This window comes from Ruegeria sp. H7 (genome assembly GCF_056532945.1).
The window spans coordinates 1-54,040 of the sequence record NZ_JBQFNZ010000012.1; the positions used below are offsets into that span (position 1 = coordinate 1).

At 60.2% G+C, this 54,040-nt stretch carries 59 protein-coding genes (1 of these 59 cut by a window edge); 34 read left to right on the top strand and 25 right to left on the bottom strand.

The window, feature by feature from the left end; translation table 11 throughout:
• Positions 1–97: 97 nt before the first annotated feature.
• Complete coding sequence (locus ACR0AC_RS19530; protein ID WP_480875632.1) at positions 98–1,366, bottom strand: cytochrome-c peroxidase; 1,269 nt, start codon at positions 1,364–1,366, stop codon at positions 98–100.
• 15 nt (positions 1,367–1,381) lie between these two features.
• Here ACR0AC_RS19530 and ACR0AC_RS19535 point away from each other — a divergent pair, with 15 nt between their 5' ends.
• Positions 1,382–1,852, top strand: a complete 471-nt coding sequence (locus tag ACR0AC_RS19535; protein WP_480875522.1) for a tetratricopeptide repeat protein — start codon at positions 1,382–1,384, stop codon at positions 1,850–1,852.
• A 4-nt stretch (positions 1,853–1,856) separates the two neighbouring features.
• Here the strand turns inward: ACR0AC_RS19535 and ACR0AC_RS19540 are convergent, their stop codons facing one another.
• The 7 genes from ACR0AC_RS19540 to ACR0AC_RS19570 form a co-directional block, all read right to left on the bottom strand.
• Positions 1,857–2,561, bottom strand: a complete 705-nt coding sequence (locus ACR0AC_RS19540; protein WP_480875523.1) for a phytanoyl-CoA dioxygenase family protein — start codon at positions 2,559–2,561, stop codon at positions 1,857–1,859.
• 72 nt (positions 2,562–2,633) lie between these two features.
• Positions 2,634–3,701 (bottom strand): TRAP transporter substrate-binding protein DctP, encoded by a 1,068-nt coding sequence (gene dctP / locus ACR0AC_RS19545; protein ID WP_480708680.1) that lies wholly within the window; start codon positions 3,699–3,701, stop codon positions 2,634–2,636.
• Between the two features lie 20 nt (positions 3,702–3,721).
• Positions 3,722–5,011, bottom strand: coding sequence for a TRAP transporter large permease (locus ACR0AC_RS19550; protein WP_170378746.1), 1,290 nt, complete (start codon positions 5,009–5,011; stop codon positions 3,722–3,724).
• Positions 5,012–5,599, bottom strand: coding sequence for a TRAP transporter small permease subunit (locus tag ACR0AC_RS19555; RefSeq protein WP_170523682.1), 588 nt, complete (start codon positions 5,597–5,599; stop codon positions 5,012–5,014).
• A 53-nt stretch (positions 5,600–5,652) separates the two neighbouring features.
• Positions 5,653–6,168, bottom strand: a complete 516-nt coding sequence (locus ACR0AC_RS19560) for a flavin reductase family protein (protein ID WP_480627087.1) — start codon at positions 6,166–6,168, stop codon at positions 5,653–5,655.
• The gene (locus ACR0AC_RS19565) at positions 6,168–7,058 is read right to left on the bottom strand and encodes an aldo/keto reductase (RefSeq protein WP_480875527.1); all 891 of its coding nucleotides are present in this window, start codon (positions 7,056–7,058) and stop codon (positions 6,168–6,170) included. Before ACR0AC_RS19565 ends, ACR0AC_RS19560 begins: the two co-directional genes overlap by 1 nt.
• Positions 7,058–8,212: an LLM class flavin-dependent oxidoreductase gene (locus ACR0AC_RS19570; RefSeq protein ID WP_480875530.1), complete on the bottom strand. Its 1,155-nt coding sequence runs from the start codon at positions 8,210–8,212 to the stop codon at positions 7,058–7,060. The genes ACR0AC_RS19565 and ACR0AC_RS19570 overlap by 1 nt, the downstream gene beginning before the upstream one ends.
• Positions 8,213–8,318: 106 nt before the next feature.
• Here ACR0AC_RS19570 and ACR0AC_RS19575 point away from each other — a divergent pair, with 106 nt between their 5' ends.
• From ACR0AC_RS19575 to ACR0AC_RS19595, 5 genes are all read left to right on the top strand, one after another.
• Positions 8,319–9,029 carry a GntR family transcriptional regulator gene (locus tag ACR0AC_RS19575; RefSeq protein WP_170455375.1) on the top strand — a complete coding sequence of 237 codons (711 nt, stop codon included), beginning with the start codon at positions 8,319–8,321 and terminating at the stop codon, positions 9,027–9,029.
• A gap of 12 nt (positions 9,030–9,041) precedes the next feature.
• Positions 9,042–10,139 (top strand): Gfo/Idh/MocA family protein, encoded by a 1,098-nt coding sequence (locus ACR0AC_RS19580; protein WP_480875533.1) that lies wholly within the window; start codon positions 9,042–9,044, stop codon positions 10,137–10,139.
• 159 nt (positions 10,140–10,298) lie between these two features.
• Complete coding sequence (locus ACR0AC_RS19585; protein WP_480875536.1) at positions 10,299–11,453, top strand: phosphoserine transaminase; 1,155 nt, start codon at positions 10,299–10,301, stop codon at positions 11,451–11,453.
• A 96-nt stretch (positions 11,454–11,549) separates the two neighbouring features.
• Positions 11,550–13,145 (top strand): phosphoglycerate dehydrogenase, encoded by a 1,596-nt coding sequence (gene serA / locus ACR0AC_RS19590; protein WP_170455369.1) that lies wholly within the window; start codon positions 11,550–11,552, stop codon positions 13,143–13,145.
• 221 nt (positions 13,146–13,366) lie between these two features.
• Positions 13,367–14,101, top strand: coding sequence for a metallophosphoesterase family protein (locus ACR0AC_RS19595; RefSeq protein WP_170455367.1), 735 nt, complete (start codon positions 13,367–13,369; stop codon positions 14,099–14,101).
• Here ACR0AC_RS19595 and ACR0AC_RS19600 read toward each other — a convergent pair.
• Positions 14,091–15,608 (bottom strand): malonate--CoA ligase, encoded by a 1,518-nt coding sequence (locus tag ACR0AC_RS19600; RefSeq protein ID WP_170455365.1) that lies wholly within the window; start codon positions 15,606–15,608, stop codon positions 14,091–14,093. The two genes, ACR0AC_RS19595 and ACR0AC_RS19600, sit on opposite strands and share 11 nt — an antisense overlap.
• 157 nt (positions 15,609–15,765) lie before the next feature.
• On the opposite strand from ACR0AC_RS19600, the gene serB reads away from it, so the two are divergent.
• Positions 15,766–16,641, top strand: coding sequence for a phosphoserine phosphatase SerB (gene serB, locus ACR0AC_RS19605; RefSeq protein ID WP_480875539.1), 876 nt, complete (start codon positions 15,766–15,768; stop codon positions 16,639–16,641).
• A gap of 6 nt (positions 16,642–16,647) precedes the next feature.
• Here serB and ACR0AC_RS19610 read toward each other — a convergent pair whose 3' ends face one another.
• Entirely contained in the window at positions 16,648–18,969 is a 2,322-nt protein-coding gene (locus tag ACR0AC_RS19610) for a caspase family protein (protein WP_480875542.1), read from the bottom strand.
• A 2-nt stretch (positions 18,970–18,971) separates the two neighbouring features.
• The gene (locus tag ACR0AC_RS19615; protein WP_480875545.1) at positions 18,972–19,136 is read right to left on the bottom strand and encodes a hypothetical protein; all 165 of its coding nucleotides are present in this window, start codon (positions 19,134–19,136) and stop codon (positions 18,972–18,974) included.
• Positions 19,137–19,562: 426 nt separating this feature from the next.
• Here ACR0AC_RS19615 and ACR0AC_RS19620 point away from each other — a divergent pair, with 426 nt between their 5' ends.
• The 3 genes from ACR0AC_RS19620 to ACR0AC_RS19630 are packed head-to-tail and all read left to right on the top strand — an operon-like array spanning position 19,563 to position 20,651.
• Complete coding sequence (locus ACR0AC_RS19620) at positions 19,563–19,892, top strand: metalloregulator ArsR/SmtB family transcription factor (RefSeq protein ID WP_170624675.1); 330 nt, start codon at positions 19,563–19,565, stop codon at positions 19,890–19,892.
• Positions 19,880–20,308, top strand: a complete 429-nt coding sequence (locus ACR0AC_RS19625; protein ID WP_170523723.1) for an SRPBCC family protein — start codon at positions 19,880–19,882, stop codon at positions 20,306–20,308. Before ACR0AC_RS19620 ends, ACR0AC_RS19625 begins: the two co-directional genes overlap by 13 nt.
• A gap of 22 nt (positions 20,309–20,330) precedes the next feature.
• Positions 20,331–20,651, top strand: coding sequence for a YciI family protein (locus ACR0AC_RS19630; protein ID WP_170455355.1), 321 nt, complete (start codon positions 20,331–20,333; stop codon positions 20,649–20,651).
• A 5-nt stretch (positions 20,652–20,656) separates the two neighbouring features.
• Here the strand turns inward: ACR0AC_RS19630 and ACR0AC_RS19635 are convergent, their stop codons facing one another.
• Positions 20,657–21,655 (bottom strand): asparaginase, encoded by a 999-nt coding sequence (locus ACR0AC_RS19635; protein WP_480875548.1) that lies wholly within the window; start codon positions 21,653–21,655, stop codon positions 20,657–20,659.
• Positions 21,656–21,836: 181 nt separating this feature from the next.
• Here ACR0AC_RS19635 and ACR0AC_RS19640 point away from each other — a divergent pair, with 181 nt between their 5' ends.
• From ACR0AC_RS19640 to ACR0AC_RS19655, 4 genes are all read left to right on the top strand, one after another.
• Positions 21,837–22,370: an invasion associated locus B family protein gene (locus tag ACR0AC_RS19640; protein WP_170455351.1), complete on the top strand. Its 534-nt coding sequence runs from the start codon at positions 21,837–21,839 to the stop codon at positions 22,368–22,370.
• A gap of 166 nt (positions 22,371–22,536) precedes the next feature.
• A complete protein-coding gene (locus ACR0AC_RS19645) occupies positions 22,537–22,704 on the top strand; it encodes a hypothetical protein (RefSeq protein ID WP_170455349.1) in 168 nt (55 codons plus the stop codon).
• Between the two features lie 175 nt (positions 22,705–22,879).
• Positions 22,880–24,067: a dual-specificity RNA methyltransferase RlmN gene (gene rlmN / locus ACR0AC_RS19650; protein WP_170624667.1), complete on the top strand. Its 1,188-nt coding sequence runs from the start codon at positions 22,880–22,882 to the stop codon at positions 24,065–24,067.
• A gap of 229 nt (positions 24,068–24,296) precedes the next feature.
• A complete protein-coding gene (locus ACR0AC_RS19655) occupies positions 24,297–24,917 on the top strand; it encodes a cytochrome P460 family protein (RefSeq protein WP_170455345.1) in 621 nt (206 codons plus the stop codon).
• Positions 24,918–24,959: 42 nt separating this feature from the next.
• Here ACR0AC_RS19655 and ACR0AC_RS19660 read toward each other — a convergent pair whose 3' ends face one another.
• Together ACR0AC_RS19660 and ACR0AC_RS19665 are read right to left on the bottom strand one after the other, a co-directional pair.
• Positions 24,960–25,298 carry a hypothetical protein gene (locus ACR0AC_RS19660; RefSeq protein ID WP_170455343.1) on the bottom strand — a complete coding sequence of 113 codons (339 nt, stop codon included), beginning with the start codon at positions 25,296–25,298 and terminating at the stop codon, positions 24,960–24,962.
• Complete coding sequence (locus ACR0AC_RS19665) at positions 25,295–26,215, bottom strand: DnaJ C-terminal domain-containing protein (protein WP_170455341.1); 921 nt, start codon at positions 26,213–26,215, stop codon at positions 25,295–25,297. The genes ACR0AC_RS19660 and ACR0AC_RS19665 overlap by 4 nt, the downstream gene beginning before the upstream one ends.
• 156 nt (positions 26,216–26,371) lie before the next feature.
• On the opposite strand from ACR0AC_RS19665, the gene ACR0AC_RS19670 reads away from it, so the two are divergent.
• Positions 26,372–26,755 (top strand): phage holin family protein, encoded by a 384-nt coding sequence (locus tag ACR0AC_RS19670; RefSeq protein ID WP_170624665.1) that lies wholly within the window; start codon positions 26,372–26,374, stop codon positions 26,753–26,755.
• On the opposite strand, the gene ACR0AC_RS19675 is transcribed toward ACR0AC_RS19670, so the two are convergent.
• Complete coding sequence (locus ACR0AC_RS19675; RefSeq protein ID WP_480875554.1) at positions 26,756–27,853, bottom strand: cystathionine gamma-lyase; 1,098 nt, start codon at positions 27,851–27,853, stop codon at positions 26,756–26,758.
• 3 nt (positions 27,854–27,856) lie between these two features.
• Positions 27,857–28,699: an LOG family protein gene (locus ACR0AC_RS19680; RefSeq protein WP_480875556.1), complete on the bottom strand. Its 843-nt coding sequence runs from the start codon at positions 28,697–28,699 to the stop codon at positions 27,857–27,859.
• A gap of 79 nt (positions 28,700–28,778) precedes the next feature.
• On the opposite strand from ACR0AC_RS19680, the gene ACR0AC_RS19685 reads away from it, so the two are divergent.
• From ACR0AC_RS19685 to dapD, 3 genes are all read left to right on the top strand, one after another.
• On the top strand, positions 28,779–29,690 hold the full coding sequence (locus ACR0AC_RS19685) for a threonine/serine dehydratase (protein ID WP_480875559.1): 912 nt from the start codon (positions 28,779–28,781) through the stop codon (positions 29,688–29,690).
• Between the two features lie 44 nt (positions 29,691–29,734).
• Positions 29,735–30,334: a GntR family transcriptional regulator gene (locus tag ACR0AC_RS19690; protein ID WP_480875561.1), complete on the top strand. Its 600-nt coding sequence runs from the start codon at positions 29,735–29,737 to the stop codon at positions 30,332–30,334.
• 109 nt (positions 30,335–30,443) lie between these two features.
• Positions 30,444–31,271, top strand: a complete 828-nt coding sequence (dapD, locus tag ACR0AC_RS19695) for a 2,3,4,5-tetrahydropyridine-2,6-dicarboxylate N-succinyltransferase (RefSeq protein ID WP_170455329.1) — start codon at positions 30,444–30,446, stop codon at positions 31,269–31,271.
• A gap of 60 nt (positions 31,272–31,331) precedes the next feature.
• On the opposite strand, the gene ACR0AC_RS19700 is transcribed toward dapD, so the two are convergent.
• On the bottom strand, positions 31,332–31,667 hold the full coding sequence (locus ACR0AC_RS19700) for a cupin domain-containing protein (protein ID WP_170455327.1): 336 nt from the start codon (positions 31,665–31,667) through the stop codon (positions 31,332–31,334).
• 115 nt (positions 31,668–31,782) lie between these two features.
• On the opposite strand from ACR0AC_RS19700, the gene ACR0AC_RS19705 reads away from it, so the two are divergent.
• Positions 31,783–32,127 (top strand): hypothetical protein, encoded by a 345-nt coding sequence (locus ACR0AC_RS19705; RefSeq protein WP_170455325.1) that lies wholly within the window; start codon positions 31,783–31,785, stop codon positions 32,125–32,127.
• 12 nt (positions 32,128–32,139) lie between these two features.
• On the opposite strand, the gene ACR0AC_RS19710 is transcribed toward ACR0AC_RS19705, so the two are convergent.
• The gene (locus ACR0AC_RS19710; RefSeq protein ID WP_170455322.1) at positions 32,140–33,198 is read right to left on the bottom strand and encodes a transporter substrate-binding domain-containing protein; all 1,059 of its coding nucleotides are present in this window, start codon (positions 33,196–33,198) and stop codon (positions 32,140–32,142) included.
• Between the two features lie 209 nt (positions 33,199–33,407).
• On the opposite strand from ACR0AC_RS19710, the gene dapE reads away from it, so the two are divergent.
• The 3 genes from dapE to rnr are packed head-to-tail and all read left to right on the top strand — an operon-like array spanning position 33,408 to position 37,431.
• Positions 33,408–34,547, top strand: a complete 1,140-nt coding sequence (gene dapE, locus ACR0AC_RS19715; RefSeq protein ID WP_480875566.1) for a succinyl-diaminopimelate desuccinylase — start codon at positions 33,408–33,410, stop codon at positions 34,545–34,547.
• A gap of 3 nt (positions 34,548–34,550) precedes the next feature.
• Positions 34,551–35,126: a TIGR04282 family arsenosugar biosynthesis glycosyltransferase gene (locus ACR0AC_RS19720; protein WP_170455319.1), complete on the top strand. Its 576-nt coding sequence runs from the start codon at positions 34,551–34,553 to the stop codon at positions 35,124–35,126.
• Between the two features lie 46 nt (positions 35,127–35,172).
• Positions 35,173–37,431 carry a ribonuclease R gene (rnr, locus tag ACR0AC_RS19725; RefSeq protein WP_480875569.1) on the top strand — a complete coding sequence of 753 codons (2,259 nt, stop codon included), beginning with the start codon at positions 35,173–35,175 and terminating at the stop codon, positions 37,429–37,431.
• A 32-nt stretch (positions 37,432–37,463) separates the two neighbouring features.
• Here the strand turns inward: rnr and ACR0AC_RS19730 are convergent, their stop codons facing one another.
• Both ACR0AC_RS19730 and ACR0AC_RS19735 read right to left on the bottom strand, forming a co-directional pair.
• Complete coding sequence (locus ACR0AC_RS19730) at positions 37,464–37,865, bottom strand: DUF1801 domain-containing protein (RefSeq protein ID WP_480586204.1); 402 nt, start codon at positions 37,863–37,865, stop codon at positions 37,464–37,466.
• The gene (locus tag ACR0AC_RS19735; protein ID WP_480875572.1) at positions 37,862–38,560 is read right to left on the bottom strand and encodes a glutathione S-transferase family protein; all 699 of its coding nucleotides are present in this window, start codon (positions 38,558–38,560) and stop codon (positions 37,862–37,864) included. The genes ACR0AC_RS19730 and ACR0AC_RS19735 overlap by 4 nt, the downstream gene beginning before the upstream one ends.
• Before the next feature lie 83 nt (positions 38,561–38,643).
• On the opposite strand from ACR0AC_RS19735, the gene ACR0AC_RS19740 reads away from it, so the two are divergent.
• The 3 genes from ACR0AC_RS19740 to ACR0AC_RS19750 all read left to right on the top strand — a co-directional run bounded on the left by ACR0AC_RS19740 (position 38,644) and on the right by ACR0AC_RS19750 (position 41,428).
• The gene (locus ACR0AC_RS19740; RefSeq protein ID WP_170624650.1) at positions 38,644–39,357 is read left to right on the top strand and encodes a helix-turn-helix transcriptional regulator; all 714 of its coding nucleotides are present in this window, start codon (positions 38,644–38,646) and stop codon (positions 39,355–39,357) included.
• Between the two features lie 64 nt (positions 39,358–39,421).
• On the top strand, positions 39,422–40,738 hold the full coding sequence (locus ACR0AC_RS19745; protein WP_480875575.1) for a lytic murein transglycosylase: 1,317 nt from the start codon (positions 39,422–39,424) through the stop codon (positions 40,736–40,738).
• 60 nt (positions 40,739–40,798) lie between these two features.
• Entirely contained in the window at positions 40,799–41,428 is a 630-nt protein-coding gene (locus ACR0AC_RS19750) for a LysE family translocator (RefSeq protein WP_170455310.1), read from the top strand.
• 56 nt (positions 41,429–41,484) lie between these two features.
• Here ACR0AC_RS19750 and ACR0AC_RS19755 read toward each other — a convergent pair whose 3' ends face one another.
• On the bottom strand, positions 41,485–42,882 hold the full coding sequence (locus ACR0AC_RS19755; RefSeq protein WP_170624643.1) for an aspartate aminotransferase family protein: 1,398 nt from the start codon (positions 42,880–42,882) through the stop codon (positions 41,485–41,487).
• A 72-nt stretch (positions 42,883–42,954) separates the two neighbouring features.
• A complete protein-coding gene (locus ACR0AC_RS19760) occupies positions 42,955–43,638 on the bottom strand; it encodes a GntR family transcriptional regulator (RefSeq protein ID WP_480627103.1) in 684 nt (227 codons plus the stop codon).
• Positions 43,639–43,778: 140 nt separating this feature from the next.
• Here ACR0AC_RS19760 and ACR0AC_RS19765 point away from each other — a divergent pair, with 140 nt between their 5' ends.
• The 5 genes from ACR0AC_RS19765 (at position 43,779) to ACR0AC_RS19785 (ending at position 49,062) form a co-directional block, all read left to right on the top strand.
• Positions 43,779–44,864, top strand: coding sequence for a polyamine ABC transporter substrate-binding protein (locus tag ACR0AC_RS19765; RefSeq protein ID WP_170455303.1), 1,086 nt, complete (start codon positions 43,779–43,781; stop codon positions 44,862–44,864).
• A gap of 67 nt (positions 44,865–44,931) precedes the next feature.
• Positions 44,932–46,059, top strand: coding sequence for an ABC transporter ATP-binding protein (locus tag ACR0AC_RS19770; protein WP_480627104.1), 1,128 nt, complete (start codon positions 44,932–44,934; stop codon positions 46,057–46,059).
• A complete protein-coding gene (locus ACR0AC_RS19775) occupies positions 46,059–46,949 on the top strand; it encodes an ABC transporter permease subunit (RefSeq protein ID WP_480627143.1) in 891 nt (296 codons plus the stop codon). Before ACR0AC_RS19770 ends, ACR0AC_RS19775 begins: the two co-directional genes overlap by 1 nt.
• Entirely contained in the window at positions 46,946–47,764 is an 819-nt protein-coding gene (locus ACR0AC_RS19780) for an ABC transporter permease (RefSeq protein WP_480586225.1), read from the top strand. The genes ACR0AC_RS19775 and ACR0AC_RS19780 overlap by 4 nt, the downstream gene beginning before the upstream one ends.
• A complete protein-coding gene (locus tag ACR0AC_RS19785; RefSeq protein WP_480875582.1) occupies positions 47,761–49,062 on the top strand; it encodes an NAD(P)/FAD-dependent oxidoreductase in 1,302 nt (433 codons plus the stop codon). Before ACR0AC_RS19780 ends, ACR0AC_RS19785 begins: the two co-directional genes overlap by 4 nt.
• Positions 49,063–49,069: 7 nt before the next feature.
• Here the strand turns inward: ACR0AC_RS19785 and ACR0AC_RS19790 are convergent, their stop codons facing one another.
• Positions 49,070–49,930: a phosphotransferase family protein gene (locus ACR0AC_RS19790; RefSeq protein WP_480875635.1), complete on the bottom strand. Its 861-nt coding sequence runs from the start codon at positions 49,928–49,930 to the stop codon at positions 49,070–49,072.
• Here ACR0AC_RS19790 and ACR0AC_RS19795 point away from each other — a divergent pair.
• Positions 49,865–50,020, top strand: coding sequence for a hypothetical protein (locus ACR0AC_RS19795; RefSeq protein WP_170455293.1), 156 nt, complete (start codon positions 49,865–49,867; stop codon positions 50,018–50,020). The two genes, ACR0AC_RS19790 and ACR0AC_RS19795, sit on opposite strands and share 66 nt — an antisense overlap.
• Here ACR0AC_RS19795 and ACR0AC_RS19800 read toward each other — a convergent pair.
• Entirely contained in the window at positions 49,995–50,657 is a 663-nt protein-coding gene (locus ACR0AC_RS19800; RefSeq protein ID WP_480875585.1) for a flagellar hook capping FlgD N-terminal domain-containing protein, read from the bottom strand. The genes ACR0AC_RS19795 and ACR0AC_RS19800 overlap by 26 nt on opposite strands.
• A gap of 2 nt (positions 50,658–50,659) precedes the next feature.
• The gene (locus ACR0AC_RS19805) at positions 50,660–51,877 is read right to left on the bottom strand and encodes a flagellar hook-length control protein FliK (protein ID WP_480875587.1); all 1,218 of its coding nucleotides are present in this window, start codon (positions 51,875–51,877) and stop codon (positions 50,660–50,662) included.
• A 112-nt stretch (positions 51,878–51,989) separates the two neighbouring features.
• Between ACR0AC_RS19805 and ACR0AC_RS19810 the strand changes: the two genes are divergently transcribed.
• From ACR0AC_RS19810 to ACR0AC_RS19820, 3 genes are all read left to right on the top strand, one after another.
• Positions 51,990–52,256 (top strand): rod-binding protein, encoded by a 267-nt coding sequence (locus ACR0AC_RS19810; RefSeq protein ID WP_170523802.1) that lies wholly within the window; start codon positions 51,990–51,992, stop codon positions 52,254–52,256.
• A complete protein-coding gene (locus ACR0AC_RS19815; RefSeq protein WP_170455284.1) occupies positions 52,246–52,605 on the top strand; it encodes a flagellar biosynthesis protein FlgN in 360 nt (119 codons plus the stop codon). Before ACR0AC_RS19810 ends, ACR0AC_RS19815 begins: the two co-directional genes overlap by 11 nt.
• Before the next feature lie 210 nt (positions 52,606–52,815).
• Positions 52,816–54,040: the 5' portion of a flagellin gene (locus tag ACR0AC_RS19820; RefSeq protein ID WP_170455282.1), read on the top strand. 26 nt of this gene lie beyond the right edge of the window; 1,225 of the gene's 1,251 nt are visible here — the first part of the coding sequence; its start codon is at positions 52,816–52,818; the stop codon falls past the right edge of the window.

Sequence of the window (54,040 nt, forward strand, 5' to 3'; positions counted from 1 at the left end):
CCTCGTCTGCACATGCCCCCCAATGGACGCATACAAAGACGCAGCTGAATAACAACACAAACAAAACCCCCCGCCACAAAAAGGCGGGGGGTTTTCTTTAGGGTTCGAACCCTTTTGGAACGCCGAAAGGCGGCGTGTCCACGCTCGTCCCGGTCAGTGCATTCAGAAATGCGACGAGGGCGTCGATTTCTGCATCGGTTAGCGCGACCGAGGAGATATCGATTGTGTTGCGCACACGTTGCATTTCGAAACGATCCTGCCAGACAACGAAGTCTACCTTCTGTAGCCAGGGAACCTGAGGCAAAGCCGCCATGGCGGGTGTCCAGTTCGCCAAGCTGGTCTTTGGGTCCAAATGGTGGCGGATCATGCTTTCAAGGTCCGGGAAGGCGCCGTTATGGCCGTAAGGCGCGGTCAGGGCGACGTTTCGCAGCATTGGGGTGCGGAAGCGATAGGCGTCCTCGATCCGGTTGCTTTCGCCCATACGGCCCACGTCGCGGGCGTAAGGGTCCCATTGGCGGGTGCGGCCGGGGCCAAACGGGGGCAAACCCAAAGCGTGGAATTGCTGATCGGTCATCAGCGGTCCGGAATGGCAGGTCGAACAGTTTGCCTTGCCGTAAAACAACGTCATGCCGTCTTTCTGAACTTTGGTAAGGGCATTGGGGTCGCCAGCCAGATATTGGTCGAACGGGCTGTCGGTGCTGCGCCATTCGATGGCCATGAAAGCAGCCAGAGCGTTGGCAATCTGGGTGATCGTGATGTCTTGGGTGCTTTGGACCTCGTCGAATGCCTTTATCATCGCGGGACCGTATCGCGGATCGGTACGGACGCGTTTGGCCAGAATGGGCCAGCCCAGATCGATCCGGTCAGCGACGGCCCCGGTCACCTGATTTTCGCCGACATTCCCCGCCATTTCGAATTGCGATGTCAGGGGGAACAGCGCCTGTGCGGCGAGCAGAGAGTTCAGCCCCTCGGGCAGCCATTCCTGCGCGGGTGAGTTGAAGCCGTTGCCGTAGACATCAGAAATGCTCAGCCGACCATCGTGGAAGACAGTATCAAGCTCGCGCGCGCCAAGGTTCCACAGCCCCGGCGAATTGCGTGGGATGCGTTTGCGGATCTTGTCTGCTCCGATGCCGGGTGTGCGGTCCGGCCCCAGACCCTGACCACCCTCGCCAATACCCAGCGACAACCCGTCTGATGTGCCGAAATCCGGGTGGTGGCAGTGGGCGCAGGATATGTTCCGGTTGCCCGACAGGATCGGATCATAAAACAATTGATGACCGATGGCGGCCTGTTCCATATCAAAGGGGATGAAGTCATCATCGGTCAGCGGGCGCGGTAAATCCTGTGCCGCAGCAGTCCCGGCCAAAAGGAACACAACCCCATGCGCCAGCTTGTATTTGCCCTTTGCCTGCTTGCGAACCCTGCGATAGCCGAATTGGAACAGGCGCGCGATCTGATGGAGGCGGGGGAGTTTGAGGCCGCGCGCGAGGAACTGTTGCCCGCCGCCCGATCGGGCAATGCCGAGGCCGAGGAACTGATCGGTGTGATGTACGGGCTGGGTCTTGGGGTCGAGCAGGACTATGAACGCGCGTTTGAATGGTATCTTCGCGCGTCGATGAAGGGGCATCCGGGGGCGCAGTCGGGGGTCGGATGGTACTATGAGCTGGGATTGGGCATGCCCGCGCCCGATCTGGTGCGGGCTTACATGTGGTATACGCTCAGCGCGATTGGAGGCGATCCCGACGCGGCGATCAGCCTTGAGGAAGTGGTCAAGAAAATGTCGCTGGAGCAGATCGAAAGGGCGCATATTCTGGTCAATGATTACAAAGGGTGGATGTACCCTTTCAGATGATGGATCAAACCCGCAACGGTTTCGCAAACCGTTTTGGGGCGTGGGTTTCAGGGTCGATGATCGGCCCCGAGGAATATTGGCACACAAAGGCCCGTCGCGGGCTGTCGGTTATGTTCGCCCCTGAACTGTGAAGCGTAAGGCTGGAAAAGGCCACGATCGTGCCCGCCTTGCAGGTCATCGGAGTGCCTGTATCCTCGCCGAAATACCCGTTAAGCTCGTTGCTTTCATCCTGCCATTCATGCCGGTCCAGACCGGGCTCGGCGTCAAGGTCACGCGGCAGGATATAAACGCAGCCGTTTTCTTCGGTTGCATCATCCACTGCGATCCAGACGGTCAGATAGGGTGTGTGATCAAAGCCGACATAGGCGCCGTCCTGATGCCAGGCGAAACTCGCACCTTTGCCCGCGCCTTTGACCACAAACTGCTCGTTGAACAGCATCGGGTCTTCGATCCCGCAGGCGCGAGTGATTTCGGCGATCTTGGGGCCGAGCAAGAAGTCTTCCAGCGTTGGGAACTCGGCATGGCGATGGCGCAGAAAGCGGCGCGCATCGCCTAGCCCGATTTTGTGCACATTGCCGCCGCCATCATGGGCAGGCTCATCCAACAGTGTGTCGCAGGTGCCGCGCAGCATCTGCAGGTCTTCCGGGCTAAGCGCATTTTCAAAAACGAGGTAACCTTGGCGGCGAAATGCATCGGTTTGGTCGAGCATCAGAGTTTCTCCGGCGAGGGGGCAGGTTTGCGCGCGACGGGGCCGCGCACAAGGTTCTCTTGTCAGACCGCTTTACTGCGTTTCGGCTGCGCGGGTCGCTGCAATCTCGGCTTCGGCTTCGGCAACAGCAGCAGTCAAAGCGTCAAAGGCTGTTTCTCCGCCATCGACATTGGCCTTGAACCAATCATAGACAGGTGCAGCGGCTTCCTTGAATGCGGCCTTCTCTTCCGGTGTCGGCACATAAAGATCGCCACCTTCGGCCACGAATTCCTCATAAGCCTGGATTGACTTGCGCTTGGGCGAGGCGAATGTGGCCTGCTGCAGCTGATAGAACCCATCGACGATGACATTGCGCAGCTCAGGCGGCATCGACATGAACTTTTCGTTGTTCATGAACCACAACGCACCCATGTATGCGTGCCCGTCCAGCGTGATGTATTTCAGACCGGCATCGGGGAACTTCATGCTCATGATGTCGGTGATGCCGTTCTTGGACCCTTCAACTACGCCGGTCTGGAACGAGGTGAACAGTTCCGGCCACGGGATCGGCGTCGGGGCTGCGCCAAGTGCTTTGACCAGCTCCTGCGGCAGGTCAGCGACAACTGTCCGAATTTTCAACCCTTCCATATCGCCAGGGTTCTGGACGCGGCGTTGAGTATTGGCAAAGTTACGCCAGCCGCCGGTATTGCCGATGGTCATCAGGCGCAATGCGCCGCCGGAGTTTTCGGCGACCATCTCTTGCATTTTTGTCACGAAGGAAGAGCCATTGGCCAAAGCTGCTTCGGCCACGCGGTCATCTGACATCAGATAGGGCAAGTCCAGCACCTGAACGAAGGGGAAGATACCTGACGTGCCACTCGAGGTCTGGATGACGATGTCGATCTGACCTTCGGCCACACCTTGTAAGCACTCGGCCCCGTTCGAACACAGCTGGGTGCCGATGAACAGCTCGACCTCGATTGCTCCATTCGAGGCGGCCTCGACATAGTTCTTGAAGACGATCAGGCCGTCATAATCCTCGTCATTTTCGTTCGAATTGGCAGTGGCGCGCAGCGTGTAGTCGGCAGCCGTGGCTGCCATGGCGGACGCGGCCACAAGCGATGTGGCCACCGCTGCGGTTTTGATGAAGTCTCTGAGCATGCGTTTCCTCCCTGTGATACTCAGTTGGCAAATCCCGTTATCCTCGGGATCGTCATGGATAGTGCGGGGATATAGGTGATCAGAAAGATCACGATGATTTCGACCGCCAGAAACGGCAGGATCGCCTTGGCGATGGTTTCGACCCGTTCACGGGACACGGCGGCGGCCACGAACAGGACCAGGCCCATCGGCGGCGTGGCGAGGCCAACGGTCAGGTTGACGCTCATGATGATGGCGAAGTGGATCGGGTCGACACCGAGGCTGGTGAAGATGGGGCCAAGGATGGGCCCAAGGATGATGATCGCAGGGCCCGCGTCCAAAAACATGCCGACGATGAACAGCAGCAGGTTGATCAGGAACAGCAGGATCAGCGGGTTTTCCGACAGGCTGAGGATCAGCGAGGCCAGTTGTTCCGGCGCATGGCTGAGGCTGACCACGGTTTTGAACGCCATCGCCGCGCCGACCAGCAGCAGAACGACGGCTGAGGTCATGCCTGCGTTGCTGAGCACCTCAGGCACCTCTTTCCACGTCAGCGTGCGCAGGACAAAGAAACCGATGATAAAGGCGTATCCCACGGCGACGGCAGCGGCCTCGGTCGGGGTGAAAATGCCGCCCAGAATGCCACCCAGAATGATCACCGGCGTCATCAGCGGGAAGAAGGCTTTCAGGCTGGCCTGACGGCGTTCGGGCCATGTGTATTTGCGGCTGGCCACCGGGAAATCATAGCGGTCGGCCATGAGTTTGATCATCAGCATCAGGCCGACGCCGACCATCACGCCGGGCACGATCCCCGCCAGGAACAGCGCCGCAACGCTTTCGCCCATCACATAGGCATAGATGATCATGATGCCCGAAGGCGGGATGATCGGCCCGATCACCGAACTGGCCGCTGTGATCGCGGCGGCGAATTTGCGGGTATAGCCCTGTTTCTCCATCGCCGGGATCAGCATTGACCCCAACGCCGACGTGTCGGCCACCGCCGAGCCCGAGAGGCCCGCGAAGAGGATAGAACTCAGCACGTTCACATGAGCCAACCCACCGCGCAGGTGGCCCATCAGGGCCTGCGAAAACTCGACAAGGCGGATGGTGATGCCGCCGCGGTTCATCAACTCTCCGGCCAGCATGAAGAAGGGGATCGCCATCAGCGGGAAGCTGTCCATGCCATTGTAGACATTGCGATAAAGCAGCGTGATGTCGTTGGTTTGGCCATTCAGCCACAGCAGGATACCCGGGGCGGCCAGCAACGCGAAAAAGACCGGCAGACCGATCAGCAGGAAAATCAGGAAGGTGGGCAGGAACCAGATCAGCATTTATTCGGCCCCCACTGCCGCGTCAGGAATTTCGGGCAACAGGTGACCTCCGCCCAGCAGAGTGATGAACGACCGCAGGATCAGCTCGATATTCACCGAGATCAGCAGGATGACCCCAACAAGCAGCGAGGCCATCATCCAGCTACGCGGGATGCGATACCATTCGTCGAACCCGAATGAGGTAGGCAGATACAGCGCGGCGGTGGCGAATTTGCCGCCAAAGCCAGTGACTTCGGACCAGCCAATATTGACCGCGACCAGCAGCACAGCGAGCGAGATCAGCAACAGGAACAGGTTGAGCGATTGGCCGATGACGCGCGGCAGGAACCTTTGCAGCATGTCGATGGCCACAAAACCGCCGCGCCGAAAGGCGGTGGGGGCCATCAGGCCGGTCATCCACAACATGCAGAAGCGCGCGGCCTCGTCCGGCCAGGGCAGGGCGTTGCCCAGAACATATCGAAAGAACACCTGTATCAGGATTGCGATCACCATGAGTGCAATCGCAACGACACCAACCGCGCGGCCCAGACGCAGCGCGGTTTCGTTCACGAATGCAATCGGCGCTAACGCCGATGCCAGTCCGCCCATGCGGATCCTCCCTTGTTCAGCCGCGGGTTTGTCCCACGGTCGTCAGATCGCGTTTAGGTTTTCGCGAATTGGCCGAGTTTCCCGGCGTAAAAGGTCAGCGCGTCTCCATCCGCCATGCTGACCTTAAGAACTTTTCCTACGACAATAACGTGATCGCCCGCATCGTGATACGCATGTTGTTCGCATTCGAACCGCGCCAGGCAATCCGACAGCAGCGGCGTTCCGTTCGTGCAGCGCTCATGATCGATATCGCGCAGGGCAAAGGCGTCTTTCGAGCAGCCAAAGCACAGTTCGGCCTGTTCCGCCGACAGCACATGCACGCTGAAATGGCGGGCCTTGTGGAAATAGGGGAAGCGGCGCGAGTTGCGGTCGCCTGCCCACATGATCAAAGGTGGGTCCAATGACAGGGACGAAAAGCTGTTGGCGGTGATGCAGACCGGTCCATCCGCGCTGTCGCAGGTCACGATGGTGACGCCCGTGGCAAAGCGGCCAAAGGCGTCGCGCAGGGTGCGGGTGTCGTCCTTGTGGGGAACGAATGTGCGGGTCATGTCCTTTGAGATGGCGTTCATCATGGTACCTCATGCCCCAGTGCCGCCTCATAGAGGCGATACCAGCTTTCACGATCCAGATTGACTTTCAGAGCGTCCGAGATGGTTTTGATGCGGCTCAGGTTATTGGTGCCCAGAACCGGCAGGATATTTGCCGGATGAGCCAACAGGAAGGCCACAGCAACGGCGGCACGATCCACGCCGAACGCGGCTGCGATCTCGTCCGCGACGACACCGACGGGCGGGTTTCCGGCCATCAGAAGACCGCCGCCCAGAGGCGACCATGCCATGATCGGTTGCCCATGCTGCTGGTGAAAGGCCAGATCGCCATTGGTAAAGGGGCTGATCTCGCCCAGAGAGATCTCGATCTGGTTGGTGACCAGTTGCGTTTTCATCGCCGATTGCAGCAGCGACCAGTCCCAGGGGCGGAAGTTCGACACGCCGACCGCGCCGACTTTGCCGCTGGCCACAACCTCATCCAGTGCGGCACCGGTTTCGTGGTGGTCCATGAACGGGTCGGGACGGTGGATCAGCAGCAGGTCGATATGGTCAATCGCCATTTCCGACAGAGAGGTATCGACGGACTTCAGGATATGCGCGCGCGAGGTGTCGTAATATTTGACCTTGGCATCCGCATACCGGCCCATCGGCGCGATGATGTCACATTTGGTGACAATTTCCATCCGCTGGCGCAGGCTGGGGTTGGCGCGCAGCGCGTTGCCCAGAACCGCCTCGGCCGCGTAACCGCCATAGATATCGGCCTGATCGAATGTGGTAATACCTTGATCCAGACAAGCCTGTATCTTGGCCTCGACATGGCCCACGGACGTGTCGCTGTCATCGCCCAGCCGCCACATGCCATAGACCAGACGGCTTAGCTCCAGCGTGTCGGATAGTTTCACACGTTGCATCAGCGACGAACTCCGTTGCCCAACGGGGTCGCCGGGGGTGTTGCGGGCACGCGCCCATAGGCTTCGGGCAGCGAGCAGGTTTTTAGGTTGGGCATCACGCGGGCGCCAAAGTGCCTGGCCTCGTCCATGTGCGGATAGCCCGAGAAGATGAAGGCGCGGATGCCCATCTTCTGATACTCTTCGATCTTAGACATAACTTGATCGGTCGAACCGACCAGCGCAGCACCACAGCCTGACCGCGCGCGTCCGACACCGGTCCACAGGCCGGGTTCGACATAGCCATACTCATCCGCCAGATCGCGGTTCTTGGATTGATGCGCCACTCCCAGCGAGGTCGCGTCCAGCGCCCGTTCCCGGATCGCGCGGCCATAGTCGTCATCCAGTTTCGAGACGATGTAGTCGGCGTATTCCTGCGCCTCGGCCTCGGTATCGCGAACGATCATGTGCACGCGCAGGCCGTAATCCAGCGTGCGGTTGTAATTCTCGGCAACTGCGTGAACGGCCTTCATCCGTTCGGCCAATTGCTCCTTGGTTTCAGGCCACATCAGGTAGACGTCGCAATGTTCGCCACACAGGTCCAAGGCAGACGGGGAGTAGCCGCCGAAATACAGCAGCGGGCCGCCGGTCTGATAGGGCTTGGCGGGGTCGGTGGTCAGGCCCGAGAAATTATAGACCTGACCCGCGTGATTGATCTCATCCCGCGTCCAGGCCTGTTTCAGAATCTCGACCACCTCGCGCGAGCGTTGGTAGCGGTACGCGCTATCGGCTTTCTCGCCCGGGAAGTCTGATGAGATGATGTTGACCGTCAGCCGCCCCTTCAGCATGTGATCGAGCGTCGCGATGGTGCGGGCCAGCATGATCGGCTGCATCTCACCACAGCGTACGGCGGCCAGCAGGTTGATCCGGTCGGTGATCGGCGCGCAACCTGCGACAAAGCTCAGCGTGTCCTGACCGACCTGATAGGACGAGGGGCACAGGATATTGCGGAACCCCTGCGCCTCGGCCTCTTTCACGATGCCGGAACAGTGGTCCCAGCTAGAGCGTAGATCGCCATCGGGCACGCCCAGAAACTGGTAATCGTCCGAGCACAGCGCTGCAAACCACGAGACTTCGGCCGCATCCAGATCGGGGGATGTGATGGGGACGATGCTCATTTGATTCACGCTCCGTACATCTTTGACTTTCCTCTTGCGTAGCAAGCACATTGATGTAGATCAATAGTGTATCAATTTTTCCTGCGACTGAAAGAAGCGCCCGAACGTGCCCCCGAACAGCCGAAACCCCAACGCATTGCCGATCTATGTTCAGATCGCCGAACTTCTGATCCGCGAAATTGCCGCCGGACGGTTGATCGATGGGGAACGCTTGCCGCCGGAACGGGACATGGCGGCCGAGCTTCAGGTCTCGGTCGGGACGCTGCGAAAATCGCTCGCCGAGCTTGAGAAAAAAGGGATGCTGGAGCGGATACAGGGCTCGGGCAACTATGTGCGAGAAACCGGAACGCAAAACAGCGTCTATGCGATGTTCCGGCTGGAACTGCCCGAAGGCGGGGGCTTGCCGCGCGCGGATATTCTGTCGGTCGATCAGGTAGAAAAGCCCGCCGATCTTCCCCAATTCGGGGCATCAAGCCTGGGCTCGCGCGTGCGGCGGATGCGCTATCTGAATGACACAATCATCGCGGTCGAAGAGATCTGGCTGGACGAATCAGCCGGCCGGATCGATCGCAGCCTGCTGTCGGACTCGCTCTATCGTTATTATCAGCACCAGCTTGGGTTCTGGATCACGCGGGCCGAAGACAGGGTGTCGGTCGGGTCGCTGCCCGACTGGACGCCCGAGAGTTTCACTAAACCCGCCGGTGAAACGGTGGGGTATATCGAGCGGTTCAGCTGGTCGGAAAAGGCCGAACCCGTCGAGTTTTCAAAAACATGGTTCGATCCGGATCGGGCCACCTATGTCCAACGTCTGAAGTAAAAGGAAATGCGCATGACCCGGACCATCCATTACGGGCTGATCGGATGCGGCATGATGGGGCAGGAGCATCTGCACAATATCGCTTTGTTAGAAGGCACGCGGGTCGCGGCGATCTACGAACCTGATCCGGACATGGCCAAAGCGGCGCAAACCATCGCGCCGGATGCGGTCATGGTGACGTCTGTGCAAGAGTTGCTGGCAGTCGAGGATCTGGATTGCCTCGTCATCGCCAGCCCGAACCACCTGCATGTGGATCAGATTTGCGAAATCGCAGCCACGCGTCCCTTGCCGCTGTTGGTGGAAAAGCCGCTGTTCACCGATCCGCAGGATGCCGCCCGGCTTGAGCAGGTTCAGCGCGACTACCCCCATCCGATCTGGGTGGCGATGGAGTACCGCTATATGCCCCCCATCGCGGCGCTGATTGATCAGACGGATGTGACTGGCGGCGTTCAGATGCTGTCGATCCGCGAACATCGGTTTCCGTTTCTGGGCAAGGTCGGCAACTGGAACCGGTTCAATCGCAATACCGGCGGCACCTTTGTCGAAAAATGCTGTCACTTCTTCGACCTGATGCGCCTGATCCTGCGCGCGGATCCGGTGCGGATCACTGCAAGCGGCGGGCAGGCGGTGAACCATCTGAAAGAAAGATATGATGGTGAGACGCCGGATATTCTGGACCACGGCTATGTGCTGGTCGATTTCGCCAACGGGGCGCGGGCGATGCTGGAACTATGCATGTTCGCCGAAGGCTCACGCTATCAGGAAGAGGTCTCGGCCATTGGCCCCAAGGCCAAGATCGAGGCGCTGGTTCCCGGACCGGGCCGGTTCTGGCCTGATCATCTGGGCGAACCGCCGGTGCCGCAAGTGATCGTCAGTCCGCGCGATCCGAAGGGGCCGGTTTCGACCGACATTCCGGTCGATCCGAAATTGCTGGCCGCAGGGGATCACAACGGATCGACTTTCTATCAGCACCAGGGGTTTCTGGAACTGTTGCGCGGTCAGCGTACTGCTCCGGATGTCTCACTTCACGACGGTCGATGGGCCGTGCGCATGGGGCTGGCGGCGCAGCAGGCGCTGAACACGGGCGAGGCCGTTCGCTTCGATCCGTGATGCCGATAGGAAACCTGTGTTCCCGATATACGCGATTTCCGATGTCGTTTTTGGCATCGGAGAGGTCTTTTCCGCTTGCTGAGCGGTTGAGCAGGCAATAGCTCTGCCCGTGGGACACCCCTCCCCAACGAGGGGCGTGTATCTGGAAGGGTAATACAGATGACGAATGAACAACCGGCGACGCGGCCGGCGAATCCGCGTTTTTCCTCGGGCCCCTGCGCCAAACCCCCCACATTTGATCTGACCAAACTGGCCGATGCCGCGCTGGGTCGCTCGCACCGTGCCGCTGTTGGCAAGGACAAGCTGAAGGCGGCCATCGAAGGCACGCGTGAGATGCTGGGCATTCCGGCGGATTACAAGATCGGCATCGTTCCCGCCTCGGACACCGGCGCGGTCGAGATGGCGCTGTGGTCGCTGCTGGGCGAACGCAAGGTCGAGATGCTGGCCTGGGAAAGCTTTGGTGCCGGTTGGGTTACGGATGTGGTCAAGCAGTTGAAGATCGACGCCGAAGTGAAAACGGCTGAGTACGGTCAGATCGTTGATCTGGCCTCGGTCGATTTCGCCAATGACGTGGTCTTTACGTGGAACGGCACAACCTCGGGCGTGCGGGTTCCGAATGGCGACTGGATTGCCGATGACCGTCAGGGTCTGACGATTTGTGATGCGACCTCGGCGGCCTTTGCGATGGACCTGCCCTGGGACAAGCTGGATGTGACCACCTTTAGCTGGCAGAAAGTGCTGGGCGGTGAGGCGGCCCATGGGATGCTGATCCTCAGCCCCCGCGCGGTGGAACGGCTGGAAAGCTATACGCCCGCATGGCCGCTGCCGAAGATTTTCCGCCTGACCAAGGGCGGCAAACTGATCGAGGGTATTTTTACTGGTGCCACGATCAACACGCCATCGATGCTGGCGGTCGAGGATTACCTGTTTGCGCTGGACTGGGCACGCTCGGTTGGTGGGTTGCAGGGGCTGATCGCCCGTGCGGATGCCAATGCCGGTGCGGTCCATGCGTTCTGCGCGCAGAATGACTGGATCGACAATCTGGCTGAGGATGCGGCGACGCAGTCGAACACGTCCGTGTGTCTGAAATTCACCGATGCCCGTATTCAGGACGGGGCCACATTCGCCAAGGCCGTGGCCAAACGGCTGGAGGCCGAGAATATCGCGCTGGACATCGGTGCCTATCGCGACGCGCCTGCGGGTCTGCGCATCTGGTGCGGCGGTACGGTGGAAACCTCGGATATCGAGGCGATGCTGCCGTGGCTGGCCTGGGCCTTCGAGGCCGAGATTGCGGCGCAAGCAGAAGCTGCCTGACGTCCCCGTGCCGGGCTGAAGCCCGGCCTACGCAGAACTGAAATGTAGGGCGGGCTTCAGCCCGCCATCCCAAGACTTCTTCAAAGGACCAGAGATATGGCCCCCAAAGTACTCGTATCCGACAAGCTCAGCGAAACCGCCGTGCAGATTTTCCGCGACCGTGGCATCGATGTGGACTTCATGCCCGATCTGGGCAAGGACAAAGACAAGCTGGCCGAGGTGATCGGTCAGTATGACGGCCTCGCCATCCGCTCGGCCACCAAGGTCACGCCGACCATTCTGGAAAAGGCCGACAAGCTGAAAGTCATTGGCCGCGCCGGGATCGGCACCGACAATATCGACAAGGATGCCGCGTCCAAAAAGGGCGTGATCGTGATGAACACGCCCTTTGGCAACATGATCACCACCGCCGAACATGCGATTGCGATGATGTTCGCCGTGGCGCGGCAGATCCCCGAGGCCAGCACCTCGACCCATGCGGGCAAGTGGGAAAAGTCCAAGTTCATGGGGATCGAGCTGACCAACAAGACCCTTGGCGTCATCGGTGCGGGGAACATCGGCGGCATCGTCTGTGAACGCGCGCTGGGTCTGAAGATGAAGGTCGTCGCCTATGATCCCTATCTGGGCGAAGAGAAAGCGGCCAAGATGGGTGTCGAAAAGGTCGAGCTGGACGAGCTTCTGGCCCGCGCCGATTTCATCACCCTGCACGTGCCGCTGACCGATCAGACCCGCAACATTCTGAGCCGCGAGAACCTTGCCAAAACCAAGAAGGGCGTTCGGATCATCAACTGTGCCCGTGGCGGCCTTGTGGACGAAGAGGCGCTGGCCGAGGCGCTGCAATCCGGTCAGGTCGCCGGGGCTGCCTTTGACGTGTTCAGCGAGGAACCGGCCAAGGAAAACGCCCTGTTCAACCTGCCCAACGTGGTTTGCACGCCGCATCTGGGCGCGGCCACGACCGAAGCGCAGGAAAACGTGGCGCTGCAGGTGGCCGAGCAGATCTCGAACTATCTGCTGACCGGTGCCGTGGAAAACGCGCTGAACATGCCCAGCGTGACGGCGGAAGAAGCCAAGGTGATGGGTCCGTGGATCAAGCTGGCAGGTCATCTGGGTAGCTTTATCGGTCAGATGACGGATGAGCCGATCAAAGCGATCAACATCCTCTATGACGGTGTTGCCGCCGGGATGAACCTTGCCGCACTGAACTGCTCGGTGGTCGCGGGGATCATGAAAAAGTTCAACCCCGAGGTGAACATGGTCTCGGCCCCGGTTGTCGCCCGTGAACGTGGTATTCAGATTTCGACCACCAATCAGGACAAATCGGGCGCGTTCGAGGGTTATATCAAGGTAACCGTCGTGACTGAAAAGCGCGAGCGTTCCATCGGGGGCACCGTGTTCAGCGATGGCAAGCCGCGTTTCATTCAGATCAAGGGCATCAATATCGATGCCGAGGTGGGCGCGCATATGCTGTATACCACCAACGAAGATGTTCCGGGCATCATCGGTGCGCTAGGTCAAACCATGGGTGAGAACGACGTCAACATCGCGAACTTTACCCTTGGCCGGTCCGAGGCAGGCGGCGAGGCCATTGCGCTGCTTTACGTCGACGAACCTGTTCCGGCTGAGGCCCGCGCCAAGCTGGCAGAGACGGGTCTGTTCACACAGATCAAGCCGCTGGAGTTCGATGTCGCCTAAAGAAGCGTTTCGGGTTTAACCTGAGACACGAATGCCCTGCCACGCCTGCGGCGTTCTCGGGACATTCGTGTCGAATAGTGGTGCATGTAAAACCCGAAACGCTTTAAGTGTTGAATTTCTGAGACAATTCCTGCCCGCGCCCCCCAAGGCGCGGGTATTTTCTTTTCCCGCCCGAAGATTTGCGCAACAAGCCAGATATTCAATCTGTACGAGGGCACCTGATGCCATCCCCCGTTTACGTAATTGGCGATATTCACGGCCAGTTTGAGATGCTGCAACAGGCGCTTGACCGGATCGAGCGCGACGGAGGGTCAGACGCCCGCGTGGTGTTTCTGGGTGATTATGTGGATCGCGGTCCGGATAGTCGCGCGGTTCTGGACCTTTTGGCTGCGGAACACCGCGCCGGGCGCAACTGGGTCTTTCTGCTGGGCAATCATGACCGGATGTTTGCCCGTTTCCTGCAGGATGGCTCCACCGCCGAGGCCAAACTGCGCGTCGGGGAACACTGGCTACATCACCGCTTGGGCGGGGCCGAGACTTTGGCGTCTTACGGTGTGGAGTTCACGGAAGAAGACCGTATCTTCCGGCTGCTTGAGCGGGTGCACGATGTCGTGCCGCAGGCTCATATCGACTTTCTGAACAGCCTTGTGACACATCATCAGGAAGGCGAGGTGTTCTTTGCCCATGCAGGCATTCGACCCGGCGTCCCCTTGGCGGATCAAACCGAAGAGGATCTGGTCTGGATACGGGGCGAGTTTCTGGACGATCCGCGCCCGCATCCCTGTCTGATCGTGCACGGGCACACACCCGCCCATCGGGCCGAGCATCGTGGCAACCGGATCAATCTGGATGGCGGAGCCGGGATGGGCCGACCGTTGGTTCCTGCGGTTTTCGAGGGCCGCGACTGCTGGTTGCTGACCGAAAACGGCCGTGTCCCGCTGACCCCTAGCGTTTGACGAACCGATCCCTGAATTGCTCGCGCAGCGTGTTTTTCTGCACCTTGCCCATCGTATTGCGCGGCAGGGCGTCCATCAGGATCAGCTCGCGCGGGTGTTTGAATCGGGCGAGGTCGTTCTGAACCGAGGCCATGATTGCGGTCAGGTCCGGTGACTGGCCGGGCAAGGGCACGATGATGCCCAGAACCGTTTCACCAAAATCCGGGTGCGGCACGCCGATCACGGCGCTTTCCAACACGCCGGCCTGATCGTCCAGCAGCAGTTCAAGCTCTTTGGGGTAGATGTTGAACCCGCCCGAGATGATCAGGTCTTTGCCGCGTCCGACGATGTGGACATAGCCATCCTCATCCACGCGGCCCAGATCGCCGGTGATGAAGAAGCCATCCTCGCGCAGTTCGGCGGCGGTTTTTTCAGGCATCTGCCAGTAGCCGCTGAAGACGTTTGGGCCGCGCACCTCGATCATGCCGATCTCACCCTGCGGCAGGGTCTCTCCGGTTTCGGGATCGGTCACTTTTAGTTCGACATCCGGCAGAGGAAACCCGACCGTGCCCGCGCGGCGTTCACCGTCATAGGGGTTCGAGGTGCTCATGTTGGTCTCGGTCATGCCATAGCGTTCAAGGATGCGGTGGCCTGTGCGGGCCTCGAATGTCTCATGGGTTTCGGCCAGCAGGGGGGCTGAGCCCGAGATGAACAGCCGCATATGTCGGGTCAGATCACCGGTGAAGCGCGCGTCGCCCAGCAGGCGCGTGTAGAAGGTGGGCACGCCCATCATCGATGTCACCTGTGGCATCAGGCGCAGCATGTCGTCCAGATCAAACTTCGGCAGAAAGATCATCGACCCGCCCGAGGCGAGGATCACATTCGTTGCCACAAACAGCCCGTGCGTGTGAAAGATCGGCAGCGCGTGCAACAGCACATCTTCGCGCGTGAACCGCCACTCCCGCACCAGCGTATCGGCGTTTGATAGCAGGTTCGCCTGTGTCAGCATCGCCCCCTTTGAGCGTCCGGTGGTGCCAGAGGTGTATAGGAATGCGGCCAGATCATCCTCGGTCCGGTGAACCGGTTCGAAGGCCGGTAACATGCCCAAAGCCCGACGCATCAGACTGCCCGAGCCATCGGCGTTCAGCGTTTCCAGCCGGGCGTTCTGAGCCTGTGCAATTGGGGTCAGTTCCGCCTCACTGGCCGCATCGCAGACGACCAAAGCGGCCCCGCTGTTTTCGATGAAATAGGTCAGCTCGGCTGTTTTGTAGGCGGTGTTCAAAGGCAGAAAGATCAGCCCCGCCTGCGCGCAGGCCGCATATAGCGCCAGCATCTCAGGCGATTTCTCGACCTGAACGGCGACGCGATCGCCGGGTTCCAGCCCATACCCTGTCAGCGCGTTGGCGATCCGCGCCGCCATATCCAGAAACGCGGCATGGGTGATTGTGCGCCCGTCGGGCAGATGCAGAAACGCCGTGTCTTTCCCCGCGTGAATCCCAAACAAGCGATCATAAAGCGGGTTGCCCATCCCGTATTCCTTTCCCAGCTGCCTGCGCTGAATCTGTCGTGGAAATGTGGGGTGGTAAAGCCCCGTTTGCGATATATTTTACGGGCGTTTTCCAATCCCGCTCTGGTGCATATGCTGCACCTGCGATATGCGCATGGCAGCTTGCCGGAGATACGATATGTTTGTTGCCACATTGCTTACCAACCCAGCCGCACCGTCGCTGGACCCGGCTCTGGTCGAGTCGCTGCGAAACGCCTGGGGCGGTGCCGAAATTGTCTGGCTGAACCCCGACGAGGCGGCAGAATTTGCCGTACCGGACATGCCGGACAATCGCTGGGATGTTTGGGCGGACTTGCAGCAGATGGGCGTCGATCTGGTTGTGCAACCGTCCGAGGGGCGACGCAAAAAGATGCTGCTGGCCGATATGGACAGCACCATGATTCAGCAGGAATGCATCGACGAACTGGCTGATGAGGCCGGTGTGGGCGAACGCGTCAAGGACATCACCGCGCGCGCCATGAATGGCGAGTTGGATTTCGAAGGGGCCCTGATCGAACGGGTCGGTCTGCTGAAAGGGCTGGACGAGGCGGTCATCGATCAGGTGCTCAACACCCGGATCACCCTGATGCCCGGCGGGCGCGAACTGGTTTCTACCATGCGGGCAAATGGCGGTTATACGGCATTGGTGTCAGGCGGGTTCACCGCCTTCACCGCGCGTGTGGCCGAATTGTTGGGGTTTGACGAAAACCGCGCCAACACGCTGCTGGCCGAAGACGGACGCCTGACCGGCGATGTCGGACGTCCGATCCTGGGTCGGCAAGCCAAGGTCGAGTCGCTGGAACGGATCACCCACAAACTCGGTTTGGCCGAGGCGGATGTGATCGCGGTTGGCGACGGCGCCAATGATCTGGGCATGTTGCACCGCGCCGGAACCGGAGTTGCGCTGCACGCCAAACCCTCGGTCGCGGCGGAATGTGACGTGCGGATCAACCACGGTGATCTGACCGCGCTGCTGTATCTGCAGGGCTACAGGAAGGCCGAGTTTCGGGGCTGATCACCCCTAGAACAGATCGAAACGCACCGGGTTTTTGGCCCAATACACTCTGGCCGCCAGCAGCAAGCGCGCTTTGGGGTCATTTGTCGACGCGTAGGACACAGGAACCCCGAACCGGGCACTGGCGCTTTCCAGCGCGGCCAGCGTGGCGGGGCCGACCTGACCGTCAATGGCGACGTTTTCTCCGACCTCGTTCAGGGCCATTTGCAGGGCCCGGTCCAGATCAGCCTTGGATATCCCGTCCAACTGACCCATCGCCTGCGCGGCGGGTTCTTCGTTGGCGAGCAACGCGGCTTTGGCCGCCCGCAGCGCCGCATCGGCAGGGCCACGTCCCGGCACCTGACCATCCAGAATGATGTAGGCTCCGTTGGCCCCACCCCACGCATCACCGCGTTCCAGTGATGTATCGTACCACTGCAACGCCTCAGCGCGGGTTCTGCCCTGCAACTGGTCGCGCAGGATCATGCGGGCGATACTGGCCGGAGCGGTCGGATGCCCGCCGTCAGAGGCGGCACGAAAATAGGCCTCGGCCTTTGCGAAATCGACAGGGTTTCCACCAAGCCCTTCCAGCGAGACATAGGCAAGGTTGTCGTACCCATAGATATCCTTGCGCAGTTCCGAGGCGCGCAGATAGCGCAGCCCGCGTTCGGGGATGTAGTGGTCCGAGTTCGGACGCAGATAATAGATGCCCAACTCGTTCATTGAGAAGGTATGGCCCAACTCAACTGAACGCTCCAACAACTCGAACCCGCGCTTTTTCTCTTCCGGTGTTGTGCCATTGCGCAGTAAATCGTGACCAAGGCTGTGCATGGAATACGGGTCGCGCTGAACTGCACCCTGTTCCAAAAGTTCGCGGGCACGTTCGGGGTCATAGGGGGTTTTGGTCACGGCGCGGTCAATCCGCTGGGTTTTCAACAAACTCGCCAACGCATATTTGGCGCGGATGTGCCCCCCGGCTTCGGCTGCCGAGATGCTCTCATAAGCGGCGGGCACGTCACCTGATGCCTGTTGGATGCGCCCAAGCTGATATAGGAAGCGCGGATTATCGGGATCGTCCTGAACGGCCTGTGTGCAGGCTGCCAACCCTTTTGAGATGTCCAATTCGTTCGGCAGGCGGAACACGCCGACGCCATTGATGTCCAGCGCATCTCCGGCCTCAAGATCACAGGCGTTCATTTCCAGATCCAGGGACACGTCGACCGTCTGCTGTTTTTGGTCTTGTGTCAGCACCTGAACCGAAAAGGTATCTTTGAAGTCAGCGTTGCCGACTTCGACAGCGCGCGCGTCAGAAATCTCGGGGGCGTATTGGACGTCACTGGCCGTGGATTGATCGCTGAAACTGACAGCGCCACGGGTCGGGTTTTCAATCACCTGCAGGTCGAGAATTTCGGTTCCCAATGCCTGTTCCAGGCTTCGCAGCAATGGGATCGACTTGTCGAACTGATAGCTGAGAGCCACCGATTGTGGTGCGGCTTCTTCTGCCTCGGCAGGTGGGGGTGTGGGCTCGGCGGTTTGTTGTGCCAGATAGAACGGGCGTACCAGCGTCGAGCTTTCCCAAGGAATCTGCTGACCCGCCGTTTTGGCGTGAACCTGTTCGCGAATGACAGGGAAAAGCTGCTGAATGTTCTCAAACGGCGAAGATGCAGCCGTAGCCAGAACGGCAGCAGTATAGGGGCTGTTCTGACCCTGCGCGCCATCACTCGCCACCGCACCGGGTGACGTGGAGTACGCAACAAGTGAGTTCAGGGGCGTCTTGAAGACATCAAACCCTTCGCGGGTTTCGAACAGGTTTGCATCCAGATCCGCGGCAAGTCGGAGATCCTGAAATGGATTGTCGCGACACGAATCCAATATGGCGACATGGGCCGCGCTGCGCGCCGACAGGGTATCGATCACGCGGTCCAGCGTCATGGTTGCCAGCGGGACGTCGTAGATGGTTTCGAACTTGGCATCGACCGGTAGCAGGTAGTTTCTGCGGCCGATCTGAATGCCATGACCCGCGTAATAAAACAGCACATCGGCTGAGGGTGGGATGTTCAGCACCGCCGTTCGGATCAGCGCTTCAAATTCCTGCTTGCTCAGGTCATAGCCGTCGTACACGCGGAAGTCGAAATCCCGCAGCATGGCCGCAATATCTTCGGCATCCTTGCGGGCATTGGTCAGGTCGCCAACGCTTTCGTAATCCTGATTGCCAATCACAATTGCGATGCGGTTGGCCGGTGACGATGCTTGGCTGGTCTGCGCGCTCAGAGCATGTGTGTTCAGTAACAGGAAAGCCGATGCAGCCAGTAAGCGACCAAGTCGTTGCTTCAACGCTTGCTGTGCCATTGTTAAGACCCTTTCAGATCATGTTCCGCCCCAGCCGCCACCGCTGCTGCCACCGGTGCCGGAGCTGCCACCGGAAGAACCGCCGGAGCCGCCACCCGATGAACCACCTGAACTTCCACCTGAAGATCCGCCCGAGCTACCGCCTGACGAACCGCCGGAGCCGCCACCGGAACCTCCGCCTGATCCTCCGCCGCTTGAACCGCCTTCGCCGCCGCGTTCTTCACCGGCCAGGGATGTTGAAGACGTGCCAGAGCTTCCCGACGACGTCGCCGAAGCCGGCGTTGCTGCGACGGCTGACTGCGTCGCCTCGCCTGAGGTATCAACCGGCTCTTCCTGAGACCAAACTGTCCCACATCCGGAAAGGGCGACTGTCAGAACAGCAAATGCTGAAACGGTCGTACGGCGCATTTCAAAACTCCTTAACAACTTACATAAAACACGAAACTCGCATGTTTGATTATAGTTCGCAGACATTATGTCTGTCTATCAGTGAATTGTGACGGTTTTTGAAACACTTAAGGTGCAGAACGTGACCGAGTTCACACAGCCGCTTCGGGCTTTCTTTAATTTAACTTTTGTGTTAAATAGTGATCATGAACACGCTTCTCACCACCTTCTCCGCCCTGTCCGACGCGACCCGTTTCGCGATTGTTGAGCAATTGATGGAGGCCGGAGAGATGCCCGCAGGCGAGTTGACCAAGGGCAAGGGCATGTCCGGTGCCGCGATCTCGCGCCATTTGAAAGTGCTGCGCGCGGCGGGGCTGGTACAGCAGCGGGTGCAGGGCACACAGCGCATGTATTCGATCCGCCCCGAGGGGCTGCGCGCCATTGCCGACTGGACGATCTCGAAGCGTCAGTTCTGGGAAAGCAGTCTGGATCGCTTGGGCGACATACTGGAAAGGGAAAACTCATGGCCGACCTGAAGCTCGAGCGGGAGTTTCCCGTTGATCCTGAAACGCTGTTTGCATGGGTCACCAACGGCGCGAAGCTGTTGCAATGGTGGGGCCCCGAGGGGATGCATGTGCCCCAGCACAATCTGGATTTCTCGCGCACGGGTCCATGGTTTTCGGTGATGGAGAATAGCGAGGGCCAGCAATACAAGGTCTCGGGCCATGTCACCCATGTCGATCCGCCCAAATCTGTTGGGTTCACCTGGGCCTGGCATGACGATCAGGATCAGCGCGGCGCGGAAAGTCATGTGACCTTTGCCGTCACGGCAACCGAAACCGGTTCGCGCCTTGTGGTGGATCACCGGGAACTGGTCGATGCGGAAGCTGCCGAGAACCACAACATGGGCTGGACATCTTCACTGCGCAAACTCGAAGCGCTGTGCACATAGGTTTTCATCAGGGAGGAGCGTTATGCCCCAATATTTGTTTGTCTATCACGGGGGCCACACCCCCACCGACCCCGCCGAGATCGAGGCGACCATGGCCGCATGGGGCGCGTGGTTTCAGAACATGGGTGAGGCGTTGGAGATCCCCGGAAACCCGGTTGGCCAATCCTACACCGTCAGCAGCAGCGGGGTCGTCGACAATGGCGGCGCAAACCCGGCCTCGGGCTTTACGGTGATCAAGGCCGACAGCATGGACGCCGCGACCGAGATGGCCAAGGGCTGCCCGATGGTTGTCAACGGTTCCGGCTCGGTCGAAGTGGCCGAGGTGCACGAGATTGAGATGTAGCGGGCCTAGCCGGGAAAACCCGGTGCGGGTCTGATCACGCCGCATTCCAGCCCTCGGCGGCTGTATTGCGTAGCGTTCATGAATTTTCTGGTGGCCGGGTGGTCGGCCTCCAGCACGCCAAGGCTGACCAATAAGGCGGCAATGGCGCATTCGCTGGCGCGGGTGGTTCCGTCGGTGATTTTCAGCGCCACACCCATGCGTTTTTCCGGCAGGATGGCCACGAATACAGCTTCGGCCCCGGTTTTGATCGCCGCACGCCCCTCCATGGCGCGCATCAGTTCCGTGCAGGCGCGGGTTTCGCCCGCGACCAGTTCGGGATGTTTGATCATCGCGGCGGTCAACTGCTGCGCCGCATCGCTGGATCGGTCGGACCGGTCCGCGGCCGAGGCGAACCACGCCATTGACCGCGCCAGCCCCACCAATGAGGTCGCGAAGTTCGGGGCCGAGCATCCGTCGATCCCATAACCGGGGCTGGTTTCGCCGGTTGTCTCCTCAATTGCTGACAGGCAGGCTTGCTGCACCGGGTGGTCGATCTCAAGATACTCCGGCCCGGCCCCCATATGCTGACCAAGGGTCAGAAACCCGCAATGCTTACCTGAGCAATTGTTGTGAATCTGGCAGGGCGTATCGTCGGCCAAAATCAGCCGGTCGCGCGCGGCCTTATCCGCCGGTTCCTGCGAGCCGCAGCGTAGATCGGGTTCTGCCAGACCCAAATGATCCAGCCACTCCGCTACACGTTCAGTGTGGATCGCAGCGCCATTATGCGAAGCACAAGCCAGCGCCAGATGCTCTGAGTTCAATCCGTACTTCGCGGCAGCGCCCGACGTAATCAAGGGAAGTGCCTGAATCATCTTGGCCGAGGATCGCGGATAGATCACCGCATTTGGATCGCCCCAGCTTTGCACGATCTGCCCGGTATCGTCACAGACCACCGCATGACCCAGATGCAGACTTTCCAGCAGGGGACCACGCCACAGTTCTGTCATCGGGATGGGCTGAGTCATCTTGACCTCCGGATTTATGCGCAAAATTCTGCCAATCGCCCTTTCGCCTGTGGCGAAACCTGCGTTAGTGTGTGTATGTCGGCAATCATCGGGATGCGCAACTTTTCCAAGACGAACCGGCAGGGTTCGCGACGCATTCTGATGGGTATGAGGTAGAAGGTCGAGCTAGGAGGCTGGACAAATGGGATCAATGCTCGTCCGCGTGATCGCGGGCCTGTGCGTGGCGGGGATGGCCACGACTGCAATCGCTCAACAGGCGACAAGCACAAATCGCGTAGCGGCAAAAACGGATTGGAGCGTTTTTGTCGAGGATGATCCCACCGAATGTTGGAGCGTGTCCGCCCCCAAAGAAACGGTGAATACCCGTGGCGGGCGTGTGGTTTCGGTCCGTCGCAGCGACATCCTGCTATTCGTGTTCTATCGCCCCAATGCCGAGGTCAAAGGTCAGGTGACCTTTACCGGTGGCTATCCGTTTGCGGCAGGGTCGACCGTGAACCTGAACGTAGATGGCAGCGAGTTCGAATTGTTCACCGAAGGCGAATGGGCCTGGCCCGCAACAGCGGCCGACGATGCCAAGATCGTCACCGCCATGAAGCGCGGCACCGAGGCGGTGCTAACCGCACGGTCGGAGCGGGGAACGCAGACCAAGGACACATTTTCATTGCTGGGCTTTACCGCAGCGATCGAAGACGCCGAAAAGCGTTGCACCAACTGACCCACTCTAAATTCAGATATAGGTAACCCCGTCTTTCGGCGGGGTTTCTTTTTGGCTCAAAATACGCCCGCTTTACGTAACGTACATATTCGAATTTGATCCGTATCAAAGCAGGTTACTCCGTTTTCTGAACTAATCGGTTCAGAGGAAAAAAAGGAGCTTTCGAATGCTGAACAAGTCCATTGTCGCCCTTATGATCGCCGCCGCTGCGGTGCTGAGCGCATGTGAGAAATCAAGCGACACCTATCCGGTGTCCGGCGAGCAATGTGGACCGGAAGATCCGGTGAAAACCCTGGATGCAGCGGATTGTAACATCCTGCCTGCAAGCTTCTGACCGGCTCATCCGGTATCGGAAAACGAAATCGGCCGCATCGCTCATCCCGGTGCGGCCGAACTGTATCTGGGCGCGTCAAAAAAAGCAGGAGACCGGGATTGACGATTCCTTTTGATCTTTGCGCGCGATCCTATATAGAGGCGCATCCCAAGCCAGAATCCGTTGAGACAGCCACATGTCGCCCAAAGCGCCGATCACTCAAGACGTCATGACCATCCCCCGTAAACTGCCCGAGGGGAAGGTGAACCTTGTCGGTCTGACCCGCGACCAGCTGCGCGAGGTGCTGATCGAACATGGTACACCCGAAAAGCAGGCCAAGATGCGCACCGGGCAGATCTGGCAGTGGATCTATCAATGGGGCGTGCGCGATTTTGGTGAAATGACCAATCTGGCCAAAGCCTATCGCGCGCAATTGGCCGAGCATTTCGTGATAGAAATCCCCGAGGTCGTGACCCGTCAGGTGTCCGAGGACGGCACACGCAAATATCTGTGCCGCATCGCGGGCGGGCATGAGGTCGAGGTGGTTTATATCCCCGAGGATGATCGCGGCACGCTGTGTATCTCGTCTCAGGTCGGGTGCACGCTGACCTGTTCCTTTTGCCATACCGGCACGCAGAAACTGGTGCGCAATCTGACGGCGGCGGAAATTGTCGGTCAGGTGATGATGGCCCGCGACGATCTTGAGGAATGGCCCACCCCCGGCGCGCCCAAGGACGAAACGCGCCTGCTGTCGAACATCGTTCTGATGGGCATGGGTGAACCGCTATATAATTTTGAAAATGTCCGTGATGCGATGAAGATCGCCATGGACCCCGAAGGCATTTCCCTGTCGCGCCGCCGGATCACCCTGTCGACAAGCGGAGTGGTGCCTGAAATCGCACGCACGGCCGAGGAAATCGGTTGCCTTCTGGCGATTTCGTTCCATGCAACCACCGATGAGACCCGCGACGTGCTGGTGCCGATCAACAAGCGCTGGAACATCGAGGAATTGCTGCAGGCGCTGGCCAGCTATCCGAATGCCTCGAACTCGGAACGGATCACGTTCGAATATGTGATGCTGGATGGCGTGAATGACAGTGACGAGGATGCGCACCGTCTGATCGACCATATCAAGCGGCACAAGATTCCGGCCAAGATCAACCTGATCCCGTTCAACGAATGGCCCGGCGCGCCCTACAAGCGCAGCTCGAACAACCGTATCCGGGCCTTTGCGAACATCATCTATCAGGCCGGATATGCCTCACCGATCCGCAAGACGCGGGGCGAGGATATCATGGCGGCCTGCGGTCAGTTGAAATCGGCCACAGAACGCGCCCGCAAGTCGCGCAAACAGATCGAGGCCGAGGCTGGGTTGAACAGCTAAGGCATCTGCTCAGCCGACGGTTGAAGATGAAATCTTAACATTTCGGCTTCTGTTTTTTGCATGCAAAATTTGTTATGTTTGTCCTGCCCGGGTTTCGGATTTGGGGCTCACCTTTGTGCACGAAACGGTGAGGTGGACGGACCGGTTCTGGCAGGATGATTGATGTTCGCTATGTGGATTAATGTAAGTCCCGATGCGCAAGCGAACTGTTTTTCAGGTAGGCCAAGTTATGAATACAGTTTTCAGCAATAGATTTCAGACCGTTCTTATTATTTCGGCTTCGCTTCTGATTTTTGTGGGCCAGACGCAGGCCGACGAACAGGATGCCCATATCGCAATCGAAAACCCCGCCGAGTTGAGCAAGGACGAGGCCAACGCTGTCTACAAGTCCTTGGCGAAGCGGATGGCGCGTGGCTATGCGGCGGCACAGCTGGATCTGCTGCGCAATTACCAAAGCTGGCCGCTGTTTAACGATGCGCCCTATATCTCGGCCACCCATGGGCAGCGGTTCGTGAACAGCTATGCCAACAGGATGGCGCATAATTACGGGACCTTGCAGGAAGGCGAGGTTCTGCCGGTGGGGTCCGTGCTGGCCAAGGACAGCATGACCGTCACGGATGAGGGGAAGATCTTTCCCGGTGCGATGTTCGTGATGGAAAAACTGGCCGCTGGTACAGATCCCGACATGGCGGATTGGCGCTATATCATGGTTCTGCCGGATGGCTCTTTGTTTGGCGACACGATGGGATTCCGCGCCAATGCAGTGGCCTATTGCCATGATTGTCACGAGCAGGTCGCCGAGCGCGATTACACCTTTTATGTGCCCGAAGAGTATCAGACCGGCGAATAGCAATCGCATCGCCTGTTGACGGTGCGACGGCGGGTCCGCCCGTTAGCCGCGTCGGAACCGAGCCGTTCCGATAACCTCGATCAATTGCTGGCGGACGGGTTCGGGTTGTGCTCGAACCGCGTTCAGCACCTCGCGCAGTTCCGCGCGCAAACCGTGCATCTGGTCGATCAGAGAGATCATCACCGACAGCGCGTCCGCTTCCATATCGTATTGCTCGTGCAGCTCGCAGGCCAGTTCCAGCCGGGCGACGTCGATGCTGTGATAGACCAGCCCCTGATCCGATTGTTCGGGGATCACGATTTCGGCCGCCAGATACTCGGTCAGACGGTCCGATGTAAGGCGCGAGATGGTCTCGATCAGTTCCTTTTCGGTCAGGGTCATGACGGCATTCCTTTCCGCGGATCATAGCGGTGCGTGTCGCGCCAGGTCTCCATGAATGTCTTCAATTCTTCATCAATCGTACCGGGCATTGCGATGGTCAGTTCGATCAGCTGATCACCTCGGTCAGATGAGCCGCGTTTCTTCACCCCTTTGCCGCGCAGCCGCAGGGTTTTGCCGCTGCTCGTGCCTGCGGGCACATTGACGTTCACGCCACCATCTATGGTGGGGGCCGGGATTTTGCCGCCCAGAATGGCCTCATCAATAGTGATCGGCAACGTTATGTGGATGTCGTCACCCTGACGGTCAAACACCGGATGTTTGGCGACCGAGACCGTCACCAAAGCATCGCCCGGCGGCCCTTCACCATAGCCCGGAGCGCCCTTACCCCGCAGGCGGATCGTTTGGCCGTCGGTGATACCGGTGGGGATCTTGACCTCGATCCGGTCCCCATCCGGCAGGGTCAGCTTTTGGCTGGCACCAAAGACGGCATCCAGAAATCCGATCTCGAGCGTATAATTCAGATTGTGCCCCGGCGCGTGAAATTCCTGCGTGCGTTGGCCACCGAAACCGCCGCGTCCCCGCATGAATTCGGCGAAGATGTCGGACATGTCGTCCGGATCCGCCTGACGCCCGCGATAGGGGTTGCCCGCTGCTTCGGCGTAGTCCCGGTAGTATTGCTGCTGCGGCCGTTCCTGACCCGAAGCGTCAATTTCGCCGTTGTCATAGCGTGCGCGCGTTTCGGGGTCTTTCAGCAGGTCATAGGCTGCGGCGGCGGCTTTGAATTTGGCCTCGGCCTCTGCGTCGCCGGGTTTCAGGTCCGGGTGGCATTCCTTGGCGATGCGCCGATAGGCTTTCTTGATCTCGGCGGCAGTTGCGTCCTTTGCTACACCAAGGACGGAATAGGGATCGTCGCTCATCTCACCTCTCTCACAGTTCGGTCAGAACAGGGTGGTTGCGTTTTATCATGCGATTTCAAGGGCCCAAAAGGAAGAGACGATTGAATTGCTTCTTCATTTCGTGCAAACCTGTTAACATCTGCATGTTTTTAAATGTCGCTTGACGGAGGCCACCCCATGTCGCGCAGAATCAAATCCGCTCTGGCCCTGCTGGCCGGGAATGCTCTTGGGTTGTTGTTGGCTGTGCTGCTGCTGTCCGGGTTTTCGATCAAGCCGCTGTCGTTCATCGTTGTGGTGATCGTCTTCACCCTGGTTCAGGTGGTGGCCGAGCCGCTGATCCTGAAACTTGGGGAAAAGAAAGCGCCCGCGCTGAAAGGCGGGATCGCGCTGATCGTGACCTTCGTGGGCCTGCTGGTGACCGATTGGATCACGGCTGGGTTGACCATTGGCGGTATCTCGAACCTGCTGGCGGCGACGCTGCTGGTCTGGCTGGGCGCGCTGATCGGCAGTATCGTGCTGCCGATCTATGTGTTCAAAGAACTGCGCGAACCTAAAAAGTAATCACAGCGCGTTCAGGCTGGCCTCGATGGCTTGCCACAGCTCCTCGACTGGCTCGCAGCCAACAGAGAGGCGGATGAACGCTGGATCGACGTCATCGCCCCAGCGGGCGCGGCGCTCGGCCGAGCTGTGAACGCCTCCGAATGAGGTTGCGGGGCGCAGCAAGGGGCAGGTGTTGATGAAGGCTTCGGCCTGCGCTTCGCTGCCCAACGTCAGGGACAACAGGAACCCGAATCGCGCCGTTTGAGCCTGCGCCAAGGCGTGCGCGGGGTCGTCTGGCAGGCCCGGATAGCGAACTTGTTTCACCTTCGGATGCTCCGCCAACCGCTCCGCCAGCACCTGCGCCGAGTTGCACATGCGGTCAAAGCGCACATCCAGAGTTTCCAACCCGCGATGCAGCAGCCAAGCCTCATGCGGGCCGGGGATTGACCCGGACACCGTCCGCCATTCCTCGACCCGTTCCATGATCTGCGAATTACGGCTGGCCACATGGCCCATCAGCATATCGGAATGCCCGCCCATCGCCTTGGTGTCGGATGACACAACCACGTCGATGCCCAGATCCAACGGGCGCTGGCCCAGCGGTGTCAGGGTTGTGTTGTCGGCGATGGTCACCCCACCGGCGGCGCGTACCTGTTCGGCAACCGCTTTCAGGTCGATCATGTCCAGACCGGGGTTCGAGGGGCTTTCGACAAACACCACATCGAACCCGGCAAAACCACCTTCGGCAAAAGCCGTCGTCGCGCGTTCTTCGACCTCAACACCGAGGCGTGAGAGGAACCGATCCGACAGCAGACGCGTGACGTAATAGCCGTCCGAAGGGATCAACAGCCGCGATCCGGCCTGAACGGTCGCGAACAGCGCCGCTGAGATCGCCGCCATGCCCGACGGAAAGCTAAGGCAAGGCGCGTCTTCCAGATGCGACAGCACATGTTCCAATTGGACCCACGTGGGATTGTCCACACGGCCATAGGTGGCCAGACCATCTGTTGGCCCCGGCAGGTGATACATGCTGCTTTGGGTCAGCGGCAGGGCCACCGGCTCACCTGCGTTCAGGGCGTTGCCGCGCAGGTGCAGCATTTCTGAGATCTTCGGTGCCATGACTCAGCGCCCCGGAATTGCGTCGCGGGGTGGGGCGGGTTCCCAGTTCTCGATGATCTCGACCGCCTCTTGCGCGGTATCGACAAAGCGGAACAGGTCCAGATCTTCGTCCGAGATGGTGCCTGCATCGGCAAGGGCTTCCCAGTTGATGACCTTTTCCCAGAATTCGCGGCCGAACAGCAGGAAAGGCACGCGGTCCATCCGGCCCGTCTGGATCAGGGTCAGGGATTCGAACAACTCATCCATGGTGCCAAAGCCGCCGGGGAAGATGGTGATGGCGCGGGCGCGCATCAGGAAATGCATCTTGCGGATCGCGAAATAGTGGAAATTGAAGCTGAGCTCGGGCGTCACATACAGGTTCGGGGCCTGTTCATGCGGCAAGACGATGTTCAACCCGATGGAACAGCCGCCTGCATCCTGCGCGCCCCGGTTTCCGGCCTCCATCACGCCGGGGCCACCGCCGGTGACGATCACATTCTCGCGGCAGCCTGTCTCGTTCGATTTCTCGGTCATCAGCCGGGCAAACTCGCGTGCCTCGTTATAATACTCGGACAGCCCGGCCAGCGTTTCGGTTCGTGCCGTGTGCTTTTGCGACGGTTCCGGAATACGCGCGCCGCCGAACATGACGATGGTCGAGGTGATCTGACGTTCGCTCATGATCATCTCGGGTTTCAGCAGCTCCAGCTGCAGGCGCACCGGGCGCAGCTCATCCCGGCACAGAAATTCCTCATCGGCGAAGGCAAGGCGATAGGCGGGTGAGCGCGTCTGCGGCGTATCCGGCACCTCGCTCGCGGTCGAGCGGTCGGTCTGCGCATCGCGGAACGGGCTGTGGCGGTCTTCTCTCATCGTTGATCGATCCCTGCTTGCGTGTTTGACAAACAGCTATAGGGTTCGCGGGCAGAGTGCCAGTCACGGAAAGACAAGAATGGATTGGAAGACGGAAATTCAGGCGGCAGCCAGTCGGATCGACGGACATGCACAGGTGACCCCGGTGATGGAAAGCCACATTCCCGGCTATTCGGTTGAAATGAAGCTGGAGCATATGCAGCACACCGGCAGCTTCAAGGCGCGGGGGGCGTTCAACACGCTGCTCAGCACGGATGTGCCGCAGGCGGGCGTTGTGGCGGCTTCGGGCGGCAATCACGGGGCGGCGGCGGCCTATGCCGCGCGGGCGCTGGGCCATCCGGCCAAGATTTTCGTGCCGGAACTGGCCGGCCCGTCCAAGATCGCCCTGATCGAACAGATCGGCGCGGATCTGAGCGTGGTGCCGGGTGAATACGCCAATGCCCTGACCATGGCGCAGGAGCATGAGGAACAGACCGGCGCGATGCAGATCCACGCCTATGACGCACCAGCGACTGTGGCCGGGCAGGGGACGTGCTTTGCGGAATGGGACGCGCAAGGTTTGCAGGCTGATACCGTCCTGATCGCTGTTGGCGGCGGCGGCCTGATTGCCGGGGCGTTGGCGTGGTTTCAGGGCGCGCGCAAGGTTGTGGCGGTTGAGCCGGAAACCTCCTGCGCGCTAAACGCGGCTTTAGAGGCGGGTAAGCCGGTGGACGTGTCGGTCTCCGGGATCGCGGCCAACGCGCTGGGCGCGCGGCGGATTGGATCGATCTGTTTTGATCTGGCGCAGGGGATGCCCTCGGTTCTGGTCTCGGATCAGGCGATTTCCGACGCACAACGCGCCTTGTGGCAGGCCCATCGCATCCTTGTTGAACCCGCAGGGGCAGCGGCCTTGGCAGCCCTGATGTCGGGTGCGTATCAGCCGGAACCGGGGGAACGCGTGGCGGTTCTGGTTTGCGGTGGAAATATCGCCCCCGATCCGTTTGCGGCGTGAATTATCGGCTTGTGGACAGGCGTTGACGATTTTATCGATAATCTATGAACGCCACGATTGCCGACACAATTTATGAAAACTTGCGCCAGCAGATCATCACCGGGGCTTTAAGCGCCGGTGAGAAATTGCGTCAGGACCACATCGCCAAATCCTTTGACACCAGCCACGTGCCGGTGCGCGAAGCGCTGCTGCGGCTTCAGGCGCACGGGCTGGCCCACAGCGAGCCCAGACGGGGGATGCGTGTCTCGGTTCTGGATCCCGCTGAAATACGCGAAGTGATCGAGATGCGCGTGGCGCTGGAACCGCTTGCCCTGCAGCAGGCGGCGCAGAACATGTCGCCCACTGATCTGGACCGGATCGAGGCGGCTCGTATTGCCTGCGATGACGCTGAAACCATGCCGGAATGGGAGGCCCGCAATCGCGCCTTTCACCGTGCAATCCTGACGCCCTGCGGTTTGCCGCGCCTGTTGCACACCATCGATGACCTGCACATCGCCAGCGCCCGGCATCTGTTTGCCCATTGGCGCCCCAAATGGACGCAGCGTGTGGACAAGGACCACCTGTCCATCGTGCAGGCCCTGAAGCGCAAGGATACGGGCGCGGCAACGGCCATTCTGATCCGGCATATTCGCCGCTCAAGCTGAGGATAGCGCGGATTGGACGCAAAAAGACCCGCGTTCGTCGCATTGCGCCGTGGGTCCGGCTTGCGTATAGGCCACACCGACACGAACAGATTCTCTAGGGAGACGCCCAATGTCCAATGCGCAACTGGAAGCCGCCATCGAAGCCGCATGGGAGGCCCGCGATACCATCTCGCCCGCAACCACCGGCGAACAGCGCGAAGCCATCGAGGATACGCTGAACGCACTGGACAGCGGATCGCTGCGTGTGGCCGAAAAGCTGGAAAGCGGCGACTGGCATGTGAACCAGTGGGCCAAGAAGGCGGTTCTGCTGGGCTTCCGCATCAAGGACATGGAAATCCAGTCGGGCGGCCCGCAGGCCGGTGGCTGGTGGGACAAGGTGGACAGCAAGTTCGCCGGTTGGGGTGAGAACCAGTGGAAAGCCGCTGGCTTCCGCGCCGTGCCGAACTGCGTGGTCCGCAAATCGGCCTATGTCGCGCCGGGCGTGGTGCTGATGCCGTCCTTCGTGAATCTGGGTGCCTATGTGGACGAGGGCACCATGGTTGACACCTGGGCCACCGTCGGGTCCTGCGCGCAGATCGGTAAGAACGTGCACCTGTCGGGTGGCGTCGGTATTGGCGGCGTGCTGGAACCGATGCAGGCCGGTCCGACCATCATCGAAGACAACTGCTTTATCGGCGCGCGGTCCGAGGTGGTCGAGGGCTGTATCGTCCGCGAAGGCTCGGTTCTGGGGATGGGTGTGTTCATCGGCAAATCCACCAAGATCGTGGACCGCGAAACCGGCGAGGTGACCTATGGCGAAGTGCCGCCCTACTCGGTTGTTGTGGCGGGTTCGATGCCGTCGAAGAACAACATCAGCCTGTATTGCGCAGTGATCGTGAAGCGGGTGGACGAAAAGACCCGCTCGAAAACCGGCATCAACGAGTTGCTGCGGGACTAAAGCGTCCGCTTACGTGCAAAAGGGCTGTGGCGCGTGCCGCAGCCCTTTTTTGTTGCCTGCCTATCCCTTGATCGGATAGCGATCCGGTTCTTCAAACACATCAATGGCCCGCGTACCGGCCTTGATCTTGCCGCCATGTTCGACGCCCGAAGGGATCGAATAGCTGTCGCCGGGACCGTATGTTCTGGTTTCGCCGCCGATGGTCAATTCAACCTCGCCCTCGATAATCGTGCCCCACTGCGCTTTGTGCGAGTGTGCGGGCAGTTCAAAATCCTTAAGGAACGTGAAGAACGCCACCAGGCCCGCATCAGACCGGATGACGGCGGTTTGCACCACGTCCTCGGGGAAGGGAATGTCGAGGCTTGGGAAGGCTGTAATAAAATCGGGATAGGGCATCGAAAGTCCTCTGCAATTGGCAACGGGCTGTGTTTTGGCACTATGGACGCCGGAATGCCCGCGCGCAATTCCCGGCTGCTTGACCGTAGGCGGGCGCGCGGCTATGGCCCGTTGCATGGAAAAGCAAAAGAAACCTTCGCGTCAGCAAGTCTATACCCTGTTGGTCCAAATCGGTCGCAAGGACGGCGACGGATTGCCTGACGGGGCGACCGGGGCGGCCCTGATGTGCTTTGCCAGCGGCGTGGATGAGGCCGAGGCGGTGCGCGAAACCGTGGCGATCCTGAAACAGGCAGATACCGCGCCTCTGGATGTCACGGGCTATGGCACGCTGGCCGAGCGCGAGGCGCAGGGCCACGACATTGATCCGGACGAACGTGCCCTGATGCAGCGGGCGCTGGATGAGAATGCGGTGATCGTCGCGCAGATGACGCCGTTTTTCGAAGGTGACGCGCAGCCGTAAAGCAGACTTGCCTTAGTTCTGCATCCCGAACCAGTTGCGGTAAATCTCGTCATAGGTCCCGTCTTCGCGCAGGGCCAACAGCGCCTGATTGACCTCTTCGACAAGGGGCGAACCGGTCGGGAAGGCAATGCCATAGTTCTCCCGCAGGAAGATGCCTCCGGTCATGCTGGCAATGCGGCGACCTTCATGGGCGGCGAAGTAGGACAGGATGGGCGCGTCGAACACGACCGCGTCCAGATCTTCGGCCTTGAATGCTTCGAGCATTTGATCCAGCCCGGTGTAACCGGTGAATTCAATCTCGCGTCGGGTCAGGAAACTGGCGGCGGTCGAGCCCGTGATGGTGCCGACATTCTTGCCGTAGAGGTCATTGACCGAATTCACATTGCCGGTGATCGCGTCCACCGTCATGACGCTGGTGATCCGGGCGGTGAAGACTGACACGATGAACAGGGACGAGACGACCAGCACAACGCCCAGAATCCGGCCGAAGGGCGTGCGCGGCATCCGTTCCTCAAACCCGCCATTCACCACCAGATTCAGCGCCCACCAGAAGGATGGGAACCATGCCTCATTCAGTTTGCGGTCGAAATAGGGCTGTGCGCGCCGCTCAAACCCCCACATCAGCATGCCGCCGCCCAGAAGGATGGCAAAGGCCAGGCCAATGGCAATGAACAGCTCGGTCGACAGCAGGGCCTGCAGCAGTGATGGCCTGCGCACCGCGTCCGAGGGCACCATGATCTGCAATCCGGCCTCAAAGATCGGCTGGCTGAAATCCATCTGGGTTTCGCGCATCGCGGTGATCGAGATATTGGCAATCGCCAGATCCGCAGACCCGTCCCGAACCGCGCCCAGCATGTCCGAAAAACCTTCGACCCGGGATACCGTGTAGTCCCAGTCCAGCGCCTCGGCCAGCGCCGCAAGCAGGTCCATCGAGAATCCGGTCTCGGCCTCGTCCTCCACATAGGAAAACGGCGGTCGGGTCACGGTTGTGACATTCAGCGTTTGTGCCAGGCTTTGCTGTGCGAGAACGGCGAAAGTCAGGCAGATCAGGGCGTAGAATGCGCGCTTCATGGTCAATTCACCTGTTTCGCGGCCCTGTAACGCGAATGTGTGCATGGCGGCAAGCACGTCCCGGGGTAAAGCACCATGATTTATTGGCGTCTCAGGTCGATACGTTGCGTGTTCGTCACTGTGAAAATTGCGGATTGGGGTTGGCAATCCGGCCAATTCGTTGAATCTGTGCACGAACCTGAGCGCACCACCACCAAAGAGGCCCTTAAATGACCGATCCAGTTCAATTGACGGCGGACCTGATCCGTTGCCCATCGGTCACACCTGCCGAAGGCGGTGCATTGGTCCTGTTACAGGGTCTTTTGTCGGATGCAGGGTTCGAATGCACCCGAGTGGATCGCGGTGGGATCAGCAACCTGTTCGCCCGTTGGGGGGCCAAAGGACATGCACGAACATTTGGATTCAACGGCCATACCGATGTGGTTCCCGTTGGCGACGACTCCGCCTGGACCAAACCACCTTTCGGGGCCGAGGTTCAGGGCGGGGTGATGTATGGGCGCGGCGCAACGGACATGAAATCTGGCGTTGCCGCCTTTGCTGCTGCCGCCGTGGATTTCGTACGCGACACGCCGCCGGATGGCGCGATCATCCTGACCATAACCGGCGATGAAGAGGCCGATGCGCTGGATGGCACCACCGCCCTGCTTGATCATATGGATCAGGTCGGCGAACGGATGAGCGTTTGTCTGGTCGGCGAACCCACCTGTCCGAACACAATGGGCGAGATGATGAAGATCGGGCGGCGCGGGTCGATGACCGCGTGGTTCACCGTGACGGGCGTACAGGGCCATTCCGCCTATCCGCACCGGGCGAAGAACCCTCTGCCCGCGATGGCGCGGCTGATGGACCGTCTGGCCAGTCATGAACTGGACCAAGGCAGTGACCATTTCGATGCCTCGACGCTGGCCGTGGTCACAATCGACACCGGCAACCCCGCAACAAATGTCATCCCGGCGCAATGCCGTGGCACCGTCAATATCCGCTTCAACGACCTGCATTCCGGCACGGGCCTGAGTGACTGGCTGAAAGCTGAGGCCGCGCGTGCGGCCGAAGAAAATGGCGTTGAGGTTGAGACCAGAATCAAAATCTCGGGCGAAAGCTTTCTGACCCCGCCCGGTCCTTTGTCCGACTTGGTGGCGCAGGCGGTTGAGGCGGAGACGGGTTTGCAGCCTGAGATGTCGACGACCGGCGGCACCTCGGACGCGCGGTTCGTCAAGAACCACTGCCCGGTGGTCGAGTTCGGGCTGGTGGGCCGCACCATGCATCAGGTGGACGAATGCGTCGAGGTGGCCCAGATCGAACAGCTCAAGGCGATCTATACGCGCATTCTGACGGATTATTTTGCCTAAGCCATGCAGCGCACTCTGGTCATCATGGTCAAGGAGCCCCATCCGGGGCGCGTCAAGACGCGGCTGGGGCGCGATATCGGCATGGTCGGCGCGGCGTGGTGGTTCCGGCATCAGACACGGGCGCTGATCCGGCGGCTGCGGGACCCGCGCTGGCAGATCGTTCTGGCGGTGTCTCCGGATCGCGAGGGGCTGACCAGCCGCATCTGGCCCGCTGACCTGCCGCGTGCGGCGCAGGGGCGGGGTGATCTGGGTGACCGCATGGGGCGGATGCTGCGCGGGATGCCCAAAGGGCCGGTATGTCTGATAGGCGCGGATATTCCCGGTATCTCGCGTGGGCATATTGCGCGGGCGTTCGGGGCGCTGGGGCGCGCGCAGATGGTATTCGGTCCGGCCCCTGATGGCGGCTATTGGCTGGTCGGCGCGCAACGCTATGGGGCGCTGCCGCCGGGGCTGTTTCGCGACGTGCGCTGGTCCAGCGAGCACACATTGGCGGACACGCTGGCCTCGGTCCCCGGTTGCCGGGTGGCGCTGCTGGACCAGTTGCATGATGTGGATACGGTGGCCGATCTCGATCGCTGATGTTTTTGGTCATGACGCGGTCGCGTCCCCGTGCTAGGCCGGGATCATGACTCGCATCCCCACCAAGCAGGAGGTCCTGGACTGGATCTCGGCGAACCCCACCCTGACCTCGAAACGCGATATCGCAAAGGCCTTTGGCATCAAGGGCGCGGATCGGATCGACCTGAAACGCATCCTCAAGGAACTTGAGGCCGAGGGGCATCTGGAAAAGCGCAAGCGCAGCTATCGCGACCCGGATCGCCTGCCACCGGTCAGCGTGTTGCAGGTGAAGGCCCCCAATGCCGATGGCGACCTGTTTGCGCGCCCGCTGGAGTGGCATGGCGAGGGGGTCGAGCCCATCGTGCTACTGATCACCCGCGCCAGCGATCCGGCGCTGGGCGAAGGCGACCGCATTCTGGCCCGCCTGACCGTGGTGCATGAGGAAGACCACAATTACGAGGCGCGCCTGATCCGCCGCATCGGAACCAACCCGCGCAAGATCGTCGGCATCTTCCGCAAAGGGGCCGAGGGCGGGCGGATCGTGCCCATCGACAAGGCCGGTTCGACCGAATGGCTGGTGCCCGAAGGTGCGGTGCATGGGGCCAAGGACGGCGAATTGGTCGAAGCCGAACAGGCCGGCCCCAAGAACCGCATGGGCCTGCCCCGTGCGCGGATCGTCGAGCGGCTGGGCGACCCTACGGCCCCCAAGGCTGTTTCACTGATTGCGATCCATCAGCATGGCATCCCCGACGATTTCCCCGATAAGGTGATCGATGAGGCCGACAAGGCCAAACCCGCTGGCCTGAAGGGCCGCGAGGATCTGCGGGACATGCCGCTGCTGACCATCGACCCCTCGGACGCGCGCGATCATGACGACGCCTGCTATGCCCATGCCGATGACGACCCCAAGAACCCCGGCGGGTATGTGGTCTGGGTCGCCATCGCCGATGTCGCCGCCTATGTGCAGCCCGGCACCGCGCTGGACCGCGAGGCGCGCAAGCGGGGCAATTCCAGCTATTTCCCCGACCGTGTGGTGCCAATGCTGCCGGATCGTCTGTCTGGCGATCTGTGTTCCCTGCACGAAGGCGTCCCGCGCGCCTGTATCGCCGTGCGGATGCAGATCGACGCGGATGGCAACAAGATCGGCCACAGCTTCGTGCGCGGCCTGATGCGCTCGGCTGCGTCGCTGCATTACGCCGAGGTGCAGGAGGCCATTGACGGCACCCCCAACGACCGCACCGGGCCACTGCTGGAGACGGTGCTGAAACCGCTCTATGCAGCCTATGCCGTGCTGAAAAAGGCGCGGGCGGTGCGGCAGCCGTTGGAGTTGGACCTGCCCGAGCGCAAGATTGTCCTCTCCGACACCGGCGAGGTCACCAGCGTGGCGTTCCGCGACCGGTTGGATGCGCATAAGCTGATCGAGGAGTTCATGATCCTCGCCAATGTCGCCGCCGCCGAGACCCTGATCGCCAAGCGCCGTCCGCTGCTGTTCCGGGTGCACGAAGAACCCGCGCCCGAAAAGCTGGCAAGCTTACGGGAAACGGCGCAGGCGGCTGGTCTGAATCTGGCGAAGGGTCAGGTGCTGCAAACCCGCCATCTGAACACGCTGCTGAATGCGGCTGCCGGGACCGAGGATGCGGAACTGATCAACCTCACCACCCTGCGATCCATGGCGCAGGCCTATTACAACCCCGAGAATTTCGGCCATTTCGGGCTGGCGCTGCGCAACTATGCGCATTTCACCTCGCCCATTCGCCGCTATGCCGACCTGATCGTGCACCGCGCGCTGATTTCGGCCCATGGCTGGGGCAAGGACGGGCTGACCGAGGATGAGATCGCAAGGCTCGACGAAACCGCCACCCATATCTCGGACACGGAACGGCGTTCGATGATGGCGGAACGTGACACGACCGACCGCTATCTGGCCGCGTATCTCAGCGAACGTGTGGGCAATGAGTTCTCGGGTCGGATCAGCGGCATCGCGCGCTTCGGGGCCTTTGTGAAGATGGACGAAACCGGCGCGGATGGTCTGGTGCCTGTACGTTCGCTGGGGCGTGAATTCTTTCATTTCGACCGCGAAGCCGGAACGCTGATGGGCTCGGACACCGGGCTGATCATCGCGATTGGCCAACGCGTCACCGTGCGACTGACCGAAGCGACGCCGGTGACAGGTGGGCTGGAACTGGAACTGCTGTCCATCGACGATCAGGCCCTGCCGCGCGGGCGCGGCCCCGCCAAACGCGGTGCAAGGCGCAAGGCGGTCAGCACCAAGCGCAAGAAGGACAAGATCAAGCGCAAGGTCGAACGCAAACGCCGTCAGAGGTGATACTGCGTTTCAGGAAAATGTCGTATCGCTTTTCATTTGCCTTTCGCTGTAACGCGATAGGTTAGCGCCCGCGCGATCAGCCAGCCATGGCGGGTCGGATCGATCTGGCCCACGTCATCGAACAGAACCGCGCGATTTCCGTCGATCCGATCTTCACCCGGAAAGGCGCTGGTGAAATCACCCATCAACCGGCTTTGGCAATGCACGAACAGGGCAAAGCACGCGGATTTGTGCCCGCCCAGCCGAATGGTCGAGCCCTTGGGCGCCAGATACGCAGGCTGACCCCAGCGCAGCGCCTCTTGCAGCGGTTGCGCGCTGGGCAGGTCGCTGGCCGTCTCAAGGATCAGATTGCGCAAGGCAAACGCACCGGCGCGGGTCTCTGGTGGCAAGGCCGCGAAGGCTGCGGCGACGGCGGGGTCCTCGAACTGTGTCATGCCAGCGGTACTGCCTGTTCCATCCGATCCACATAGCTGTTGAGCAGGTTATCCTGTTTGATCCGACGGGTCAGGGGGGTATCGGCAGGGGTGGCACGCATCGCGGCCAGCATGGGCCCAACGCTCATGTCCGCCGCCGTCGGGCGTTCGCCCAGCAGAAACGGCGATTGCCACAGATAGGCCGAGATCGCCTCAAGATCGCGTTCGACCCTGTCCAGACGTTCGTTCAGGGAAAAGCGGCCAATGCCTTGGGTCCTGATCCCCTTCAGAACGGATTTGCGGATCGCGTTCGAGGCCGGTTTGCGGATCAGTGCCGGGATTCCGTCAAAGAACATCTCGCGCAGGATGGGCCAGACCTGATCATTGCCCCAGCGATCCAAAACGATGTGGAAATACAGGTGTTCCTCAACCATTCGGATCAACGCGCGGGACTGTGCCTTTTCCACATCCGTCAGGCCCTGATCGAAATTGGCGCCCTGATGCTCCAGCCATTCGCGGATCAGGTCGCTGTCGGGCATCAGCCGTTCAGGCGTGCGAAGGACGGGCAGTTTCTGGTGCGGCATCTTGCGGGGGTCCAGCATGTCGGATCGCTGCCAGCTTTGGCCGGAGTGCTGCAGCATCAGCGCGGTTTTCACGCAGAACGGGCTGGCGCTGAACACGCCAAAGGCCGAGGGGAAGGTCAGTAGGGTCAGCATCTGTGGCTCCGTCATTGGGGATGGCCAGACCCTAGACGCACCTGATGACAGTTTCTGGCATTAGGGGTAAGTTAGGATACATCATGTCCCGCACCGCCCGCCTGTTCCAATTGATGCAAGCCCTGCGTTCTGGCCCGTCCCCGAAAACCTCGGTGCAACTGGCCGAGGATCTGGGCGTGTCGCCGCGCACGATTCATCGGGACATTGATGCGTTACGCGGCCTTGGGGCCGTTATCGACGGCGAGGCCGGGTTCGGATTCACCCTGATTGAAGATGCAACTCTGCCGCCGCTTGGCTTCACCGATGACGAGCTTGAGGCCCTGGTTCTGGGCCTGCGCGAAGTGCAGGTGATCGGCGATCCGGCCCTGTCAGAGGCCGCCAGCGCCGCATTACGCAAGTTGCAGGGGCGGTTGCCGCCACGCCAGTCTCACAGGCTTAGCCACGCGGTGCTGGCCGCGACGCGATTTGCGCGTCCACCCGCGCCGACGATCGAGGTCGCCGAGCTGCGGCAGGCGACGTGGGATGAGCGGACGATCGAGTTTGCCTATACCGATGCCAAGGGCGATGAGACCCGCAGGCGGGTCGATCCGCTGAGCATTGTTTATATGGACCGCTCGAATGTGTTGCTCAGCTGGTGTCATCTCAGGCAGGATTTCCGCGTCTTCCGGCTGGACCGGATCCGCGACATGTCCGTGACGGATCAAAGCTTTCGCCCCAATCGCGTGCCGATGCTGCGCGATGTGCTTGCGCGTATCCGTGCCGAACGCCAAGCACAAGCGCGCGAGGACGAGCGCTGAGCGCTTTGAGAATACCTGATTTTGCGCTATCCTCGAGGTTGAGCAGTAATCAGGAAAAAACGGAATGCGTAAATGCGTAGGTGGCGTCATGACCGCCGCATTATGGGCATCCATCGTGCAGGCGTCAGCGACAGAACAGTCTCCAAGGCCCGAGTCTCGGCCATTGGAGGGCGAAATCCAATTAGCTTCGGCGGAGGTGACAACGTCAATTCGCCCGGTGCCCCGGCCGTCGGCTGAGGTGGTGCGGGTGTCGGCGGCAGGGAACGCGCGGTTTCAGGCCTGGCTGGGGGCGTTCGGGGATCGGGCGCGGGATCAGGGCATCTCGCAGACCACTCTGAACCGGGCCTTGGCGGGTTTGACATACGACAAGGACGTCATCCGGCGCGACCGCAATCAGGCCGAGTTCAGCAAGCCAATCTGGGAGTATCTGGACAGCGCCGTCTCGGACACGCGTATCGCCAACGGACGCGCGGCGTTGGATCGTCACGGCGCGGTGCTGAACCGGATCGAGGCGCAGTATGGCGTCGAGAAAGAGGTCGTGACGGCGATCTGGGGGTTGGAGACGTCCTTCGGATCGTATCGCGGCAACAACCAGACCATAAGGTCGCTTGCCACTCTGGCCTTTGATGCCCGCCGTGCGTTGTTCTTTGAGGCGCAGTTGATCGCCGCCTTGCAGATCGTTCAGGCCGGGGATGTCAGCGCGGGTCGGATGATCGGCAGTTGGGCCGGGGCGATGGGGCATACGCAGTTCATGCCGACCTCGTATCTGGACCACGCCGTCGATTTCGATGGCGACGGGCGGCGCGATATCTGGTCGGACGATCCGACGGATGCGCTGGCCTCTGCCGCTGCCTATCTGGCACGACATGGCTGGACCGAAGGACAGCCCTGGGGGGTCGAGGTACGACTGCCGGATGGGTTCGACTATGCCACGGCCAAGCGGGACTATACTCTGATGCCGTCGGACTGGGCGGCCCGAGGTGTGGTTGGGCGCGATGGTAAACCCGTGCGCGACTACGGGCAGGCCGCAATCCTGCTGCCCGCCGGAGGGCAGGGCGTGGCGCTGATGATCTTCGACAATTTCCGCGTGATTGAGGCCTATAACGGCGCGGATGCCTATGTGATCGGGATCGGTCACCTGTCAGAACGTCTGGCCGGGCGCGCACCGTTTCAGAGTGACTGGCCTCGGGGGGATCGGATACTCAGTTTCACCGAAAAGAAAGAGCTGCAAACCCGCCTGACCAATGCGGGGTTCGACACGCAGGGCATCGACGGGCGCACCGGGCCGAACACGATCAATGCGGTTCGGGCCTATCAACTGGCGCAGGGGTTGCTGCCGGACGGGTATCCGACGTTGAAGTTGCTGGAACGGTTGAGGTGAATGCGCGCTGGCGTTTCAGGGAATTGGTGATAGCCTTCGCGAGATGCAGAAGGTGATCACATGACTATCGAAACCTGGACCATCTACGTCCTGACGGTGCTTGCATTGATGAGCACCCCGGGACCGAGCCAATTGCTGATGCTGTCAAATAGCGGCGCACATGGGTTCAAACGTGCGCTCTCAACGGCGGCAGGGGACCTGACCGCAAATGCGCTGCAGATGCTGGCCGCCGGTCTGGGCTTGGCCGCCATCGTTGCGGCCTCGGGCACTGCGCTGGCCGTCATCAAATGGGCGGGTGTTGCCTATCTTCTGTGGCTTGGGTTCATGATGATCCGTCGCGCCAAGCCGGACGATCCGCATCTGGATGAGGCCCGGCCCAAGGCATCCCTGAAAGCCCTGTGGATGCAAGGCTTTCTGACCTCGGCGGCCAATCCGAAGGCGGTCGTGTTCTTTGCCGCTCTGTTTCCGCAATTCATCTCTGCCGACAGTGCCTTCTGGCCACAATTCCTGATCCTGAGCGCGACCTATATCGCGATGGATGGCGTGTTTCTGTCGGCCTACGGGTTCAGCGCAAGCTGGATTGCCAAGCGGTTCAAAGGAACCGCGCGTGTTTGGATCGAACGCACTGGCGGCGGCTTCATGATCGGCGCCGCCATCCTGCTTGGCCTCAAATCCATCGCGCAGAAATAGCGGTTGCGCACGGCGATACCGGAGACGTTAGGTCGTCTCCGGCCAGTGTCAGAATGTCAGGACGCCGCCTTCATCAGCCCCTGCGCGATGATTTCTGCCTGAGCCTCATCCAGCGATTTGTAGATCCGCACAAACATCTCGTCGATATCCGCAGGGGTCAGGATCAGCGGCGGAGAGATGATCATTCGGTCGCCCACATGGCGCATGATCAAGTTATTGGCAAAGCAGCGGTCGCGGCAGATATAGCCCACGGTGCCCGGCGCCGACGCAAACTTGGCGCGGCTGGCCTTGTCCGGGGTCAGCGCGACCGAGGCCATCATGCCGACGATCTTGGCCTCACCCACCAACGGATGATCGGCCAGCGCCTCCCATTTCTGTTTCAGATAGGGCGCGGCCACGTCGCGGACATGCTCGACGATTTTCTCTTCTTCCAGAATGCGCAGGTTTTCCAGCGCGACCGCAGCAGCGACGGGATGGCCGGAATAGGTGTAGCCGTGGTTGAACTCGGTGCCGCCGATCACTTTGGCAATCTCGTCGGTGACGATCGAGCCGCCAATCGGCGCGTAGCCGGAACTCAGCCCCTTGGCGATTGTCATGATATCGGGCCGGATGCCCACGGTTTGCGACCCGAACCAGTTGCCGGTCCGTCCAAAGCCACAGATCACCTCATCCGCGATCAGCAGGATGTCGTATGTGTCGCAAATTCGCTGGATTTCGGGCCAGTAGGTATCGGGGGCCACGATCACACCGCCCGCGCCCTGCACGGGTTCGGCGATAAAGGCGGCCACGCGGTCTTCGCCCAGTTCAAGAATGGCCTCTTCCAGCTCGCGGGCGCGGGCCAGGCCGAACTCTTCGGGTGACATATCACCACCCTCGGCCCACCAGTTCGGCTGGTTGATGTGATGGATGTTCGGGATCGGAATGCCGCCCTGCGCGTGCATCCCCGCCATGCCTCCCAACGAGGCCGACCCCACGGACGAGCCATGATAGGCGTTGTGACGGCTGATGATGATGTTCTTGTCGGGCTGGCCTTTCTCGGCCCAGTAGGTGCGGACCAGACGGATATTGGTGTCATTGGCCTCGGACCCGCCGGCTGCGAAGAACACGTGGTTCAGATCACCCGGAGCCAGTTCGGCAATTTTCGCCGCCAGCGCAATAACGGGAACATGGGTCGTTTTGAAGAAGGTGTTGTAATAGGGCAGTTCGCGCATCTGACGTGCGGCCACGTCGGCCAGTTCATCGCGCCCATAGCCGATGTTCACGCACCACAGACCGGCCATGGCATCCAGAATCTCTTCGCCGTCGCTGTCGGTCAGATAGACACCTTTGGCGCGCGTGATCACCCGCGCCCCTTCCTGACCCAGCGCCCCATTGGCGGAAAACGGGTGGAGGTGGTGCGCCGCGTCCAGTGCCTGCAACTCGGCCGTGGGCATGTGATTGGTGATGGTGGACATCCTGAAACCTCCTGCAGCAGTTGGCACTCAGAATATGATCAAATTTTTTGCTGTCAATCGAATCGCTGTTGCCTAGGCGGTGGCCAGCGCGCCGACCATCAGCTCCATCCCTTGTTCGATGTCCTGCGCAGTGGCCAGGGCGGCTTTTTCGGCGTCTCCTTTGCGCAGGGCGGCAATGATGTCTTTATGCCTGTCCGGCAGGCTTTGCGTTCCGAAACGCCCGCTGACGACACGCAGCGAGGGGCCGAAGCGCAGCCACAACCGTTCGGCCAGATCGCGCAGAATCGGGGCGTTGGCGTGGGCATACAGCGCCTCGTGAAACGCATAGTTCAATTGCAGGTATCCGCTGACATCGCCATCCGCGATCATACGATCAAGGCGCTGGTCCAACCGTTCCAGCGCGTCGATATCGGAAGGTTTCAGATTGGCTGCCGCCAGACGTGAAAGCTCTGATTCTATTGACTTTCTGGCAAAGATCATCTGCGCGATATCCGAGTCCGAAACCAGCGGAACACTGACCCTGCGATTGCCCTGAAACACCAACGCCCCGTCCGAGATCAGACGACGGATCGCTTCGCGTACCGGTGTCATCCCGACCCCAAGCGAATCAGTCAGTCCCTGGATCGTTACGGGCTGACCCGGAACCAGATCGCCGAACAGGATCTGCGATTTCAGTGTTTGGTACACCTGCTCATGTACTGGGCTTTTTTTGCCGTCCATCTTTGTCGTAGATGCCTTATTTTTGATCAAATCCAAGTGGTTCATTCCAATTTGCAAGCCGACAGCTTGCCGGGTTTGAACCGTCATGGAAGCATACTGCGTGCGGCTGAAAAACGCAAAACTTGATCAAATCCAAAAAACCGGGAAAATATCGGGACACTTGCAGGGAGAAGAAAATGTCAATCAAAACGCTGACACTGACAGCGGTCATCGCATTGGGGGTTTCGGCGGCCTTTGCCGACGAGGTGCGTGTCTACAACTGGTCCGACTATATCGATGAGGACCTTCTGAAAAAATTCGAGGAAGAAACAGGTCTGACGCTGATCTACGACGTGTTCGACAGCAACGAGGTTCTCGAAACCAAGATGCTGGCCGGTGGATCGGGCTATGATGTCGTGGTGCCGTCGGGCACGTTCCTTCAGCGCCAGATCCAAGCGGGCGCCTTTCAGGAACTGGACACAGCCAAGCTTTCGAATGCCGGAAACCTCTGGGATGTCATCCAGGACCGCACGTCGGGTTACGATCCGAACAACGCCCATTCCATCAACTACATGTGGGGGACGACTGGAATTGGCGTGAATGTCGGCAAGGTCAAAGAAGCCTTGGGTGACGATGTGGCGCTGAACAGCATGGATCTGGTTCTGAAACCAGAAAACATGGAAAAGCTTGCCTCATGCGGTGTGCATTTCCTGGATGCACCATCTGAAATGATACCGATGGCGTTGCAGTATCTGGGTGAAGACCCGGACAGCCACGATCCGGATGTGATCAAGAAGGTCGAAGGTGTTCTGACCGCGGTGCGCCCGCATATCCAGAAATTCCACAGCTCGGAATATATCAACGCGCTGGCAAACGGGGATATCTGCGTCGCCGTTGGTTGGTCGGGCGATATCCTTCAGGCGCGGGACCGCGCGGCCGAGGCGGATAACGGGGTCGAGATTGAATACCACCCGTTTGCCGAAGGCTCGTTGATGTGGTTCGACCAGATGGCCATTCCTGCGGATGCGCCGAACCCGGAAGGGGCGCATAAGTTCCTCGATTTCATCCTGGACGCCAATAACATGGCCGCCGCGTCGAACTATGTGTACTACGCCAACGGCAACAAGGCCTCGCAGGAATTTCTGGCCGAGGACGTGATCGGCGATCCGGCGATTTACCCGGATGAGGCCACGATGCAGAACCTCTACATCACGACGCCATACCCGTCGAAAACCCAGCGGGTCGTGACCCGTCTGTGGACCAAGATCAAGTCAGGCACCTGATCATTCAACACGGGGCGGGTGGACCGCCCCGTGTTCATTTTGTCCGTAGAGATCGACGGGGGCCGCTTTGAACACCGAAGTCTTTGCGCCGTGGGATGACCCGCAGGCGAAACCACTTATCCAGTTCCAGAATGTGACCAAAAGGTTCGGCGGTTTTACCGCCATCGACAACCTGTCGCTGGACATTTTCGAACGGGAATTCTTTGCTCTGCTCGGCCCGTCCGGTTGCGGCAAGACCACGATGATGCGGATGCTGGCAGGGTTCGAGACCCCGACCGAAGGGCATATCATGCTGGGCGGTCAGGACATTGACCCGATCCCGCCGAACAAGCGGGCGGTGAACATGATGTTCCAGTCCTATGCGCTGTTCCCGCATCTCAGCATATGGGACAACATCGCCTTTGGTCTGCGCCGGGACAACATGCCCAAGCATGATCTTGAGGATCGGGTCGAGGAAATGCTGCGCCTGACCCGGTTGGAGCAATTTGCCCGCCGCAGACCGCATCAGATCTCGGGCGGTCAACGGCAAAGGGTGGCGTTGGCGCGGTCACTGGCCAAGGCGCCCAGGTTGCTTTTGCTGGATGAACCGCTGGGGGCGCTGGACAAAAAGCTGCGGCAGGACACGCAGTTCGAACTGATGGACATTCAGGAAAAAACCGGCACGACCTTTGTGATCGTCACCCACGATCAGGAAGAGGCGATGACCGTTGCCAGCCGCGTTGCCGTAATGGATCAAGGCAGGCTGATGCAGGTCGCCACGCCGGATCGCATCTATGAGACCCCGAATTCGGTCTACGTCGCAGACTTCATTGGCGATGTGAACATTATCGAAGGTCGCGCGACATCGAACGGTCAGGATACCTATCAGATCGACTGGGCCGAAGGGCAGGCCCCGCTGACCGCAACCTCGGACGCCGGGTTCTCGAATGGCCAATCCTGCCATCTGGCAATCCGGCCCGAGAAGGTGACCATTTCCGCAGATCGCCCAACGGACGCGATCAATGCCATTCAGGGCAAGGTGCATGACATCGCCTATCTGGGCAATCTGTCCACCTATCACGTCGAACTGGCAAACGGCACGATCATCAAGGCGCAATCCGCCAATACCCGTCGCATCTCGCGCCGGTCGTTCACATGGGAAGACCCGGTCTGGCTGTCCTGGACAGCGACGGCTGCGGTTCTGCTGGCGAACTGATGCGCCGCGCCCTGCTGATCGCCGTTCCCTATGTCTGGCTGCTGGCGCTGTTCATGGTGCCGTTCTTCATTGTTCTGAAGATCTCTTTGTCCGACACTGAACTGGCGATCCCGCCCTATACGCCGACGCTGGACCTGTCGCAGGGATGGGCCGGGATCAAGGACTTCTTCAGCCAGTTGGATTTCGAAAACTTCGTCTGGCTGACCGAGGATGACCTGTATTGGAAGGCTTATCTGTCCAGCGTAAAAATCGCCGTGATCTCGACCTTTTTCACGTTGCTGGTGGGCTATCCGATCGCCTATGGCATGGCCCGCGCGCCCGAGGAATGGCGGCCGACGCTGATGATGCTGGTGATCCTGCCGTTCTGGACCTCGTTCCTGATCCGCGTCTATGCGTGGATGGGCATTCTGTCGAACGAAGGTTATCTGAACCAACTGCTGCTCTGGACGGGCATCATCTCGACCCCGTTGACGATCCTGAACACCAACACGGCGGTCTATATCGGCATCGTCTACACCTATCTGCCCTTCATGATCCTGCCGATCTATTCCGCACTGGAACGGATGGACGAATCCCTCATCGAAGCTGCCGAGGATTTGGGCTGTTCACGGATGCAAGCCTTCTGGCTGGTGACCATCCCGTTGTCGCGTCCCGGCATAATCGCGGGCTGCTTCCTTGTGATGATCCCTGTAATTGGTGAGTTCGTGATCCCGTCCCTGCTGGGCGGCTCGGGCACGCTGATGATCGGTAAGGTTCTGTGGGAAGAGTTCTTCTCGAACCGCGACTGGCCTGTCGCCAGTGCCGTCGCCGTTGTCCTGCTGTTGATCCTGGTGATCCCGATTGTGCTGTTCCAGCGCAACCAGCAAAAACAGACGGAGGCCGAACAATGAGCAGGTTAAGCTGGTTCAACACGGTCTCGCTGACGCTGGGGTTCGCCTTCTTGTATATCCCGATGCTGATCCTGATCATCTACAGCTTCAATGAAAGCAAGCTGGTCACGGTCTGGGCGGGTTTCTCGACCAAATGGTATGGCGAGCTGTTCCAGAACGAACAGATCCTGGATGCCGCATGGGTGACGTTGCGCGTGGCCGTGTTCTCATCAACGATCGCCACCGTTTTGGGCACTGCTGCCGCCTATGTGTTGGTGCGCGGAGGGCGTTTCTTTGGCCGCACCCTGTTTTCGGGCATGATCTATGCACCGCTGGTGATGCCCGAAGTCATCACCGGATTGTCGCTGCTGTTGCTGTTCATCGGCATCGGATTGGATCGGGGCATCCTGACCATTGTGTTGGCGCACACGACATTCTCGATGTGCTTTGTGTCCGTCGTCGTCTCGTCGCGGCTAGTGACGTTCGATCAGTCGCTGGAAGAGGCCGCACTTGATTTGGGGTGCTCTCCGGCGCAAGCGTTTCGTCTGGTGACCCTGCCGATTATCGCGCCTGCCGTGATCTCGGGCTGGTTGCTGGCCTTCACCCTGTCGCTGGACGATCTGGTGATCGCCTCCTTTACCTCAGGCCCGTCGGCCACGACCTTGCCAATGCGGATATTCTCTGCCGTGCGTCTGGGGGTCAGTCCGGAAATCAACGCTCTGTCGACGATCATGATCGCGGTTGTCACAATTGGCGTGATCACCGCCTCGTTGGTGACAAAACGCGCGATGATGCGGCAGCGACAAGATGAAATGGCTGCTGCCCGAACGGAATGAGGCGCATTTTTCCCGGCTATACCTACGGCCCCGGCCCGCGCGCGGGGTGTTGGTGGGATGAAACCAGCCCCAGCCCCGATTGGCCGGTGCAGAAAGGTGATCAGAGCGTCGATGTCGCCATAATTGGCGGAGGTTTCACCGGCGTCTCTGCCGCGCTGCATCTGACGGAAGGCGGGGCCTCAGTCGCGGTGTTCGAGGCGGAAACCCCCGGCTGGGGTGCCTCGGGTCGCAATGGCGGGTTTTGCTGTCTGGGCGGCTCAAAGCTGAGCCACAGGACCATGGCGCGCCGGTTCGGCGAACAGGAGGCGGACGCCTACGGGCAGGCAGAACAGGATGCGGTCCAGCTGGTCGCCGGGTTGCTGAACAAGCATGAGATCGATGCCGACACACATTCCGCAGGTGAAACCCAACTGGCGCATACCAAGCGCGCAATGACCCGTCTGCGTCGGCATGCAGACAAGAACGGCACCCTGCACGAGGCCAACGACTTGCCCGCGTTGGGGCTGAACGGCCCGTTTCATGGCGGCTATACGAATCCCGTCGGCTTTGGCCTGAACCCCCGCAAATATCTGTTTGGACTCGCGCGCGCGGCACATGATCTGGGGGTGCAGCTTTACCAAAAAAGCCCGGTTCAGCGCGTCCAGAAATCCGGGCCGGGGTTTCGGCTGACCACCCCCAACGGCTGTGCACAGGCCGACACGGTCCTGATCTGCACCAATGGCTATTCAAGCGAGGATGTGCCGGACTGGTTGTCAGGCCGGTATCTACCGGCGCAATCCACCGTTCTGATCACACGCCCCCTGACCGAGGCCGAGAAGATGGCGCAGGGCTGGACCTCGGATCAGATGTGCTATGACACGCGGCATTTGCTGCACTATTTCCGATTGATGCCCGACGGGCGGTTTCTGTTTGGGATGCGCGGTGGACTGCGATCCTCGGACCGGGCCGAGGCCGCAATTCGTCACAAGGTGCAAAGGGATTTCAGGCGAATGTTCCCTGCCTGGGCCGGGATCGAGATCACGCATATCTGGTCGGGCATGGTGTGCCTGTCTCGCGGTTTGGTGCCTTATGCGGGCCCGGTGCCCCGGCAACCCGGCCTGTTCGCGGGCTTTGCGTTTCATGGCAACGGCGTTGCAATGGGGACCTATTGTGGCCGGGCCTTGGCGCGATTGGCTCTGGGACAAGATGCCGGGCTGCCCGGTCCGATGACACAGCCTCCGCAGCGATTTCCCCTTGGCAGGTGGCGGCGCGCGGTTCTGCCGCCTGCTTATGCGGCCATGTCGATCGCTGATTGGTGAGTTCGGATCAGCGCAGTGCCTCGATCTCAAGTTCCAAACCGTGCCGGTAATCCGGTGCACCGTTTTCCATCCGCCACAGACAATACGCCGCCATGCGCCAGGCGAACCATGGGTGCAACTGTCTGTACCGGACCGTAATCGCCTTATCCCGATAAGCTGTCAGGAACCGTTCTGTCTGATCGGTCGCCAAAGGCGCCCCCCGGTATAGTTTCTGCATCGCCGGGGACAGGAACATCGCCAAATCCTCACAAGGATCCCCCAACGCCGGACATTGCCAGTCGATCAGGGTCAAACCGGTATCTGCCACCAGAATGTTGCCCGGCACAGGATCGCCATGGATCAGGCAAACATCAGAAATCGGTTCGACCGAGTGTGAGGGCCGCAAGTCCAGCAGCGTCTGAAGGGTTTGGGACGAACACCGATCAAGGATTCTTAGCCCGTGCTGTTCCAGATCCGCGCTGCCATTGCACCCTTCTGGTGCCGGAACCGGAAATTGCTGCCGGTGCAAATCCCAAAGCAGCTCGGCCACCGGCTCGGGCTCCTTGTCCCAGGGTGATCCGGGCGCGTGGTCGTAGAACACCCAGCGGTCCTGCTGGTACCGCCCTGCGGCGCGCAGCCGAGGCACAAATCCGGTGGGTTCCAGCGCTTTCAGGCAGCGGGCTTCCAGTTCGGCATCGTTGCCAAACAGAGGGTTGCGCAGGGATGAGCTATAGAGTTTCAAAACCCTGTCGCAATCGCCGCCAAGCACCTTCCAGACCTGATTGGTCCGCCCGCCATATAGGGTCTCGAAACGCGCACCTTCATGAACCAGCGCTTTGTCGATCAGCTGCTGGACAAGGTCGGGCGGAGGTTTGGGCAGGTCGGGCAGGGCGTTAACCAGTTCTTCAAGCGAGTCGCGAATGGCCTAGCTTTGGCCCGCCCGGCCCGTCAGTTCAAGCGCCCGCGCGCACGGCTGTGACCTGATCGGTGGGAACAACCTGCCCGCTTTCAAGGGTCAGCAGGATCGACCCGTCTCCGATCTGGGCTTCTACCACCCGGCTGTATGAGGCGGCGGGCGTGTCCGACAACCGGTCACCATCCTGAAAACTGCGGAGCGTGGCCGTGTAGGTTCCGGGGGGCAGCGGATTGCCGTCGGCGTCGGTACCAGCCCAGATAAACTCGGTCTGATCCAGCGGCACATCTGTCCGGCTGACAACCGCGCCTTGTTCATCCCGGATGATCATCGTCGCTTTGTCCGCCGCATCATCGGGCTGGGCGAACAAGGTCACGGGCGCGTTTTCGAACCGGAACCCCGCGGTCGAGCGCACGTCCATTCCAACCCAATTCGCCAGTTCGCCAAGGTTCAGCCCCCCCATGCTGGCTGTCAGCGAGGATAGCAGATCATTGGTCTGCACCTGCTGCTCAACCATCGAAAACTGCGCAAGCTGCGAGGCATATTCGGTGGAATCCATCGGCTCCAACGGGTCCTGATTCTGGGCCTGTGTGGTCATCATCAGCAGAAAGGTTTCGAAATCGGATGCAATGGCCGAGCTTTGAGTGCTGGCTGCCGTCTGAATCTGGCTTGTGCTTTGCGCAATCTGGGTTGGGTTTATCATTGTCATAACCTCATATCGATGCCCCTGCCCGGGGCCGATTTCTGCGGAATTGCATTTGTATGGACCGCCGCTTCTTCGGATGGCATCTCGACAAAGCCAGAGGTGTTGGGATCGCGCGCGTCCTGTCGAGGGTCCGAAGACGTGCCCAGATCGAAGGACAGATCGCCATAGCCAAGCTTCTGGAACTCGGCGTTCAACACGGCAATATGTCGGCGCATCAGGTCCAGCGTTTCAGGACGCTCGGCGGCAATCGTGACATAAAACCCGTCATCGCGGCCATTCAGTACGATTGACACCCGCCCCAATTCTTCGGGGTTCAGTGCAATCTCGACCGCCCCGGATCCGGGCCGCGCCTGTACCGCCGCGGCCATTTGTCCGGCAATGGCCCGCGCGACCTCGGCCCGCGTCGCCTGAGCGGGCGCGCTGAGTGACGGGGCTGATTCACGCGAAGATTGCAACACCGGCTCATCGGCCATAACAGGCAGAGCCTCTGGTTTCTCGGCAGGTCCCGGTTCTTCAACCTCACGAGGGGTGGCCGTCGCCAGAATCTGCATCTGAGCGGCGCTGGGAGGTCGATCCATTGGCACCTGCGACTGCGGTGATTTTGGCAGGTCGCTCGCGATCTTTGGGGCATCCCGATGCATTGTCACCTGCCCTTTGGATGACAGCTCCGGCCCGTTTGTTGAACGTGCCGCGAAAGCCGATTCGACGGGCGTTCCAATATTCACCTGCGTGATAGCAGGCGACGCATTGGGCGGGGCGTTGTTTCGCGTGTCCGGCTGCGGCACGGCTGCTTGTACGTCTTTGGGCGGGGCGGGGTCATGCGGGATCGTTGCTTGCGCCGCCGTGCCAGCCTCCACAGCTTGTGGCACAGTCTGCGCGCCAATCGTCACTTGTGTTTGCACCATTTTCCCCGTGGGCGGCGCCTGTTCAATGGCACGTTCGGCAACCGGCACCGGCTTGACCTCGGCCACAGCGAGCGTGGGGGCAGGAGGCTCGGCTTCGATATCTGGCGCGTCGGCTGCAATCTTGGCTTCGGGCAAATCGGCCCCTTCTTCTGTCACCTCGGGCATGGGGTCTTGTTCCGGCGCAGGTTCCTGCTGATCCAGAATGTCCTGAAACTGCGCCGTCTTTTTTGACGCATCCGATTCGTGCGTTGCAGACTCGGGTTTGGCAGTCGATGTGGGCGTGTTTGTCGCCAGTGTCAGCGGGTTGGGCATTTTGCTCCGGCTCCGTCTTGTGTGACCGGAAATCTGCCCTCAGGAAGTTACATTTATTTTAACCGCTTTCCTCTTTGATCGAGAAAGTTCGATGCAATTTTCGGAGAAAGCAATGAAGGTTTCGGCCCTCCCCCCACCGGTTCCAACCACGGATAAGCTCAGGTCCGCAGCTGTTGAGCTTGAGGCCGCATTCCTGGCGGAGATGTTGAAGTCCGCCGGTCTGGGGGAATCGCGCGACTCGTTCGGCGGCGGGGCCGGAGAGGATCAGTTCTCGTCCTTTCTGGTTCAGCATCAAGCACGACAACTGGCCCAGTCCGGCGGCGTCGGGCTGTCGGAACTTTTACTCAAATCAATGATGGAGCGCAGCAATGACAGCTGATTCCGATACGATTCTGATCCGATCACTGGAAGAGATTCTGGATCTCGAACGCGCGGCGCTGGTTGACGGCGATCTGGATCGCCTGACCCTGATGGTGCCGGAAAAAGAAAAGCTGATCGGTGCGATCAACGATCTTCAGGTTCGCGACAGTGCCGAGTTGATTCGCGTTCAGCAAAAGGTCGAACGTAATCAGGCCCTGCTGAACAGCGCGGCAGACGGCATCCGCGCCGTGGCCGCGCGCATGGCCGAACTGCGCCGGGTACGTCAGGAATTCAGCACCTATGGCGCGGATGGCCAGCGCAACGGGTACAAGGTGCGCAGCCATGCAAAGTTGGAAAAACGGGCATAGCCGTCGGTTTGATTCAAATCCGAAATTTCCGGGTTGGGCGTTTTAGCACTCCGTTAGGGGATCACGGTCAAGAGTGTCCCTGCACTTGATGAACACAGGTGGCGCGAACGGCCTCAGGGTGCGTCGCACAGGTCAGAACGACAGCAAAGCCCGCAGGCATTGCGGGGTGAAACTGGGCGCAAAAGGCCCGAACGGAAAAGGATGAAAGCTATGTCCAGCATTCTGACAAACAATGGCGCAATGGTTGCGCTGCAGACCCTGAAGTCGGTCAACAAGAACCTTGAAATGACCCAGAACGCGATCTCGACCGGTAAGGATGTCGCGACCGCCAAGGACAATTCGGCCGTGTGGGCGATCTCCAAAGTCATGGAGTCGGACGTCAAAGGCTTCAACGCCATCAAGGACAGCCTGTCACTGGGTGAATCCACCGTTGCCGTTGCGCGGAATGCGTCGGAAACGGTGACCGACTTGCTGACCCAGATGAAGGGTAAAATCGTCGCCGCGCAGGAAGGCAATGTGGACCGCGCCAAGATCAATGACGACGTGACCGCGTTGCGCGATCAGATCGCATCGGTTGTCGGAGCCGCGCAGTTCAACGGTCTCAACCTGGTGGATGGGACCGCAGGCACCGTCTCGATCCTGTCCTCGCTTGACCGTGATGGCACCGGTGCCGTGAACTCTGCGTCAATTTCGGTGGCCAGCCAGGACCTGTCGATTGGTGGGTATACGGCCAAGGGCGTTCTTGCCGGTTCGGACGGTGCGACAACCGACAATGACGTGGCAGGCTTCACCATGGACCGCACCACGGGCACTGGCGACATTCTCATCGACAGTTCGACGGACAACTTTGAAGTTGGTGACAGTGTGTCGATCCGCGTTGGCGATCAGGAAGTGTCATATACGATCCAGGACAGCGATCTTGATCCGTCGGGAACCTATGACGAGAACTACACCGATGCTCTGGTCGCGGTCGGCCTGAAAAATGAGATCGATGCACTGGGTATCACGGGTCTTGCCGTTGATTATGACGCGTCCAGTGCGCCGAACACCCTGTCCTTCGCGACGGGTACCGCCGCTGCGGGTGCTGATGCGGATCAGGACATTTCTATCTCTGCTCAGTTCACCAACGCGGGTTCTGGCGGTCTGGGTGCGCTGAGCTCGATTGACGTGTCGACCGATGCAGGTGCAGCGGCAGCACTGGGCACGATCGAAACGCTGATCGATACCTCGATCGATGCGGCGGCGGCCTTTGGGTCCGTGCAGGGTCGGATCGAAACCCAGCAGGATTTCGTCTCGAAACTGACCGACTCGTTCAAGTCCGGTATCGGCTCGCTGGTTGATGCCGACATGGAAGAGACCTCGGCCCGGTTGCAGGCCCTGCAGGTACAGCAGCAATTGGCAACCCAATCGCTGTCGATTGCCAACCAGGCGCCGC

What these genes read in the sequence shown, in the direction of transcription:
- ACR0AC_RS19670 (WP_170624665.1), top strand. Translation starts at nt 26,372, where the DNA reads ATGTCGCGCAGAATCAAATCCGCTCTGGCCCTGCTGGCCGGGAATGCT.
- rlmN (WP_170624667.1), top strand. Translation starts at nt 22,880, where the DNA reads ATGTCGCCCAAAGCGCCGATCACTCAAGACGTCATGACCATCCCCCGT.
- ACR0AC_RS19755 (WP_170624643.1), bottom strand. Translation starts at nt 42,882, where the DNA reads ATGTCCACCATCACCAATCACATGCCCACGGCCGAGTTGCAGGCACTG.
- ACR0AC_RS19540 (WP_480875523.1), bottom strand. Translation starts at nt 2,561, where the DNA reads ATGCTCGACCAAACCGATGCATTTCGCCGCCAAGGTTACCTCGTTTTT.
- ACR0AC_RS19600 (WP_170455365.1), bottom strand. Translation starts at nt 15,608, where the DNA reads ATGGGCAACCCGCTTTATGATCGCTTGTTTGGGATTCACGCGGGGAAA.
- ACR0AC_RS19610 (WP_480875542.1), bottom strand. Translation starts at nt 18,969, where the DNA reads ATGGCACAGCAAGCGTTGAAGCAACGACTTGGTCGCTTACTGGCTGCA.
- ACR0AC_RS19680 (WP_480875556.1), bottom strand. Translation starts at nt 28,699, where the DNA reads ATGAGAGAAGACCGCCACAGCCCGTTCCGCGATGCGCAGACCGACCGC.
- ACR0AC_RS19775 (WP_480627143.1), top strand. Translation starts at nt 46,059, where the DNA reads ATGCGCCGCGCCCTGCTGATCGCCGTTCCCTATGTCTGGCTGCTGGCG.
- ACR0AC_RS19740 (WP_170624650.1), top strand. Translation starts at nt 38,644, where the DNA reads ATGTCCCGCACCGCCCGCCTGTTCCAATTGATGCAAGCCCTGCGTTCT.
- ACR0AC_RS19735 (WP_480875572.1), bottom strand. Translation starts at nt 38,560, where the DNA reads ATGCTGACCCTACTGACCTTCCCCTCGGCCTTTGGCGTGTTCAGCGCC.
- ACR0AC_RS19655 (WP_170455345.1), top strand. Translation starts at nt 24,297, where the DNA reads ATGAATACAGTTTTCAGCAATAGATTTCAGACCGTTCTTATTATTTCG.
- ACR0AC_RS19555 (WP_170523682.1), bottom strand. Translation starts at nt 5,599, where the DNA reads ATGGGCGGACTGGCATCGGCGTTAGCGCCGATTGCATTCGTGAACGAA.
- ACR0AC_RS19780 (WP_480586225.1), top strand. Translation starts at nt 46,946, where the DNA reads ATGAGCAGGTTAAGCTGGTTCAACACGGTCTCGCTGACGCTGGGGTTC.
- ACR0AC_RS19720 (WP_170455319.1), top strand. Translation starts at nt 34,551, where the DNA reads ATGCAGCGCACTCTGGTCATCATGGTCAAGGAGCCCCATCCGGGGCGC.
- ACR0AC_RS19765 (WP_170455303.1), top strand. Translation starts at nt 43,779, where the DNA reads ATGTCAATCAAAACGCTGACACTGACAGCGGTCATCGCATTGGGGGTT.
- ACR0AC_RS19745 (WP_480875575.1), top strand. Translation starts at nt 39,422, where the DNA reads ATGCGTAAATGCGTAGGTGGCGTCATGACCGCCGCATTATGGGCATCC.
- ACR0AC_RS19665 (WP_170455341.1), bottom strand. Translation starts at nt 26,215, where the DNA reads ATGAGCGACGATCCCTATTCCGTCCTTGGTGTAGCAAAGGACGCAACT.
- ACR0AC_RS19815 (WP_170455284.1), top strand. Translation starts at nt 52,246, where the DNA reads ATGACAGCTGATTCCGATACGATTCTGATCCGATCACTGGAAGAGATT.
- ACR0AC_RS19595 (WP_170455367.1), top strand. Translation starts at nt 13,367, where the DNA reads ATGCCATCCCCCGTTTACGTAATTGGCGATATTCACGGCCAGTTTGAG.
- ACR0AC_RS19690 (WP_480875561.1), top strand. Translation starts at nt 29,735, where the DNA reads ATGAACGCCACGATTGCCGACACAATTTATGAAAACTTGCGCCAGCAG.
- serB (WP_480875539.1), top strand. Translation starts at nt 15,766, where the DNA reads ATGTTTGTTGCCACATTGCTTACCAACCCAGCCGCACCGTCGCTGGAC.
- ACR0AC_RS19730 (WP_480586204.1), bottom strand. Translation starts at nt 37,865, where the DNA reads ATGACACAGTTCGAGGACCCCGCCGTCGCCGCAGCCTTCGCGGCCTTG.
- ACR0AC_RS19560 (WP_480627087.1), bottom strand. Translation starts at nt 6,168, where the DNA reads ATGAACGCCATCTCAAAGGACATGACCCGCACATTCGTTCCCCACAAG.
- serA (WP_170455369.1), top strand. Translation starts at nt 11,550, where the DNA reads ATGGCCCCCAAAGTACTCGTATCCGACAAGCTCAGCGAAACCGCCGTG.
- dapD (WP_170455329.1), top strand. Translation starts at nt 30,444, where the DNA reads ATGTCCAATGCGCAACTGGAAGCCGCCATCGAAGCCGCATGGGAGGCC.
- ACR0AC_RS19685 (WP_480875559.1), top strand. Translation starts at nt 28,779, where the DNA reads ATGGATTGGAAGACGGAAATTCAGGCGGCAGCCAGTCGGATCGACGGA.
- ACR0AC_RS19795 (WP_170455293.1), top strand. Translation starts at nt 49,865, where the DNA reads ATGAACCAGCGCTTTGTCGATCAGCTGCTGGACAAGGTCGGGCGGAGG.
- ACR0AC_RS19565 (WP_480875527.1), bottom strand. Translation starts at nt 7,058, where the DNA reads ATGCAACGTGTGAAACTATCCGACACGCTGGAGCTAAGCCGTCTGGTC.
- ACR0AC_RS19800 (WP_480875585.1), bottom strand. Translation starts at nt 50,657, where the DNA reads ATGATAAACCCAACCCAGATTGCGCAAAGCACAAGCCAGATTCAGACG.
- dapE (WP_480875566.1), top strand. Translation starts at nt 33,408, where the DNA reads ATGACCGATCCAGTTCAATTGACGGCGGACCTGATCCGTTGCCCATCG.
- ACR0AC_RS19700 (WP_170455327.1), bottom strand. Translation starts at nt 31,667, where the DNA reads ATGCCCTATCCCGATTTTATTACAGCCTTCCCAAGCCTCGACATTCCC.
- ACR0AC_RS19640 (WP_170455351.1), top strand. Translation starts at nt 21,837, where the DNA reads ATGGGATCAATGCTCGTCCGCGTGATCGCGGGCCTGTGCGTGGCGGGG.
- ACR0AC_RS19625 (WP_170523723.1), top strand. Translation starts at nt 19,880, where the DNA reads ATGGCCGACCTGAAGCTCGAGCGGGAGTTTCCCGTTGATCCTGAAACG.
- ACR0AC_RS19570 (WP_480875530.1), bottom strand. Translation starts at nt 8,212, where the DNA reads ATGAGCATCGTCCCCATCACATCCCCCGATCTGGATGCGGCCGAAGTC.
- ACR0AC_RS19535 (WP_480875522.1), top strand. Translation starts at nt 1,382, where the DNA reads ATGCGCCAGCTTGTATTTGCCCTTTGCCTGCTTGCGAACCCTGCGATA.
- ACR0AC_RS19710 (WP_170455322.1), bottom strand. Translation starts at nt 33,198, where the DNA reads ATGAAGCGCGCATTCTACGCCCTGATCTGCCTGACTTTCGCCGTTCTC.
- rnr (WP_480875569.1), top strand. Translation starts at nt 35,173, where the DNA reads ATGACTCGCATCCCCACCAAGCAGGAGGTCCTGGACTGGATCTCGGCG.
- ACR0AC_RS19635 (WP_480875548.1), bottom strand. Translation starts at nt 21,655, where the DNA reads ATGACTCAGCCCATCCCGATGACAGAACTGTGGCGTGGTCCCCTGCTG.
- ACR0AC_RS19550 (WP_170378746.1), bottom strand. Translation starts at nt 5,011, where the DNA reads ATGCTGATCTGGTTCCTGCCCACCTTCCTGATTTTCCTGCTGATCGGT.
- ACR0AC_RS19580 (WP_480875533.1), top strand. Translation starts at nt 9,042, where the DNA reads ATGACCCGGACCATCCATTACGGGCTGATCGGATGCGGCATGATGGGG.
- ACR0AC_RS19805 (WP_480875587.1), bottom strand. Translation starts at nt 51,877, where the DNA reads ATGCCCAACCCGCTGACACTGGCGACAAACACGCCCACATCGACTGCC.
- ACR0AC_RS19620 (WP_170624675.1), top strand. Translation starts at nt 19,563, where the DNA reads ATGAACACGCTTCTCACCACCTTCTCCGCCCTGTCCGACGCGACCCGT.
- ACR0AC_RS19660 (WP_170455343.1), bottom strand. Translation starts at nt 25,298, where the DNA reads ATGACCCTGACCGAAAAGGAACTGATCGAGACCATCTCGCGCCTTACA.
- ACR0AC_RS19630 (WP_170455355.1), top strand. Translation starts at nt 20,331, where the DNA reads ATGCCCCAATATTTGTTTGTCTATCACGGGGGCCACACCCCCACCGAC.
- ACR0AC_RS19675 (WP_480875554.1), bottom strand. Translation starts at nt 27,853, where the DNA reads ATGGCACCGAAGATCTCAGAAATGCTGCACCTGCGCGGCAACGCCCTG.
- dctP (WP_480708680.1), bottom strand. Translation starts at nt 3,701, where the DNA reads ATGCTCAGAGACTTCATCAAAACCGCAGCGGTGGCCACATCGCTTGTG.
- ACR0AC_RS19585 (WP_480875536.1), top strand. Translation starts at nt 10,299, where the DNA reads ATGACGAATGAACAACCGGCGACGCGGCCGGCGAATCCGCGTTTTTCC.
- ACR0AC_RS19705 (WP_170455325.1), top strand. Translation starts at nt 31,783, where the DNA reads ATGGAAAAGCAAAAGAAACCTTCGCGTCAGCAAGTCTATACCCTGTTG.
- ACR0AC_RS19645 (WP_170455349.1), top strand. Translation starts at nt 22,537, where the DNA reads ATGCTGAACAAGTCCATTGTCGCCCTTATGATCGCCGCCGCTGCGGTG.
- ACR0AC_RS19810 (WP_170523802.1), top strand. Translation starts at nt 51,990, where the DNA reads ATGAAGGTTTCGGCCCTCCCCCCACCGGTTCCAACCACGGATAAGCTC.
- ACR0AC_RS19750 (WP_170455310.1), top strand. Translation starts at nt 40,799, where the DNA reads ATGACTATCGAAACCTGGACCATCTACGTCCTGACGGTGCTTGCATTG.
- ACR0AC_RS19785 (WP_480875582.1), top strand. Translation starts at nt 47,761, where the DNA reads ATGAGGCGCATTTTTCCCGGCTATACCTACGGCCCCGGCCCGCGCGCG.